Raw genomic sequence first — 56,352 nt, forward strand, 5'->3', positions numbered from 1 at the left:
TGTTCGGGTTATGATTCAGGAAATCACGCCACAGGACTTCGGCAATGTCAGCCATACCCATCGGGGCACCCGGGTGGCCGGATTTGGCTTTCTGTACCGCGTCCATGCTCAGCGCACGAATAGCGTTCGCCAGTTCTTTACGCGATGACATCGTCCGCCTCCTGTTTTTCCAGCAGCTCGCTGAGCATCGTCTCCAGCTTTTGCTGGTCCTGGGCAAACAGGCGAATGCCCTCCGCCAGCTTATCAACCGCCATCGGGTCCTGATTGTGCAGCCAGTAGAACTCGGACTCGGTCAGCGGCGACGGCGGCACCTCGCCGGCCTGCGGAGGCACCAGCGCAACGCGAAGATCGCCCTCCATTCGGCTGAGCTCCTCCAGCAGCGCGGGGGCGATGGTCAGGCGATCGCAGCCGGCCAGCGCCATCACCTGCGCCGTTTTACGGAAGCTCGCGCCCATAATCACCGTCGGATAGCGGTGCTTCTTATAGTAGTCGTAGATATTGCGCACCGAGACCACGCCCGGATCGTTCTCCGCCGCGTCGTCTTTCAGCAGATTACGTTCGCGATACCAGTCGTAGATTCGCCCGACGAAGGGCGAAATCAGCCACACTCCCGCTTCGGCGCAGGCGCGTGCCTGGGCAAACGAAAAGAGCAGCGTCAGGTTACAGTGAATGCCTTCGCGCTCCAGCTCCTCCGCCGCCTTAATCCCCTGCCACGTCGCCGCCAGCTTGATCAGCACCCGTGAGCGATCGATTCCGGCCTGCTCATATAAACGAATCAGCTTGCGCGCTTTCGCCACGCACAGCCCGCGGTCGTAAGAGAGGCGGGCGTCCACTTCCGTCGATACTTTGCCCGGCACCTGGCCCAGCAGCTCGAGGCCAATATTCACCGCCAGCTTATCGCCGGCGTTAATCAGCCGCGTTTGCGCCGTGCCGCCCTGCTCGCAGGCCCAGGCGATAGCCTGCTCGATCAGCGGGCGGTAGAGCGGCTGCGCGGCGGCCTTCAGGATCAGCGACGGGTTGGTCGTGGCGTCCTGCGGATGGTATTCACGGATAGCGGTGATATCGCCGCTGTCCGCAACGACGGTGGTCACTTCTTTCAGTTTTTCCAGAATGGTCATCGTGATGACTCCTTTATTCTTCTGCGCGGGCCGCACCGTCCGGGTGAACCAGCGTTTCGTAGTAATCGATACGCTGCACCTTCGGCCCGGAGCGCCCGGCTTCAAACTCGGCGGCAAGCCAGGTATCGACCAGCATCAGCGCCAGCTCGCTGCCCACCACCCGCGCCCCGAGGGTCATAATTTGCGCATTATTGCTTTTGCGGGCGCGATCGGCCGAGTAAACGTCATGACACTGCGCGGCGCGAATGCCGGGCACCTTATTCGCCACAATCGCCATCCCGATGCCGGTGCCGCAAAACAGCAGCCCGCGCTCAAAGGTGCCCTGGCGGATAGCCGAAGCCAGGTTAAAGGCGATATCCGGGTACATCTGCTCATTTCCCGCCACGTCGTGGCTAAAATCAACAACCTCGATATCCCGCTGCTGAAGATGTTCCTTTACCAGATTTTTCAGTCCGGTCGCAGCATCATCTGCACCGATTGCGACTTTCAACATTTCTCTTACCTCATAAATGACAGCGTTAGTATCAAACTTATGTTCAGAAGCCGCTCGTGTGATGGATTCAAGCTGGAATTCCCGGCCGCTTAACTGAACTAAAGTTCACTAGTTGTTCGTATGTAATAAGGTTTAGCAAGAAAACGACGGCTAAAAAAGGGGGGATCGCACAAAAAATAGCTTTATTAAGCAAATCACGACCGCGATCACATATCCACCTGCTGAACATTTGATTGAATCATGTGATCTGATAGCGTTCATTTGTGATGGTACAAATGGCCAGAAACTGGCGGCTGGGAAACTAAATACAAATCATCTGGAGAAGACAAAATGAGCTGGATTTTTAACCGACCGTCAGACTTTGCAAAAGAAATGGTGGCGGGCTTCGTCAGCGCGCACGCGTCAATGGTGCGCCAGGTTCCCGGCGGGGTCGTGCGTAACACCCAAAGCCGGTCGGACGGCGTAGCTATCGTGGTCGGCGGCGGATCCGGGCACTACCCCGCCTTCGCCGGGCTGGTGGGCCAGGGCCTGGCCCACGGCGCGGCCATGGGCAATCTTTTCGCCTCCCCTTCCGCGCAGCAAATCTGCTCCGTCGCGCGGGCGGCCAACAACGGCGGCGGCGTGCTGCTGATGTTCGGCAACTACGCCGGCGACGTGCTGCATTTCGGCCTCGCCTGCGAACGGCTGCGCGCCGAGGGGATCCCCTGTGAAACCATGGCTATCACCGACGATATATCCAGCGCGCCGCTGGCTGAAAAAGAGAAGCGCCGCGGCGTAGCCGGCGATCTGGTGGTGTTTAAAGCCGCCGCCGCCGCCGCAGAGCGCGGCGATTCGCTGGCCGAGGTGCTGGCTATCTCTCGCCGCGCCAACGAGCAAACGCGCTCGCTAGGTCTGGCTTTCAGCGGCTGCACCTTCCCCGGCGCCGAGCACCCGCTGTTTACCATTCCGGAAGGAAAGATGGGCTTTGGCATGGGGATCCACGGCGAACCGGGCATTAGCGAACTGGACACCGTGTCGTCGAACGAGCTGGCGCAGATGCTCACCCGCACTCTGCTGGAAGAGCGTCCGCAGGCTATCGCGCAAACTAAAGGCGCGCGCCTGGGCGTCATCATTAACGGTCTCGGCTCGGTGAAGTATGAAGAGCTGTTCGTGTTCTGGCACGACGTGCAGCCGCTGCTACAGGAAGCCGGCGTCGAAGTGACCGATATCCAGATTGGCGAGTTTGTCACCAGCTTTGATATGGCCGGAATGTCGATGACCTTCGTCTGGTTTGATGACGAGCTGGAGGCCCTGTGGCTTGCCCCCGCCACCGCTCCGGCCTTTAGCCGCGGCTCCGTTCTGCCGCACGTTCCCCTCGATCCGCAGCAGCTGGCGCAGAGCGGTGAGGTCACCATTCCTCAGGGCAGCGCGGAATCGCAAGAGATCGCCGTCAAGGTGATGGCGATGATTGACGCCGTCGCGCAAACGGTAATTGATAACGCCGAAGAGTTTGGCCGTATCGACGCGATCGCCGGCGACGGCGACCACGGCATCGGTATGGAGCGCGGCGTCGTTGCCGCCCGCAGCGCGGCGAAAAAGGTGCTGGAACGGGGTGCCGGAGCCGGTACCCTGCTACAATTCGCCGCTGACGCCTGGGCAGACGAGGCCGGCGGCACCTCTGGCGCCATCTGGGGCGTGATCCTCAATACGCTGGGCATCACCATCGGCAATCAGGAAAAGCCTGACGCCGTGCGGGTGGCGCTGGCCATCTCGCAGGCCAACGCCGGAGTGATGCATTTTGGCAAAGCCAAACCCGGCGATAAAACCCTGGTCGACGTGCTGCTGCCGTTTAGCCAGGCGCTGAGCGCGGCAACGGACGAGGGTCTCGCTCTCGCAGAAGCCTGGAGCAAAGCCGAACGCGTCGCCCGCCAGAGCGCGCAGGATACCGCCCAGCTGTTGCCAAAAATCGGCCGCGCCCGCCCGCTGGCGGAGCGCAGCCTCGGTACGCCGGACGCCGGCGCGGTCTCGCTGGCGATGATTATCGCCGCGGTAGGCGCCTGCATGAGCAATAATCCTGCAACTGAACAACATCGGGAGAACGTATGCCCCTAAGCCCCATCGTCGGCACCAGCCATAAAACCTATTTTGGCTATGGCCAAACCCAGACGTGGTGCCAGCAGGTTGCCGATCTGCTGCGCCAGCAGCCGGCAGAGCTGACGGCGCGGCTACAGCTGTTCACCTTCCCGGCGATGCCGGCGGTGGCGGCGACGCTGCGCTGCTTTGAGGGAACGGCCATGGCCACGGGAGCGCAGAATATCTGCGCCGCCCCGCCCGGCGCCTGGACCGGCGAGAGCAGCGCCGCCATGCTGCAGGAGATGGGCTGCCGCTACGTCGAGCTGGGCCATGCCGAACGGCGGCGCCACTTCGGCGAAACCACCGACGTCATCAACCAGAAGATCGATATGGCCTATGCCACGCATCTCACGCCGGTCATTTGCATTGGTGAAGACCAGCAAATGAGCGCCGAAGAGGCCACCGCCTACGCCATCGGCCAGGTGCAGGCGCTGCTGGCACACCGCGGAGACGGCGCGCTGCCGCCGACGATTTTTGCCTGGGAGCCGCAGTGGGCCATCGGCGCGCCAAAGCCCGCCAGCGACGACTATATCCGCCACGTCTGCCGGGAGCTGCGCGCGCATTTGCAGCAAAATTACGGCCCACAGCTTCAGGTTATCTACGGCGGAAGCGCGGGCCCCGGCCTGCTCAGCCGCCTATGGCCCGACGTTGACGGGATTTTCCTCGGCCGTTTTGCCCACCGGCCTGAGGACTTTGCGTCAATTCTTGCCGAAGCGCAGCAGATAGCGGCCGACCGCCCGGAGAGCTAGCCGCCCTTCCCGAAGCGCGACGGGGTTTGCAGAGAACCGTCGCGCTTCCCCTGCTTGAGGTAAAAACGTTTCTGATATACTTTCAGCAAATGTTCACCCCCTAAACATTAATCTATCGCGTGGAGAAAGCAGCCGAATGGAAAAATCGAGCGCGTCCCAGGAGTATGAGCTACTCACCGAGATTGCCGTAGCCTACTACTGTGATGAAATAACGCAGGAAGAGATTGCCAACAAATTTGGCTTCTCGCGTATTAAGGTCGGACGTCTGCTAAAACGGGCAAAAGAAGAAGGGATCGTCGAGATCAACGTCCGCTACCACCCGATCTTCAGCACCCAGTTGGAGAAGCAGCTCAAAGATCGTTTCCCCATCACCCGCGCGCTGATCGCCCTCGACCATAACGATGAAGAGGAGCAGCGTCGCCAGGTTGCCACCCTGGTTTCCAGCCACCTCAACAACATGCTGAAAGATAACGTGGTGGTGGCGGTGGGTCAGGGTCGTAACGTGGCGGCGGTCGCCGAATTTTCCGGCACCATCCAGGCGCGCGACTGCCGCTTTATTTGCGGCATCGGCGGCACCCATCGGCCGGGCGATATCATCAACGCCGATCATATTAGCCGTCTGCTGGCGAAAAAATTTGGCGGCAGCAGCGAGTCGCTGTACGCGCCGGCCTACGTCGAAAATATGCAGTTAAAAGAGCTGCTGCTGCAGAACGGCACCATCAAAGAGACGCTCGACCGCGCGCGCAAGGCCGATATTGCCCTGGTTGGCATCGGCGATATGAACGAAGAGAGCTACATGGTGAAGCTGGGCTGGTTCACGCCGCAGGAGATCAACGACGCCAGCATTAACCAGGGCGTTATCGGCGACGTCGCGGGCTACGACTTCTTCAACTCCCGCGGCGAGCACGTCAACACGGTGATGGACAACCGGGTGATTGGCCTGAGCGTTGAAGAGCTCAAGCAGATCCCCTGCGTGATCGCGATTGCGTCTGAAAATACCAAAGCGATGGCGATTATGGGCGCCCTGCGCACCGGGGCCGTCGACATCATCGCCACCAGCGCCCGCAACATTCGCACGATTTTAAGCATGAGCCAGTAATCCGCCGGGCTGATTGTTAGCCCGACAAATGAAGCCCTCAGTTAATCAGAACAGGCGGAAGCGGTATTCAACGATCGCTTCTGAAGCCAGGGTGTGGGTTCGGGTATAGCGGCCGTCGGTCAGCACCGGCGTTTTTCCGCTGCTTTTGTACGACCAGCCCGGACCAAACATCAGCCATACCGTCAGGTTCTTAAAGCGCGGGTCGGAAGGAACCCAGCGGCTGAAGGCGCTAATTTCGCCGCTGCGCACGTGATTGCCCCGGTAGCTAAACTGGGCAATATTGCCGGCCAGGCCGATCGCCAGCTGCGGAGTCAGCTGGTAGTCCGAGATATTCGCCAGCACCAGCTCCCGGTCGCGCATGTAGTCATCGCCCGCATAGGCCATCGAGATAAACGTGCCGCGCGAGTTTTTGCTCATATGCCGCGGGTAAAAGCCCACCTCGTTCGCTTTTTTAGCCTCGGTATAGCCGATGCCCCACTTGCTGCTCCAGCGCTGCGCTTTCCAGCCGGCATCAAGGGCGAAATGCCGGGCGCTATCATCGAAGTCGCGCTTGCTCGCGGGCATCGCGCGATACTCATCAAGCGCGCGGGTCGCGTATATCTGCATGCCGATATTCAGCGGCGCTATCGGTTTGAGATTGGCAAACAGCAGGTGGCGACGCAGATAGTTATCGCTTTCGCCATAGCCATACTGCAGATCCAGATAGCGGCCTTTCCACAGCAGCTCGCCGCTGGCCAGGTGGTTAATTTCGCGCCCGGCGTTAGTCTGGAAATGCTTCTTGTCCGGCGAGTTGCGATCCATGGAGTTTTCCACGTACGCGCCGCGCAGCGTCAGGTCGTCATAGCTCAGAGCGCCGCTCCAGCCGGAGTAAGTGGTCGGCGACAGCCGCGTCGAGGTCGAGATGACGCCATAGTTTTTCAGCACCTGCCAGCCCCAGCGGACGTTAAGCTGCATATCCGCGACGCTGTACTTCAGCTTAAGATTACGCTGGCCAAATTTAGAGAAGCCTTCGGCATTATTTTTACTATTACCGGGACCGTTATTGTAGAGCACGCCGCGAGAGTTAAAGTAATCGCTGGCTCCCAGCTTAACGGCGCCATAATAGACAGCATCAACGCCAAGCATATCGTAAAAATAGCCCGACTGATAATCCACAGCGACCCCTTGCCCCCACGCATTATGTACATGCTTCGGGTTGGCGTTGTCTTCCTTAAGATATTTCCAGTAGTTTTTTAACGACAAGGTCATGTGCGAATCGCGGAAAAAAGGCTCACTAACAATGTCGTTCATTAGCGTGGAAGGCTGCTTACCTTCATTATTATTACCGCCCCAGGCGGCTGTCGAAGCGCTAAGGGCGATAAGCGCTGCGGTAACGCGAGTCAGATTCATAGTATCCCCCAGAGTCGGGCCGAACCGCATCCTTACCAACGGCGGGTAATAATGAGATGCGGCCCCAAAAAAGTGCAGTAAGCGTTATTTTATTTTTCGCCGAGCGCCTGCTTTCCTGCCTCAACGTATTTTAACGAGCCGATCTCATCTACCTGATAGCGGCCGTTCTGATAGCTGATTTTGACCACCGCTGCGTTGGCTAAAGGCTTATTTTTGGCCGGATCGTCAGTCAGGTCAGAGATCATTATCTGCATCGATGTGCCGGATGAAATCGCCAGAATATTTTTATCACCATTAGCCTTCGCATTCTCGATAATGGTCGCCAGCGCCGCCTGAACGCGCTGCTTCACCTGGTCGTAGCTCTCCGTCATCCCCATGGGATCGGCGCTGGCAAGCGCATTCTGGCTATCGCGCACCGACAGCGTACCGGCCTTCATCTCCCGGTACAGCGCCGCCGCGTCGGCAAGCCCCAGCTGACGGGCTCCCGCGGCGGCCATATCCCGGTTCAAGCCGCCCTCGAACCCGCCGAAGAACGCTTCGCGAAGGCCCGCCAGCTCGGTCGGCCGAGCGTCGGCGATCCCCGCCTGCGTCATAATAACCGCCATCGTTTCGCGCTGCCGCCCGGCATCGCTGGTGTAAAAACTGTCGAATTTAATCCCCTTAAGCCCGGCGCCTAAATAGCGCGCCACCCGCCGTCCATCCTCGGTCAGCGGGGAGTCGGCCCATCCCTGAACGCGGTCAAAGGTATTAAGCAGCGTTTTCCCGTGGCGGGCAAAATAGATATTCACCGCATCGTTATCGGCGGCGGTTGTTTTATTTTCCGCAGACCAGGCTACGCTGCTGGTTACCACGATTAAAGCTAACAGCCATCTTTTCATGTTATATCCTTGCGTTATTCATACCTGTAATAAAAACAAAAAAACCTACGCTCAATAGCGAAAGTGATAACCACTTCTTTCGCTACCTGACGTAGGTTTTGCCTGTATACACAGTAACAATCCAATTACGCCGACCATATCACCCTTGCTAAATAACGCCACACACTTTTTCGTGGCAAATGAATAAATGTGATCGCCAGCAGATTAAGCAGCGACATCGGTATATATTCCACTATATATTCATGCATCGACTAATAATCCCCAAACACAAATATCGCCTGCGGTAAAAAGGCTCACAGGAGGAACCTGTCTAATAACGATTTATTTATTGAAGCCGCTCACAAAAAATAGTCTTTGCCTGGACGGAGGCCGCCGCCTGGCGTATTTTCGTGGCTATCCGGGATTGTTACTGAACGCAGGCAAAACCTAAGATATCCGTCGCAGCGGCGCTGCTGGCAGGAGTCTTAGGTTTTTTTTTGCGCCCGATTAAGAGCCTATTCATCAAACACAAGGATACAAAGTGAAAACAATAATCCTCACCGCCACGCTGCTCTCCGTCGTCGCCTTCTCCGCCGGGGCGGCCCGACCCGCGCTGAAAATACTGATCGTCAACGACGACGGCTGCGCCTCGCCGGGCAGCACCTCGCTGCAGGACAAACTGGCAGCCAAAGGCTATGACGTCTGGATGGTCGCCCCCGCCACCAACCAAAGCGGCATAGGTTCCGCCATCACCTTTAAAACCGGCAAGATATTCGACGTACAAAAGGTCGCCGACAGGCGCTACTGCTTCCCCGGCACCCCGGCGGACGCCGTTGACTTTGGGCTTCGCGGCCTGCTGAAGGACGCGCCGCCGGACCTGGTTATCTCCGGCGTGAACGACGGCCCCAACACCGGCATGGCGCAAGTCAATTCCGGTACCGTCAGCGCCGCCGCCCGCGCCGTGCGCTACGGTATCCCGGCGATTGCTGCCAGCATCGGCTACATCTTTAGCGATGAGGAGATGAAAAACGGCTGGCCGGCCACGCATCAATACTGGCCGGAGTCGGTCGATTACGTCGTGGGCGTAGTCGATACCCTCAGCGCCAAACGAACCCCGGGCGCGCCCCTCTTACCCAAAGGGTCCGGGCTGAGCATTAACTATCCGCCGCTGGCAAAAGCCGAGATCAAAGGCGTGCGCTACGTCGATAACGAAGCGTTCCCGACGCCGCAGATCGGCTATGAACTGACGGCCGACGGCAAAGCGAAGCAGACCCTCAACCCGGCTGCGCTCGCGCCCACTCTTAACGACACTGACTCCGGCTGGCTCAACAAGGGCTATATCACCTATACCCTTTTTGACGGTGCGTGGAACGCCCCGCAGTTTACAGACCAGTACAAGACGCTATTAGGCCAGTAAATGCGCGGACCGCCCGGCCCTCTGACGGAGAACGTCGTCGGGCAGAGTGGAAAAAGCTCAATAGGTTAAAAAACGGCGGCAAAGGCGCACGAAGTGAAGAGGAAGTTATAAATACGGCACTTACCATATTGTTTTTCAATATATAACGTGGTGCCAATGTCTGTACTCAGAAGCCTTCTCTTTTTCCTTGGCGCGGCCTTCGCCTCCGCCGTCGCGGTACTCTGTCTATGGATTGACGTACGAGTATTCGATAACAACATTGCGGAAATCTCACTTACCGAAATCATGCAGGAGCTGGTGCTGGCGGCAATCGTGCTGATTCACTTCCGCCTGGCAAAGAGATATGCGCTGCTGCGCTACTGCAATCTTCTCGTCGGCGGTTTTTTCCTCGCGATGCTGATCCGCGAGCTGGACGCGGCCTTCGATCTGATTTCCCACGGCAGCTGGGTCTGGTTTGCCCTGCTCTCCACGCTGTGTACGCTTATTTATCCGCTCATCCATTACCGTCAAACCCTTGCGCAGCTGGCGCAGTATACCCGCACGCCATACTACGGGATGATGCTCAGCGGCCTGCTGGCGGTGCTGGTCTTCTCGCGCCTGTTCGGGATGCACGGCCTGTGGTTCGCTATCCTCGCGGAAGATTACGCCCGGGCGGTGAAAAACGCCGTCGAAGAGGGCAGCGAGTCGTTTGGCTACATGCTGTGCCTGACGGCATCTATCGGCTACTACTGCTATTTTCGCTATCTCGCCCGCACTTCGGCCGCGGCCAGCGCCTGATCCCACGCGCCGCCGGGGCCGGCGGCCCTTAATAGTTCCACTTCGGCCTGGCGACGGTATTCTTCTTGAGTAAATTACGAAACTCTTTCAGATAGGGCTCGTTGCTGCGCCCACGTTTGCAAATCGCCGAGAACGGCGACTGGAAGCCGAACTCGTTGGGCAGCAGCACCCGCAGCCGGTTCTCCTTGATCCACGGCCAGGCGTAGTGCTCCGGCAGGTAGCCGATATATTTCCCCGAGAGGATCAGCAGCAGCTGCGCATCGACCGTCTCCACGGTGGCGCTGCCTTTGCTGAAGCCGCGCCGCCGCAGATCGCTGGTATTCCAGTAGCTGCGGGTCACCAGCGGGCACTGGCTGATCTGCTCTTTATCAAGCTGGCGGCTGAAGAACATCGGGTGCAGGTCGCTGCAGTAGAGCCAGTGCTGCTCGCGATAGAGCGGCTCGCTGATGATGTTATGCACCTGGGAGTTGTAGCTGCCGATCGCCAGATCGATATGGTTGTTGAGCACGCCGTTCAGCTGCTCCGCCGGGGTGCGGATAATCAGTTTGATATGCACGTGGGGAAACTTATCGCTGAAGCTGCGCAGCACCACCGGCAGCGACAGCGCGGTTTCGGTTTCAATCGAGTCGAGGGTCGAGATGCAAATCGTGCCACTGTGCTCGCCCTTCAGCAGCGCCGACTGGCGCTCCAGCTCGTTCAGCTCGCCCAGTACCCGAATCGACTGCTGTAAAAACTGCTGGCCTTTCTCGGTCAGCGCAAAGCCGCCGCGCCCGCGCTGGCACAGGCTAAACCCGAGCTGACCTTCCAGCTGGGACATCGCGTTGCTGATCGCCGACACCGAAATACCCAGCTCCTGCTGGGCTCTGCCGTAGCTTTCCAGGCGGGCCACCGCCTCAAAAATCTGCAGCTGACGAATGTTGAGACTGCCATCGTTGTGCATGCTTAGTTCACCATTAAATGAACTAAGTATTTACAGCAGACGATTTAAAGTCCAGCGCATCTTGCGCACTATCTCCTCATCGAGCATTGGTGACTCAGATTCAGGAGCTGAAATGGATAACGTCTTTCATCAACCGCAGGGTGGCAACGAGATGCCGCGCTTCGGCGGCCGCGCAACGATGATGCGCCTGCCTTTTATCGAAGATTTACAGGGCCTTGATGCGGCTTTCGTTGGTATCCCGCTGGATATCGGCACCTCACAGCGCTCCGGTACCCGCTACGGGCCGCGCTATATTCGTACCGAATCGGTGATGATTCGGCCCTACAACATGGCAACCGGCGCGGCGCCTTTTGAATCGCTGTCGGTGGCCGATATCGGCGACGTGCCGATAAATACCTACAGCCTGCTCAAATCGGTGCAGATCATCGAGGATTACTACACCGCTTTAAATAGTTTCCCGCTCATCCCCCTGACCCTCGGGGGGGACCACACCATCACCCTGCCGATCCTCCGCGCCCTGACCAAAAAGCACGGCCCGGTGGGGCTGATTCATGTGGATGCCCACACCGACACCAACGATGAGATGTTCGGCGAGAAAATCGCCCACGGTACCACCTTCCGCCGCGCCGTCGAAGAGGGGTTGCTGGATCTTAAACGGGTGGTGCAGATTGGCCAGCGCGCCCAGGGCTATGCCGCCGGCGACTTCCAGTGGGGCGTCGATCAGGGTTTTCGTCTGGTACAGGCGGAACAGTGCTGGCACCGGTCGCTGGCGCCGCTAATGGCCGAGGTTCGCCAGCAGATGGGCGATGGCCCGGTCTATCTCAGCTTCGATATCGACAGCCTCGACCCGATCTGGGCGCCCGGCACCGGCACGCCGGAAGTCGGCGGCCTGACCTCCATTCAGGCGCTGGAGATCGTCCGCGGCTGCCGCGGCCTGGACCTGATTGGCTGCGATCTGGTTGAAGTCTCGCCGCCCTACGACGTCAGCGGCAACACCTCGCAACTGGCGGCCAACCTGCTGTACGAAATGCTCTGCGTGCTGCCCGGCGTGAAATACCCATAAGGAGCCAGACCATGCAACTCAAGGTTTTTCGCACCCTCTGGGGCGTGACCACCCCGTGGCAGCAGACCCTCAGCGAGCTAAAAAGCGTCGGCTGCTGCGGCATCGAGGCTCGCGTCCCGCTGACCACTGACGCTCGCCAGACGCTGGCCCAACAGTTGCACGAGTCCGCACTGGAGTATATCGCCATCGTCTTCAGCGGCGGCGGCGTGATCCCGGCGCAGGCCGAGACGCCGCAGCAGCATCTCGAGCGCTTAAAAAGCCGTTTTGATGAAGCAAAGTCGCTGAACCCGCGCTTCGTCAATCTGCTGGCCGGCAACGACCGCTGGCCGCTGGCGCAGCAGGTGGATTTTCTCGGCAAGGCCCACGAGCTGGCGGCGGCGTACGCGCTGACCTGCAGCTTTGAAACCCATCGCGCCACCTCGCTGTATAGCCCGTGGCTGACCCTGGAAATTATCCAGCAGCTGCCGCAGCTGCGCTTTACCGCCGATATCAGCCACTGGATTGTGGTGAGCGAGCGTCTGCTGGATGACCCCTGCGATGATTTCAGCGCCTTTATCGACCGCGTGCACCACGTCCAGGCCCGCGCCGGCTACGACCAGGGGCCGCAGGTGCCGCATCCGGCGGCGCCGGAATATCAGGCCGCGCTGCAGTTTCAGCAGCGCTTCTGGCAGCAGATCTGGCAGTCGCAACGCCGGCGCGGATATCAGCAGACCACGCTGACCCCCGAGTTTGGCCCCGACGGCTATCTGCACCACCTGCCGTTTACCAACGTTCCGGTAGCCGATCTGTGGTCGCTGAATGCGTGGATGGCGGAACATGAACAGCAGCATTTTGCCGAGTTTTTATCGCTAACCGAAAAGGATCTGCAGCCATGAACGTCGCAAAAAGTTCTTTCACCGAGTTACCGACCATCGATATCAGCGATCTGGCCAGCGACAGTCTGGCGAAACGCCAGGCCGTCGCCGACACCATCGGCAAAGCGGCGCGGGAAGTCGGCTTTTTCTATATCACCGGCCACGGCATTGCCCCCGAGCTGATCGCCGGGATCCGCACGGCGGCCAAACGGCTCTTCGCCCTGCCGATGGATCAAAAGATGCAGTACTACATCGGCCACTCCCGCAGCCATAAAGGCTACGTCCCGGAAGGGGAAGAGATCTACGGCTCCGGCAAGCCGGACCACAAAGAAGCGTTTGATATTGGCTTTCAGGCCGCGGATGACCACCCGTTTGTACTGGCCGGAACGCCGCTGATTGGCGCCAACGAGTGGCCGCAGTTGCCCGAGTTTCAGTCCCGGGTGCTGGCCTACTATGAAGCGGTATTTGCCCTCGGCCATCGTCTGTTTGACGCCTTCGCCCTCGCCCTTGGCCTGCCGGAAGGGTATTTCAAGGCGATGGTGACCTGCCCGCCGTCGAAGCTGCGCCTGATCCACTACCCCTTTGACGCCAGCGCCGAAGACGTTCCCGGTATTGGTGCACACACCGATTACGAGTGCTTCACCCTGCTGCTCGCCGACCAGCCGGGCCTTGAGGTGCTGAATGAAGATAGCGCCTGGATCGATGCGCCGCCGCAGAAGAACGCCGCAGAAGAAGAGGCGTTCGTGATCAATATCGGCGACATGCTGGAAGTACTGAGTGCTGGCACATTTGTTGCTACAGCCCACCGTGTCCGCAAGGTGCCGCAGGAACGTTACTCCTTCCCGCTGTTTTTCGCCTGCGATTACCACACCCTGATCCGCCCGCTGCCGACCTTTTTGGCCGCTGGGGAAGCCAGCGAATACCAGGAATTAAGCATCGGCGAACATATGTGGAGCCAGGCGCTGCAGACCTATCGCTACCTGCGCGAGAAAGTCACCAAAGGCGAGCTGCAGCTCCCGGAACGCGCCCGAGGCACCAACACCTTTGGTCATCTGAAAAAACAAGCCCAGCAAAAAACCGTTACTAACCCGTGAGGATACATGATGAAAAAAACGCTCCATAAGCTCTCGCGCCGTGTGGCGGTGGGCATCGCCGTCGCCGCCTGCTTTTCTCCGCTGACCCAGGCCGCAGAGCTGCTGACGGACGGCGTATTTAAAGTCGGGATGGAGGTGACCTATCCGCCGTTTGAATCCTACGACAGCAATAACAACATCGTCGGCCTCGACCCGGAATTCGCCGCGCTGATTGCCGAGCAGCTGAAGGCCAAACCGCAGCTGATCGATACCAAATTCACCAGCCTGATCTTAGGGATTGGCAAGAAATATGACGCGGTGATCTCCGGGATGTACATCACGCCGGAGCGCCTTAAACAGGCCGACGCGGTGCCTTACGCCCTCTCCGGCGCGTCAATTATCGCCCTGAAGAGCGGCGAGATTCAGCCGAAAACGGAAGACGACCTGTGCGGCGTCAAAGTGGGACTGCAGCAGGGCACCAGCTGGGTCGCCAGCCTGAAAAATCACTCCGACGAGTACTGTCTGAAAAACGGCAAACCGGCGATTAGCATTCAGGAGTTCCCGACCGCACCGGAAGTCTCGCAGGCCCTGCTGTCGAAAAACATTAATGCGCAGTTAGAGATCGCTCCGGCGGCGCAAATTCTTGTCGACAAGAGCCGCGGACGACTGGCGATTAGCTCCACCCGCCTGGTCTACCCCCTGCCGCTGGGGATTTACGTCAGCAAAGGCAATAGCGAACTGGTGGAGGCGATTAAATCGACGTTAGCCACCTTAAAAGCCAACGGCAAATATGACGCCATCATCAAGAAATACAACTTAGAACGCATCGATTAAATACGATCAAGCCAATGCGCAACAGGAGTCGGTATGGAGTTCGATTGGGGATACTTTTTCTCGTTATTTAGCATTGGAGCATTCTGGCAGGCGTGCGTTACCGTCATCGTCGTCAGTTCATTGTCGTGGTTTATTGGCCTGGTATTAGGTTTTCTTTTAGCCTGCGCGAAGCTCTCCGGCCCGCGCTGGCTGAAGGTTCCCGTTGAACTCTATATTTGGTTTTTCCGCAGCGTACCGCTGATGGTGCTGCTGGTGTTTGTCTATAACCTGCCGCAGCTCTTCCCGGCTACCCAGCCGCTGCTCGGGGTGCCGTTTATTGCCGGCCTGGTCTCGATGACCGTCACCGAAGCGGCCTATATGGCGGAGATTCATCGCGGCGGATTAATCTCGGTGGCGAAGGGACAGAGCGAAGCCGGCCACGCCTTAAGCTTCAGCTTTATCGGCATTCAGCGCCTGATTATTATCCCGCAGGCGTTCCGCATCTCGCTGCCCACGCTGATTAATGAATACATCACCATCATTAAACTCAGCTCAATTTTGTCGGTGATCTCGCTACCGGAGCTGCTGCTGACCGGCCAGCGCCTGTACGCGCAGAACTTCCTCGTGATGGAGACCCTGCTGGCGGTGGCGGTCTACTACGTGATGGTGGTGACGCTGTTTACCTGGCTGTTCCGGGCGCTGGAAAACCGGCTCGATATTCAGCAAAAGCGCCCGCCAACCTTCAACGACGCCGAATGCGAGGCCCTGCGCCAGGGCCTGAAAGCGCCGCGTCAGGCGGCGAAGGCTGAGCCCATCAGCGGCAGCCCGCCGGCTCTCGATCTGCGGGCGATCGAAAAATCCTGGGGCCAGCATCAGGTGCTGAAAGGCATCGATTTGAAGGTCGACAACGGCGAGGTCATCAGCATCATCGGGCCATCCGGGTCGGGCAAAACCACCCTCATCCGCACCATCAACGCCCTGGAAAGTCTCGATGGCGGGGAGATTATTCTCTACGGCGAGGATTACCTGAAAGGCGCGGCGATCGTCGATAAGCCGCAGATGCGCGCCGGCGTGCGCCGGATCGGCATGGTCTTCCAGAGCTTCAATCTCTTTCCCCACCGCACGGTGCTCGACAACGTGATGCTCGCCCCGCTGTATCACAAGCTCGCCGATCGCCGCGTGGCAAAGGAGCAGGCCCTCTACCTGCTGGATCGCGTAGGGCTGCTGGCCCATGGCGAAAAATACCCCTGGCAGCTCTCCGGCGGCCAGCAGCAGCGCGTTGCCATCGCCAGGGCGCTGGCCTTAAAACCGGACATCATGCTGTTTGACGAACCCACCTCAGCGCTGGATCCAGAGCTGGTCGGCGAGGTGCTGAAGGTGATTCAGTCTCTCGCCCGCGAAGGGATGACGATGCTGATCGTCACCCATGAGATGGACTTCGCGTTATCCATTTCCGACCGGGTGGTGATGATGGAGAACGGCGTGGTGGTGAGCGATGTGCCGCCCCGGCGCATCCGCGAAAACGCCAGCGCTCCGGGGCTGACCCGCATCCGTGAATTTATGGGAGTACAATAAATGGCTACTGAACGTGAACTGCGCCAGGACCTGGCCGCCGCCTACCGCCTGGCGGCGCTGTTTGGCTGGGAAGATACCCTCTATACCCACTTTTCCGTGCGCCTGCCCGGCGACGGCGAGCCGCGGTTTCTGATTAACCCGTTCGGCATGATGTTCGACGAGGTGACCGCCAGCAATCTGATTGTCGTCGATATGCAGGGCAAGGTGGTGGAGGGCTCCGCCCCGGCGAACTCGGCCGGTTTTACCATCCACAGCGCGGTGCATATGGCGCGGGAGGATGCCCACTGCGTGATCCACACCCATACGCTGCCGGGCATGGCGGTCGCCGCCTGCGAGGACGGCCTGCTGCAGCTCAACCAGATCAGCACCGAGTTTTATCAGCGCGTCGGCTATCACCCGTATGAAGGGGTGGCGTTTGACCTCGACGAACGTGCGCGCATTCAGCGCTCGCTGGGGGATAATATCGCCATGATTTTGCAGAGCCATGGGCTGCTGTCGGTCGGGCGCACCGTCGCCGATGCGTTTTACATCATGTACTACCTCAACCGCGCCTGCGAAATTCAGCTGGCGACCGCTCAGCTCGCCCCGCTCAGCCCGATTCACCTCATCCCGGCGCACCTGAGCCAGCACGCCTGCGAACAGCTGATGGGCGTGGAGCACGAGCGCCAGCAGGTCTGGCAGGCGTGGCTGCGCCGCCTTAACCGCCTCGACACCGCTTATAAAGAGTAACGCCTATGCCCAACCTGACTATCGTTGTCGACTGCAACGACCCAAACTACGCCCGCGAGATTTGCGACGCGCTGCGCCTTTTTCCCCACGTCACGGCGGTCCTGCCCGACCATCCGGCGGCAGGTCGCGCGGAGTATGCCAGTTGCTGGTTTCCCGACCCTCAGCTGCTGGCCCGCTCGCCGGGGCTAAAGCTTATCCAGGCCGCCTCCGCCGGGGTTGACCACCTTCCCGAAGCGGTGTTCGCCAGCCAGGTGCCGCTATGCCGGGTGGTGGATGAAGATTTTCGTCACGGGATGTTCGAATACGCGCTGTGGGGCGTGCTGTGGTTTCAGCGCCACTTTGACCGCGCGCTGGTGCATCAGCGCGAGCGTGTGTGGCAGGCCTACCCGCAGCGGGCCGCCGCCGATTTTCGCGTCGGGGTGATGGGGCTCGGTGAAATCGGCGGCTACATCGCTACCCGCCTTGCCGGGTTGGGGTACCGCGTCTCCGGCTGGGCGCGGAGCGAAAAGCGGCTGACGGGCGTGGATTGCTACCACGGCGATGCGCAGGCCGCCGGCTTCCTCGGCGAGCTGGACGCGCTGATCAACGTGCTGCCGCTTACCGAGCAGACCCGCGGCATCCTCGCGCGGCCCCTGCTCGACCAGCTCCCGGAAGGCGCGGTGCTGATCAACTGCGGGCGCGGCGAGCATATGGTGAATCTCGACGTGCTGCAGGCGCTGGACAGCGGCCGGCTGGCGGGCGCGCTGCTGGACGTCTTCCCGGTCGAACCGCTGCCGGACGCCGACCCGCTGTGGTCGCATCCGCGGGTGGTCATCACTCCGCATATCGCCTCCATCGCCCCCGCGCAGGTGATCGCCCGCCAGCTGCTGGACAATATTCAGCGCCAGCAGCAGGCGCTGCCGCTGAAAAATCTGGTCGATAAGCAGACGGGCTATTAACACCTTGCAACCTCTCTCCCCGTCCGGCCCAGGCGTCAGCTGCTACGCTTAATGGTCTGTTGCTTACACATTAAGGCCAGGGTTATGAAGATTGATTTATCGGGGAAGGTCGCGCTGGTGACCGCATCAACCGCGGGGATCGGCTTTGCCATCGCCAAAGGGCTGGCGGACAGCGGCGCGGAGGTGGTGATTAACGGACGCAGCGAGCGCAGCGTTAACGAGGCCATCGCTCGTTTGCAAAATGAAGTCCCGGGCGCCAGCGCGCGTCCGGCGGTCGCCGACCTGAGCGATGCCCAGGGCGTGAATCAGCTGCTGCAGGCGCTGGTTGGCATCGATATTCTGGTCAACAACGCCGGTATCTATGGCCCGCAGGATTTCTATGATACCGATGACGAAACCTGGGAAAACTACTGGCAGACCAACGTGATGTCCGGCGTACGCTTATCGCGGGCGCTGCTGCCGGGGATGGTGCAAAAGGGCTGGGGTCGGGTGGTGTTTATCTCTTCCGAATCGGCGCGCAATATTCCGGCGGACATGATCCACTACGGGGTGACCAAAACCGCCCAGCTGTCGCTGGCGCGCGGGCTGGCGAAATACGTCGCCGGCAGCGGCGTCACCGTCAACAGCGTGCTGCCGGGCCCCACCCTTTCCGACGGCTTTGCCGAAATGATGAAGGACGAGGTCGCCAGGACCGGAAAACCGCTGGAGCAGCTGGCGAAAGAGTTTGTCATGGCCCATCGCCCCGCGTCGGTGATTCAGCGCGCGGCGTCGGTGGAAGAGGTGGCGAATATGGTGGTGTACGTCTGCTCGACCCAGGCCTCGGCAACCTCGGGGGCGGCGCTGCGCGTTGACGGCGGCGTGGTGGACGATATCGTCTGATAACGCGGCGCCCGTCCGCCGGCTAGCGGTCGGGCGTTTTTGACGACTCTTTTACGCTGGTCATTTCGTACCTGCCCTCAGGATCCATGGCGTTGACCGCTTTTTGCAGCTCCGCCAGCGCAAACTTGAGGGAGGCCACCTCCTCTCGCAGCGCCTGCACTTCCTGTTCCTGAGTGGTACCCCGGCTGGTTTTGGGGAACGCTTCGAAGACGTCTTCTTCGAAAAACATACGAACCTGACGATTATCAACGTTGACCAGCTGATACTTCAGCCGGCCGCTGTTGATCGCGTTATAGATAGTTTTACGACTCACCATCGCTAACTCTATGACGTCGCTGATTCGTAACATCTTGTCCCTCTTCGCTTCCGGCATCACCGTATTGAGCCCATCATTTTATCTTACTGCGTGATGATGGCATCGGTGAACACTTTTGCAATCTCCTCTGGCGTCATTTTAACGATTTCGTTAACGCGATCGCTATCGGCCAGTAAGGCGAACAAGGATTGAATAATGGCCACCTTTTCGCAAGTTTTGTCGATTGCCATCATCACCACTATCTGCGGTACTACCGCCTCCTCAGGCTCATCGGTACGCTGGAACTCGACGCCCGCGAGGTTAATGCCGATGGCAAAACCGGTGCGGTTGACGTGTTCAAACTCGGTATGCGGGATGGCGACGCTGTGGGTCTCCATAAAAATCCCCGTCGGGTAGACCTTTTCCCGCTCCAGCACCCCTTCGCTAAAGCTCGGCTTGACCAAACCATCCGCCTGCAGGACCGCCGCCAGGCGGGTCAGCAGGGCCGTCCGGCTGACGGCCTCGGTGAACTTCACCACCCGCTGTGCGCTAAACATCATTTGCCCACCTCCGCGCTCGCTTCAGCTAACTGCTCGTTTTCCTGCGCCAGCTTGCGGCGGTTCCACAATACCAGAGCGAGGGTGCACAGGGTCAGGATCCCCACGCCAATCTCTTTTAGATGGAAGCTTTGAATGATGGCCCACGGCAGCATGGCTCCGGCGTAGTCGACGCTGCTGATGCTGGTGGTGCCCTGCGGCAGGGAGAAGCCGGTACTCACCGCCGTGCTGGTGACAATCGGCGCCAGGTTGGTGCCTATCAGCAGCGCCAGGCTGAGCGTCAGCACACCGGTAAGCAGCGTACGGAACATATCGCCCCGGCACACCGCGGTAACCAGTACAAAGGCAAACGGCAGGCCGGTTAACGAGGCGAAGGGCAGGAACTGGTTGCCCGGAATAATCGCCGCCAGCACCAGCATCACCGGGATCATCAGCATCGACACCGACAGCGTCACCGGATGGCCAACGCTAACCGCCGAGTCGAGGCCGATGGCAATTTTACCGAACGATCCGGCGCGCGACTGGGCAATCTCCTGAATACGCTCGCTGATCGGGTACACCCCTTCCATCAGCATTTTGGCCATGCGCGGAATAATAGTCATCACCGCCGCCATGGTAATTGCCGTTTGTAATATGGCCTTCACTTCGATACCGGCAATAATACCCAGAAGCGCCCCGATAATTGCGCCAAGAGACGCCGGATCGCCAAGAATAGAGAGCCTTTTCTGAATAACCTCGGTGTCAATTTTAATATCACGAATCACCGGAATACGATCGACAATCGCATTCACCAGCCATGCCGCCGGAACAAATGAGGCAGAGAAACCGTGCGGCACCGAAATAGACGGTAGATTCAGGTATTTCTCGACGTCGCCGCTGGTGCGATCGGCAATAACCATCGTGATAATACAGTTAATCGCCGCCGCAAAAATACCCAGCCAGAGGCTATCGGTAATAATGGTGACCAGCGAACCGGTAAACGCGTGGTGCCACAGGTTCCAGATATCAACGTTCAGCACCCGGGTAGTTTTGCTATACAGCATCAGCACGTTAATGGCCACGCACACCGGAATGACCAGCGCGCCAACCCGCGTCCCCATTGCCACCGCCGCCGCCGCGGGCCAGCCCACGTCCAGCACGGTGAGGTTCAGGCCGAAGCGCTCCACCAGCGCGTGGCTGACCGGCGTCAGGGAGTCGATCATCAGGTTAACGGTAATGCTTAATCCGATAAAACCAATCCCGACCATTAAGCCGGCTTTCAGGGCCTTGCTGAGCGACAGGCGTAATATCAGTCCGAGGATCATAAATATTAGCGGCATCATCACTGAGGCGCCCAGGCCCACGATATAATCAACAATAAACATGGCTTAACCCTCGGCGAGAATTAATTCTTTCACGCTGCTGAAAACTTTATCGGTGCCCATGCCGGTCAACAGCGGCAGAGCGTTAATAACCGGAACGGAAAGCGCAACCGGTGAAGTCGAAACAATAAAATCAACGTCATCGCGCGTTTTCGCTTCCGCGACGGTGCCCTGTGAAATACGCACCTTAGCGAGAAGATTTTCTTTTTTCAGGAAATCCTGCAGCTTATTTAAGGCAACGGTGCTGGTTGCTACGCCAGCGCCACAACAAATCATCATGTGTTTCATGAGTATTCCTCTCCGTTTTGGTTGAGAGGATTAAATCATGATGGCGGATTAAGAATTGTGATCAGTGTGTAATTTTACACACTGAGTACACACTAAACGCCGTTGAACAAATAACACATTGATAATAAATAACATTTAGTTATTCAGCTTTTTATCCCTTCACGCCGGCGGCCTGGATATAGCGCTGGGGCGAAACGGCCGCCCCACTTTAGCGTTGGCGCCGAGCGCGGGCGCCGAACAGCAGCGCCGCCATTACCGGGACCAGCGAGCCCCAGAGCACGGCGTTCCAGCCGAAGAGGTTCATCAGCGCGCCGGAGGCGAAGGCCCCCACCATCATCACGCCGAAGACGATGAAGTCGTTCAGCGACTGCACCTGGGTTTTCTCTTCCGGACGGTGGAAATCCATAATCTGCGTCGAGGCGCCGGTGAAGCCGAAGTTCCAGCCGATGCCCAGCAGAATGAGCGATACCCAGTAGTACATCACCTCGGTGCCGGCCAGCCCAACCAGCACCGACAGCGCGAGAAGCGCCAGCCCCGCCGCGTTAATACGCCCGGCGCCGAAGCGGGTGATAAGCCTGCCGGTAAAAAAGCCGGGGCCGTACATCGCCACCACGTGCCACTGAATGCCGAGGTTCGACGCCTGCTGAGAAATACCGTGCAGATGCATGGAGAGCGGCGCGGCGGTCATCAGGAAGTTCATCACCATATAGGCCACCGCCCCGCTGAATACCGTGCGGGCAAAACCCGGCTGGCGCACGATCTCCCCGAGCGGGCGGCCGCCGCTCTTCGCCTGGGCCGCCGGCTCTGCGGACTTGACCCCCAGCAGCACCAGCGCCGAAACCGCCGCCACCGCACCCTGGGCAAGAAAGGTCATGGCGAAGGTATGCGCCGGCCACAGGTTCATCGTCCCGGTCACCAGCATCGGGCCAATCACCCCGGCGGCCACGCCGCCGCCCATTACCAGCGACAGCGCCCGGGCGCGACGCTCGACGCCGACGCCGTCGGTGGCGGCAAAGCGAAACGAGACCGCCACCGCCGCGTAGGCGCCGCCCAAAAATGCCGCCACGCAGAAGAGCCAGAAGGAGCCGGTCACCACCGCCAGAGCGGCCAGCAGGCCGGTCAGAACCCCGGCGCCGGTGCCCAGCATAAATACCGCCTGGCGCCCGCGCTTTCTGGCAAGAAAGCCAAAGGGTAAAATGCAGGCCGCCATTCCGAGGACAAAAATGGCGATCGGCAGCGTGGCAAGGGCGCGATCCGGGGCAATGGCGTTGCCGACAATCGCCCCGGTGGCGTAAAAGACCACCGAGTTGGCCCCCGCCAGCGCCTGGGCGGTCGCCAGGCGGATAATGTTGTTGTTCTGTTGCCTGACGGGCAGGGTTATCTCAGCGTTCATCAATTCTCGTTATCCGGTTTCACTGCGCGGCGTGTAAAACAGCCACTTTACCCGGCAACGAGACAATCGCCACCGCCTATTCGTGAATTTTCCACTTCTGCTTGAGCACATTTTTATCCTGGCTATCCAGCCAGCGGTTGACCTTCTCCAGCAGCGGCTGATTATCCTTTTTCATCATGTAGACCTTAAAGCTGGCGGTTCCCGGGAAGGGCTGCTCGTTGGCGACGCAAAAGACCCCGGGCTCTTTGTTCTGGTAATAGATGCCCTCAATCAGGTCGGTCACCATCATGTCGGCGGTTTTCTGCCGCAGCGCTTCGAGGTTATCGACGTTGTTTTTCACCCGGATAATCTGCGCATGTTTAATATGCGCATCGACGTAGCTTTGGTTGGTGCCGCCGGGATTGACGATCACCTTCACGTTCGGCCGATCGATTTTTTCAAGGCTCCCCAGCGCCGGCGCCGCCTTGCAGCTGGCGAGGGCAATTTTGCCGTTGGAAACCACCGGATGGCTGAGGGCGAAATCTTTCGCCCGCTCCGGCGTCTCGGTGACGCCTCCCATGGCGATATCAAACTTATCGGCCTGCAGATCGCCCGACAGCGTCGGCCAGCTGGTCTGCACGAACGTCACCTTAAGGCCCAGCTTCTCGCCGAGATCCTTTGCCATATCAACGTCATAACCGAGCAGCTCGCCGACGCCGTTATGAAACGCCAGCGGGGCGTAATCTCCCGGCACGCCGACCTTCAGCTCGCCGCTTTGCTGAATTGTTTGCATATCACGTGCCAGACTGCTGCAGGCAATGCTCGCCAGCGCCAGGGCAATACAAACCTTAACCTTCATACCATCATCCTTATTAATTAGTCAGTTATGTTAATTGTGCGCGCCGATGTCCGCCGTTTTTCTCTTTTCGTTCGCCGGCATTAATGGCAACTTTGTTAACCATATGTTTTATTTTTGTGATGCACAACCAGGAAACGTTGCACCTTCTTTGTGCATGTTTTGGCGAAAATCTACGCTCATAGTTCGCCTGCCTCCAGCCTTTTCCCCGTCATACCGCAAACGACGGTGTTGCGTAATAGATGGCATGCATCGTGCTTTGTTAGCAGAGTAACAGCGGAATGGTTTATGAGAGCCAAATATCATCAGGGGTAAGGATGAACGAGAGTAGCGACGAGCTGTTTCGCACCATTGAGGCGACCTTTAGCCAGCTTACGCCTAGCGAAAAGCGCATCGGCAGCTGGCTGCTGAGCCATCGTCAGCATATCCCCTTTGAGACCGCGGACAGCATTGCCCAGGCAACCGGCACCAGCGGGATCACCGTCGGACGCTATCTGCGCAAGTTGGGCTACCGCAACCTCGATGATGTTAAAAACAGCCTGAAGGATCGCGCGCCGGTGCCCTATCGACACTGGGGCGTCATCGATCGCCTCGACTCCTGGGCGCAGCAGCAGGCGCAGCCCGACCGCGCCAGCCTGTCGCTGCAGATGGAGCTCGACGCTATCCGCTACGTCTACCAGCTGGCGCAGGAGGAGACCTTCGCCCGCATCAGCGAGCGGATTGCGCGAGCCGACGCGGTGATTGTGATCGGCATCCAGTCCACGCGCGGTCTTGCCAACGCCTTTTTTAGCCACCTCGAATATCTGCGTCCGCGGGTGACCTACGCCGACGGCAGCTCCGGCAGCTGGCTGGAGGCGCTGAACTCCGAATATGAGCATCCCTACGTGGTGATCACCGATACCCGCGCCTACTCCAGCACCGCCAGGCAGTTCTGCCGGGTGGCCGCCGAGCGGCGCATCGCCACCGCGCTGGTGACCGATATCTGGTGCCCGTGGGCCCGCGACTATCCGCTCGATCTGCTGCAGGTTAAAACCGATACCGGCCACTTTTGGGATTCGCTCGCGCCGATCGGCTGTCTGTTCAACCTGCTGCTCTCGGCGGTCGTCGAGCGGCTCGGCCCGTCGCTGTCGCAGCGGCTGGCCGAGAACCGGGCGCTGCAGCAGGAATTTGGTCAATTTGAACGTGAATAAGCGCCTGCTCGCCAGGCTTCAGGACAGGAAATAACAGATGAATCAGCAAGTCACCCTGGTCGATATCCGCGCGCGGTTTCCGGCGCTGGCGATCGACCTCAAGTACGCCAGCGCCGATAACATTACCGGCCAGCCGATCTATGCCGAAGCCCGCTGCCTGCTGCATCCGGACGCGGCGGCGGCGCTGGAGAGGTCTCTGCGCATCGCCCGGCTGGCGGGCCTGCATCTGCAGGTTCTCGATGCCTATCGTCCGCAGCAGGCTCAGCAGCTGCTGTGGAACGCCTGTCCGAACCAGGATTACGTGGTGCCGATTGCGCTGGGGTCGAACCACAGCCGCGGCACCGCTATCGACGTGACGCTGCTCGACGAAAGCGGCCAGCCGCTGGATATGGGCACCGCCTTCGATGAGATGGACGATCTCTCTCACCCTTACCACCCGGCGGTTCCCCCCGCCGCTCAGCGTCATCGCCTGCTGCTGAACGCCGTGATGTTTGGCGGCGGCTTTAAGGGCATTTCCACGGAATGGTGGCACTTCGAACTACCGGACGCGGCCGGTTATCCGCTCCTTGATGATGTTTTTGCCTGCCTGGCTCCCGCTAAGACTGACGGAGTAACTCCATGAAAATGATTCGTACCCCCTTAACCGGTTTTCGTCCGCTGCTGCTGGCCGCCGCGCTGGCCGCCGCCGTTGCGCCGGCCTATGCCGCGGTCCCCAAAGATATGCTGGTGATCGGTAAAGCCGCCGACCCGCAGACCCTCGATCCGGCCGTGACCATCGATAATAACGACTGGACGGTCACCTACCCGGCCTATCAGCGGCTGGTGAAATATAAAACCGATGACGGGAAAGGTTCGACGGACGTCGAGGGCGAGCTGGCGGAGAGCTGGCAGGTCTCCGATGACGGTAAAACCTGGACCTTTACGCTGCACAAAAGCATGCAGTTTGCCGACGGCTCGCCGGTGACGGCCGAAGCGGTCAAGCTCTCTTTCGAACGCCTGATGCGCATTAAGCAGGGCCCTTCGGAAGCCTTCCCGAGCGGGCTGAAAATTGATGCCGTCGATCCCACCACGGTCCGCTTCACCCTGCCGGAGCCTTTCGCCCCGTTCCTGCACACCCTCGCTAACGACGGCGCGTCGATCGTCAACCCGGCGGTGCTGAAGGCCAACGCCGCCGACGATGCCCGCGGCTGGCTGGCGGAGCACACCGCCGGCTCCGGCGCCTATATGCTGCAGCGCTGGCAGAAAGGCCAGCAGCTGGTGCTGGTGCCCAACCCGCACTACAGCGGCATTAAGCCGATCTTTAAGCGGGTCACGGTGAAGATTATCGGCGAAAGCTCCGCCCGCCGCCTGCAGCTGACCAAGGGCGATCTGGATATTGCCGATGCGCTGCCGGTAGACCAGTTCGCGGCGCTGAAAAAAGAGAATAACGTCGCGGTGTATGACTATCCGGCGCTGCGCGTCACCTACCTGTACCTCAACAACAGCAAGGCGCCGATGGATCAGGTCGATCTCCGCCGCGCCGTCTCCTGGGCTACCGACTATAAAGGGATGGTCAACGGGATCCTCGGCGGTAACGGCAAGCAGATGCGCGGCCCGATCCCGGACGGCATGTGGGGCTATGACGCCAGCGCCATGCAGTACTCCCTCGATATGGACAAAGCCAAAGCCGCGCTGGAAAAAGTGGCGGATAAGCCCAAATCCCTGTCCTTCCTCTACTCCGATAACGACCCTAACTGGGAGCCTATCGCCCTCTCCACCCAGGCGAACCTGCAGGCGCTGGGTATCCCGGTGAAGCTCGAAAAGCTGGCTAACGCCACCATGCGCGAGCGGATTGGCAAAGGGGATTACGACATCGCCATCGGCAACTGGAGCCCGGATTTCGCCGACCCCTATATGTTCATGAACTACTGGTTTGAGTCGGATAAGAAAGGGCTGCCGGGCAACCGTTCATTCTACGAGAACCCGCAGGTTGACGCCCTGCTCAAGAAGGCGATCTCCACCGCCGATCAGGGGCAGCGAACCGCAGATTATCAGGCGGCGCAGAAAACGGTTATCGATGAGGCCGCCTACGTCTATCTGTTCCAGAAGAACTATCAGGTGGCGATGAACAAAGAGGTCAAAGGCTTCGTCTTTAACCCGATGCTCGAGCAGATCTTCAATATTGCCGAGATGCACAAATAGCGGGCCGTACCTTAACCTTGTGATGCCGGGCAGCCATCGGCCCGGCAGAGGACGTCATGATGAGTTTCTGGGGTTTACTACGACAACGCAGCTGGGGACTGATCCTCGTCGTCGCTGGCGTATGCGCAATCACCTTTATTATTTCGCACCTCATTCCCGGTGACCCCGCGCGGCTGCTGGCGGGCGATCGCGCGAGCGATGAGATCGTGCGCCATATTCGCCAGCAGCTGGGGCTGGATCTCCCCCTCTGGCAGCAGTTTTTACACTACGTGAACGCCCTGCTGCACGGCGATCTCGGCACCTCTATCCGTACCGGACGCCCGGTGCTGGAAGATCTTAAAACCTTTTTCCCCGCGACGCTGGAGCTGGCGATAAGCGCGCTGTTTATCGCGCTGGTGGTCGGCATTCCGCTCGGCGTGCTCTCGGCGGTGTACCGCAACCGCTGGACCGATCATCTGGTGCGCCTGATGGCGCTGACCGGTATTTCTACCCCGGCGTTCTGGCTGGGGCTGGGGGTGATCGTTCTGTTTTACGGCAAGCTCAACTGGCTGCCGGGCAGCGGACGTCTTGACGACTGGTTTGACCCGCCGGCCCACGTGACCGGTTTCTACCTGATCGACTCGCTGCTGGAAGGCAACCTCGAGGTGTTCTTCAACGCGCTGCAGCACCTGATTCTGCCGGCCACCACCCTGGCCTTCGTCCACCTGGGGATCGTCGCCCGGCAGATTCGCTCGGCGATGCTGGAGCAGCTTAGCGAAGATTATATCCGCACCGCGCTGGCCAGCGGCCTGCCGAAGTGGACCATCGTGATGCGCTACGCGCTGCCCAACGCGCTGATCCCCTCGGTCACCGTGCTCGGCCTCGCGCTGGGCGACCTGCTGTACGGCGCGGTGCTGACCGAAACCGTCTTCGCCTGGCCCGGGATGGGCGCCTACGTGGTCTCCTCCATTCAGGCGCTCGATTTTCCGGCGGTAATGGGGTTCGCCGTGGTGGTGTCGTTTGCCTACGTGCTGGTCAACCTGCTCGTTGACCTGCTCTATTTGTGGATAGACCCGCGTATGGGTCGGGGAGAAAGCTAAGTGATGATGACCCAGGAACGCCCCGCCGTCGGCGTGAAAATCAGCCGCAGCCACGCGTGGAAACGCCGCCTGTGGCTGGTACGTAAAAGCCCGCTGACGCTGATCGGCGGCGGCATTATGCTGATCATGCTGTTCCTGATGATCTTCTCCCCGTGGCTGGTGCCGCACGATCCTAACGCCATCGATCTCACCGCCCGCCTGCAGGCGCCGTCGGCGATCCACTGGTTTGGTACCGACGAAGTGGGTCGGGATCTGTTCAGCCGGGTGCTGATCGGCAGCCAGCAGTCGATCGCCGCCGGGCTGGCGGTGGTGCTGATCGCCGGGATCGGCGGCTCACTGCTGGGCTGCCTCTCCGGCGTCCTCGGCGGACGCAGCGACGCGCTGATCATGCGACTGATGGATATCATGCTGTCGATCCCCTCGCTGGTGCTGACGATGGCGCTGGCCGCCGCGTTAGGCCCCAGCCTGTTCAACGCCATGCTGGCGATCGCTATCGTGCGGATCCCTTTTTACGTGCGCCTCGCCCGCGGGCAGACGCTGGTGGTGCGCCAGCACAGCTTCGTGGAGGCCTCCGTTACCTTCGGTGCCTCCCGCTGGCACCTGATCAGCTGGCATATTCTGCGCAATGCGCTACCGCCGCTGGTGGTGCAGGCTTCGCTGGATATCGGCAGCGCCATTCTGATGGCGGCGACGTTAGGCTTTATCGGCCTCGGCGCCCAGCAGCCCACCGCCGAATGGGGAGCGATGGTGGCCAACGGCCGTAACTATGTTCTCGACCAGTGGTGGTACTGCGCCTTCCCCGGCGCCGCCATTCTGATTACCGCCGTCGGTTTTAATCTGTTTGGTGACGGGATTCAGGACTTACTGGATCCAAAGTCCGGAGGACGCAGCTAATGAATAACCGGGTTCTGACTATCGATAACGTCCGCTTAAGCTTCCCCGTCTACCAGGGCGCGGTGCACGTCCTGAACGCCGTCTCCATGCATATCGACCGCGGCGAAATTGTTGGCGTGGTGGGCGAGTCGGGTTCGGGGAAATCCGTCACCGCAATGCTGGCGATGCGTCTGCTGCCGCCGGACAGCTATCAGATCCACAGCGGTCAGGTAACTCTGATGGGCGACGATATCCTCGGCGCTACTGAAAAAGAGATGCGCGCTATTCGCGGCCGCAGGGTGGCGATGATTTTCCAGGAGCCGATGACCGCCCTGAACCCGACGCGGCGGATTGGCAAACAGATGGTGGACGTTATCCGCCAGCACCGTCCGCTCTCCTCGCGCGAAGCGCGCGCCAGGGCGGCCGCGCTGCTGGCGGATATGCAGATCGCCGACCCACAGCGGGTGATGGAGCGCTACCCGTTTGAGCTCTCCGGCGGAATGCGTCAGCGGGTGATGATCGCCATCGCCTTCTCCTGCGAGCCCGACCTGCTGATTGCCGATGAGCCGACCACCGCCCTGGACGTGACCGTCCAGCGCCAGGTCCTGCGTCTGTTAAAACAGAAAGCGCAGGCCACGGGAACCGCAGTGCTGTTTATCAGCCACGATATGGCGGTCGTTTCCCAGGTCTGCGATCGGCTGTACGTCATGTACGCCGGGGCGGTTATCGAAAGCGGTTCGACCCCGCAGGTGCTGCATCATCCGCTGCATCCCTACTCCGTTGGCCTGCTGAACAGCGCCCCGGATAACGGCGAGCCGCGATCGCCGCTGAAATCGATTCCCGGCACGGTGCCCAACCTCGCGCGCCTGCCCGGCGGCTGCGCCTTTCGCGAACGCTGCTTCGCCGCCGGCGAGGGTTGCGGGACGGTCCCGATGCTGCGACCGATAGAACACACCGAACAGCAGGCGGCCTGCTGGTATCCGCAACGGGAGAACGCCCATGTCTGACAGGCTATTAACGCTGAGCGATGTTCATCTTAACTTTCCGGCGCGCAAGAACTGGCGCGGTAAGGTCGTCGAGCGCGTCTATGCGCTAAACGGGCTGGATATGACGGCCTATCGCGGCGAAACCCTGGGTATCGTTGGCGAATCCGGCTGCGGCAAAAGCACCCTCGCCAGGCTGCTGATGGGCATGCTCAAACCCTCTTCCGGCCACTTCGAGCGCGGCGGGGACCCCGCGACCGGGCGCGACGCCGGCAGCATGCAGATGGTCTTCCAGGACCCGCTCTCTTCGCTGGATCCGCGCCTGCCCGTCTGGCGGACCATCACCGAGCCGGTGTGGATCCAGTCCCGGCCCGGCGAGAAGGCGCGGCGCGCGCTCGCCGAGCGGCTGGCGCTGCAGGTTGGGCTGCGTCCGGAGTATCTTGACCGCCTGCCGCACGCCTTTTCCGGCGGCCAGCGCCAGCGCATTGCGATCGCCCGCGCGCTGTCGGCGAAGCCGGATATTATCGTGCTGGATGAGCCCACCTCGGCGCTGGATATTTCGGTGCAGGCGCAGATCCTCAATCTGCTGGTTGAGCTGCAAAAACAGCAGAACCTGACCTTCGTGCTGATCTCGCATAACGTCTCGGTGGTGCGTCATATGAGCGACCGCGTGGCGGTGATGTATCTCGGGCAAATCGTCGAGATGGGCGAAGCGCGCCGGGTCCTCGACGCGCCGTCTCATCCCTATACCCGTCTGCTGATGGATTCGGTGCCGCGAATTGGCGCACCGCTGGGCGACGCCCCGCGCAACACCGAGCTGCCCGGCAACCGGCATCTGCCGGAGGGCTGTTATTTTCGCGAGCGCTGCCCCTTCGCCAGCGCCGGCTGTGAAAAGCCGCAGCCCCTGCGCCCGCTGGCCAACGGCAGCGCCGCCCGCTGCTGGAAGGCGGAAAGCCTTGCCGTCACGGCGGTGATGAGCTGAACGCGGATATCGCCCGCAGATCGCAGCGGTTCTTATAGCCGCATCGATGACGCCGCATTCTTTCGCAGCGCTGGTTTCTCTGCGAGAGGATGCGCGGTAAAAGCACAGCCCTCCCTTAGTTATATTCCAGGGCAAAGGTCGCCAGACCATTGGCCCGCCCTGGCGTCACCCGGTCTCCCGTCTGCACGTAGCGGGCGCTGAAGTTGATATTCTCCGCGGTGGCGGCGCTGCTCGCCGTGATATGTTTCAGCACCGGCAGATTGCTGGCCTCGTTAATCTTTATCGGGGTTCCGGCAGAGGGCGCCGGGGCGGAGTTATTGCCGTAGCTCAGCTTGATTCCGACGCCGCTTGCCGCACCGACGACCTGGGCGAGGGCTAAAGCGTCGCCGATGCCGGGATCGGCGGTGACGCCGAAAAAGCCAATCCTGATATCGGCCGGGGTGCTGCAAAATACCGGAATGCTAAACGTCTGCGCCGCGCCGGCGACGGTCGTTTTGCCTTTGAACTCCGCCTTATTGACCGTGCCCAGATTGACGCCAATCGAGGAGCGGGTCACCTGGCAGCTGCCGTTGGCGCCAATATCCACGTTAAGGGCGGAGAGATCGATGCTGACCGGCGAGCTCTGCGTGTGGCCCGCGCTCCCGCTATCCTGCTTCTCAATATATAAATTACCCACCTGCGGCTGGGCCGCAACGCTGGTGTGGTTACCGCTGACCAGCGGAATATCGCCGGTTTTATAAAAGGTGATATAGGCTTTGACCACCGTCTCGCGCTGGGCGAGCAGCGTCGACATCTGCGCGCTATCGCAAACCGTCATCGACTCGCCTCCTGCCGGCGCGCTGCCGCCATCGATGTAGCGAATCGCGCCGCCTTCGCACTGAAAGCCCAACGAATAACCCATGCCGCTCAGCGCTGAGTCATAGACGTGCTGACCGTTAATCACCCGCGGCGAGCCGGCGGTATTACGCTGTTTATAGGTAATGCGCTTCATGCTCGCCGTCGGCAGCTGCAGATCGCAGACAAAGTGGATCCCGCCGCCGTTGTCCGCCATGGCGCTGGTCATTTGCGTGTTGGTCGGCAGGGTGGGCAGATACTTAATATTCTGCACGTTAATGGTCATCTGACCGACGCTGCCGCCGCAGCTCTCGGCCCATCCGTAATGCGTGTAAATTCCCGTAGCCAGCAGGAACAAAAACTGCAGCGTACGACAGCCGCTATACATGGCGATCTCTCTTCGGTTTATCGGCACAGGCCGCTGACGGTTTTTACCGCGCTTTGCCGTGCCTGGTGGTCAGCCAGATGAAAATGCAGCGCGCATTTTCGCGAGGTATTACGGTCGTCCCAGCTGACGTCAAGCGTGCCGTCATCCGGGATCCCGCTCAGATAGGCCTGCCCGCCGTCGGCGACCATTCCTGTCGGCGCGGCGCCCTCCGCCTCCTCTTGCTGGCGCAGATGCGCGCTGGCGCCAAAGGGGATCGGCCCGCGGCTATCGCGTAGGGTGAACAGCACGCGGTTGCCAATATGGGTTTGATAGTTAGCCAGCACCACGGAGCCGCCGCCGGGGATCACGGTTTGTCCCTGCAGCTCCACGTCGGTATCGTTGGCCATCGAGGCGGTATCAAGGGTAATTACGTTTTTGCGATAGACCGTGAGCGTCGGCACAATCGCGTATCCACGCCCGTCGGTATGCACGTTGGTGCCGTTCTGGATCGCCACGTCCGCCGCGCCCGGCGCCCGCACGATGGCAAAACTGTCGCCCACCGTTTGCCCAAGAGTGACGCCATGCGGGTGCGCCACCACCGAGCCTGACGCTCCCCACGTCAGCTGATTGCTGGCGCTGTCGTGCCGATAGCCCAGCTGGGCGCTACCGTAGCCGCCGTGATAATCCAGCCCGGCGCTGCTGTTGCTGCCCTGTCCGCCGTTCGCATAGCCCTGCTGCAGCGAGTAGTAGAGATTGGGCCGCTGCGGCAGCGCACCGTACATCGCGACCTGCTGCGAGGAGCGGCCGTTGCTGTCGGTGGTGGTGCTGTAGCTCACCGCGCTCTCCTTCAGCCAGCCGCCCAGCGGAACGTTGAGGTTCAGCGACCAGGAGCGGTCCGCCTTTTCGTCGTCGGACGAGCGGGTGTAGTAGTAGCCCACGCCCCAGGAGATACCCTTCCACGCGCTGTAAAAACCAACGTGGACCGTCTTATCGCTGCTTTTACTGTGCCAGTACTCCTGCGACCAGGCGGATATCGCCAGGCTGCTCGCCGCACCAACGGATTGAGAAATCGACAGCTCTTCACGGCTGCGCTTGTTATCCACCCGCTCGCTCGGGTCGTCGAGGGCGTTGGCTTCGCTGAAGTCATAGTATCCGCTCGAGGAGTAGCGGTAGCTGGCGAGGTTAAAGGAGGTGCCGGTGAGGGTAAAATCCTTCTGGTACTGCGCGCGAATCGAGTGCCCCACGTAGCGTTTATCACCGACGGTGGCGGTAGTGGCCCAGGTGACGTCGGTCCCCAGCGATCCCAGCTCGCCGAACCCGCGCCCCACGCCCAGCGCCCACGCCTGATACTTTTGCGCCAGCTGGCTGCCGCCGTAGAGGGTGAACTGGGCGGGGAGACCGTAAAACAGGGTGCCCTGTAAAAACTCCGGCGACTGGGCTGAATTCGTGCCCGCGTGATAGCGCCCGCCGCTGAGGCTAAATTTGCTCCGCCCTTCGCGCAGCATAAAAGGCACCGCGGAGTAGGGTTGGGTGAAGGTGCGTACCGACCCGTCGCTCTCCTTTACCTGCACCTCAAGATCGCCGCTTTGCGCCGTGGGATAGAGATCCTTAATCGCAAAGGCCCCGGGAGCAACGAAGGTTTCGTAGATAACGTAGCCATGCTGTAAAATGGTCACCCTGGCGTTGCTGTGCGCCATACCGCGGATCGTCGGAGCAAAACCGCGCATGCTGTCCGGCAGCATTTCATCGTCGGACATCAGCTGAACGCCGCGAAACTGCACGCTATCGAAGACCTCGCCGGTGGTGAAGGTATCGCCAATTCGCAGCAGGCTTTTGAGGGATTTTACATCGCGCTGCAAATAGGTGCTTTGGCTACTCCAGCGATAGTGCTGGTCATACTGCATCGCCGAGATATTACGCAGGCGCCAGGCGCCAAGGTTAACGCCGCTGCGTAAATTCAAATAGCTTGAGCGGCTGCGGTCCTCAGACTGCTGCGTTTGCGCCCCCGTCAGGTTGTAGTTAACAAACGCCGCCGCAATACCGTCATCCCAGCGCGCAGGGTCAACGTAGCCGCGGCTCTGCGCGTTCATTGCCGCCTGCGGAATGCTCAGGTTCAGGCGCTGGCTGGCAAAGTCAAAGCGGCTGCTGGCGTCGGGAATATAGCGCTCAATCCGGGTAAAGGTCTCCCCGTCCCGCAGGGTGTTGAAGGATGAAAAAGCGCTGACGTTGACCCCGAACTCCGCCAGCTGCGCGGCGGTTAATACCGGGCGTAGCGTCCCGCTATCTTCGACAAACTCCACCGACGCCTGGCCTACCTGCTGGTCGTTGAGCCAGATGCTCACCGGGTAGGTGCCGGGCTGCTGGCCGCCGGATTTGGCAAAATAGCGCAGGTCTGCGGTCTTTTGCTGCGGATTGGCAAACTCTAAGGCTGCCGGGTCGAAGTAGTCGTCCGCCCGCGCCGCGCCGCTTTGACAGAGGGTAAAAAGCAGCGTCGGAACGGTTGCCAGCGCTAACATCCCCCCGCTGGGGGCCTTCATCACGCTACGAGCATGAGGGATAATCGGGAGCTTCTTTTTCACAATATCCTGACCAGGCTATCTGTTAAGCGTGAAGGGCTACTGCTGGGCGTAATCGGTAATACCGCCAAAATCGTTAATGGCACGCCATTTAACCGTTCCGCTACCTTCGGCCGGCCACGTTTTATCGGCGAAAGGCCCCACCATTCCGGGTTCTATAATTTCTTTGCCGCCAACGGCAACCGTGAAAAATGAAACAAAATAGGGCGTCGGGTTGTGAACGGTTAAGCGATGAGCGGCCTGTTTAAATTTCAGCTGCTGCCATGCGCTCTCCGGATCGCCGTGCAAACCGTTTGGCCGATAGAAAATCTTAAATTTGGATTTAATATTGACCTGTAATTTATTCGCCTCCCCTTTTTGCGTCGGGGAAATACTTTTCACGTTCAGCCAATATACCGACTCGCGATCGCCGGGCAGCGGTGAGCCAATGAAATTAATACGCAATACGTTTTCCTGCTCCGGGTCGAGACGAAACAGCGGCGGCGTAACAATAAATGGCACCGGGCCTTTATCCGCTTCGGAATAATTCTCTACCCACGACTGCACCAGATAGGGAGAATGGTTATCGGCGTTGGTCACAGAAATGGAGGCTTCGCGCTTCCCTTCATGATAAATAACCCGGGTGCCGCCCATAACAATGCCGGCCTGAGCCACGGCGGAGAACAGGAAAAAGGCGGCCGCAGCCGCAGTGATAAGCTGCTTCATAATGATAACCATTAAACCAAAGTCGGGAATGCCGGAGGGAATGAGCAGGCCCGTTGCCTGCTCATGGTCGTATTAGTTGTAAACCATATTGAAGTTGGCCGTACCGTTTGCCGGGCCGACGGACACGGCGCTGGTCGAAATATAGTCGGCGAAGAATTGCAGATCGGCGGTCCCGGAGGCGGCCCCGGAAGTGCCGGCAGTCACCGCCTGCTGGTGCGAGACGGAGCCGAGGTTGATGGCCGTCGATTTATCATCTTCATACAGCTTAATCGCCACGCCCTGAGCGCCGCCGTTTACCGCCAACAGGTTGCTGTTGTTGGTATCGCGAGTGCCGTCAAACATCACCGCCACGGTGGTAACCGAAGCAGGACAGTCTTTCACTTTGATATGGAAGCCGGTTTTGGTGGTCTCTGAGCCCGCGCCGGTGAAATAGCTGCTTGCCCATTTGCCCAGATCGACGACCTGATTAGCGCTGGTGCTATCAACGTTGCAGGAGGTATCGGTAATCTCACCGGTGAACTCGACCTGACCGCCGGTATTCTGCGTGCCGGCGCCGGCGCCGGGGTTGACGGTCATTGCGGAGCTGGAAGGCTGAGAGGGGCTTGCGAATACTGCGCCGGACACCAGAGTACCGACAAGAATTGCCATAATGCGTGCTTGGGTTTTCATTATTTATCTCATTGCTAATATAGATTTAATACAGATAAAGCACAGCACCAGCCTGGCCTGTGAAAATCTGTTTACCGGGTCTCCTTGTTAATAATGCGTTCGTTCCATCCGCAGGTTATCAAATATACAAAGACAAATTTCACCTCAGCTGGTTTACTCAAAAAAGAAAAACCATTAAGTAAAATTTACAAATATGAATTTAACATGCACGAAATAATATTCTGCAAAAAAACAAAACGCAATATCTTGTTATGTTAATGAAATGGCATTTTACTTTACACATAAAATAAATATTAAAGATATTATTACTCTTGTTAATTTTTTACGCAAAAAATCCGTCACCGCGTCAATAAATCACAACAAGTGCGCGGATTAATTAACAAATTTAATCAAATAATCCTATCTCCCCCCTGCTTTTTCCATAGCGGCACAAGAGGCGCCCAGCTAAATTAGGAATTATCTTAGTAACCATTTTCTTCATTTTGTTATCAGTGTATAAATCATAACCATGCTAATAAATCACAATTACTGTTCTGGTGCCGGAACATATTTCAAATGAAAGCTGAACGTGAATATCTTTCATGTTGCCATCCCGGCCGCCGTGGTGCATTAAGTCCCCTACCTTCGCGCCGAAGTCATATTAATAGCGCGGGTAAACGGTTTAATAAAAAAAACCGCGCCTCAAAATCAGCGCGGGTTTTAGCAGGCGTAAATCACCGTGGGCTTAATTGCTCAGTTAAAACAGTCCTAACGGCGCGGTACCGTAGCTCACCAGCAGGTTTTTCGTCTGCTGGTAGGCGTTCAGCGCCATTTTGTGGGTTTCGCGCCCGACGCCGGACTGCTTATAGCCGCCAAACGCCGCGTGGGCCGGATAGACGTGGTAGCAGTTTGTCCACACGCGGCCGGCTTTAATCCCGCGCCCCATGCGATAGGCCAGGTTAGTATCGCGCGTCCAGACGCCGGCCCCGAGGCCAAACTGGGTCTCATTGGCGATCGCCAGCGCTTCCGCTTCATCTTTAAAGGTGGTGATGCCAATGACCGGGCCAAAAATCTCCTCCTGGAAGCTGCGCATATCGTTGCGCCCCTTGATCAGGGTGGGCTGAATATAGTAACCGTTATCCAGCTCCGCGGTGATGCTGGCGCGCTCGCCGCCGGTGAGGATCTGGCCGCCTTCGTCGCGGGCAATCTTAATGTACGACAGGATCTTGTCGAACTGCTGTCGCGAGGCCTGGGCGCCGATCATCGTATCGGTATCAAACGGGTCGCCGCGGCGAATTTGCGCCACTTTCGCCATCACCCGCTCCATAAACGGCTCGTAGATCGATTCATGAATAAGCGCCCGCGATGGGCAGGTGCAGACTTCGCCCTGGTTGAAGAAGCCCAGCACCAGCCCCTCCACCGCCTTCTCAATAAATTCGTCTTCACCGTCCATCACGTCGGCAAAGTAGATATTTGGCGACTTGCCGCCGAGCTCAACGGTGCAGGGAATAATATTCTCCGCGGCGCAGGCCATAATATGTCGGCCTACCGGCGTGGAGCCGGTGAAGGCGATTTTCGCGATCCGCTTGCTGGTCGCCAGCGCTTCGCCGGCCTCCTTGCCGAATCCCTGCACGACGTTCAGCACGCCCGGCGGGAAGATATCGCCGATGATCTCCAGCAGCAGCGTAATGCTGAGCGGCGTCTGCTCTGCCGGCTTGAGCACCACGCAGTTACCTGCCGCCAGCGCCGGCGCCAGCTTCCACGCCGCCATCAGCAGCGGGAAGTTCCACGGGATGATCTGCCCCACCACACCCAGCGGCTCGTGGAAGTGATAGGCCACGGTGGTTTCGTCGATCTCGGCGGTGCTGCCCTCCTGCGCGCGCAGGCAGCCGGCAAAATAGCGGAAGTGATCGACCGCCAGCGGCAGATCGGCATTCAGCGTTTCGCGAATCGGCTTACCGTTATCCCAGCTCTCCGCTACCGCCAGGTACTCGAGGTTTTTCTGGATGCGATCGGCAACCTCCAGCAGCAAATTGGAGCGCTGCTGGACCGACGTTTTTCCCCATGCGTCCGCGGCGCGGTGTGCGGCATCAAGGGCAAAATCGATATCTTTGGCATCAGAGCGGGGAAATTGCGCAATGTCGCTACCGTCCACGGGGGAGGTATTCATAAAGAATTCGCCGCCGAGCGGCTCGACAAACTTACCGTCAATATAGTTGCCGTAGGCGGATTTGAGTGAAACTAACGCGCCCGGGGTACCAGGATGAGCATAACGCATTGCAATCTCCTTCTTGTAGGGTTGAGGCGCAGCGGCGTATTGGTTTTTTGCTCTTGCCTGCTGCATCAAGGCTATTGCAGGGGTTATGCCAGTTTTATCGCACTTTAAAATAACAAATAAAATCATACAATTAACTCTTAACCTTCGTCGAACTCCCCCCTGCTGCTGCAGCGATGTTTGCTTCTGTGTCGCAAATCGCAACACACAAGAAACCGTAAAGCTACAATGTTGCAACATAACTCAGCCGACCATGAGGTGCTCCGTGCAAGGAAACCCGTTAACCCTCGCCCCGGAGGAAACAGCTAATCCGTTGCTCAGCGATTCGTGGTTTCGCAGCCAGCTGTATGGCCTGCAGCCCACGACGGATGATTTCCCGCGCCTGCGCTCCGGCGAGCTGGCGGATCTGCTGGCCAGCCATAGCGGGCTGCAGCAGCTCACGCAGCCGGTGGTTGGCTCCCTGTCGCGTAAAGTCGCCGACCTGCAGTCGGTGGTGATCCTCTCCGATGCCAGCGGCCTGGTGCTGCAAACCTTCGGCAATATGCACGCCATGCAGAAGGCGCAGAGCTTTGCCCTCGCGCCGGGAAATTTATGGAGCGAGAGCGGCCGCGGGACTAACGCCATCGGCACCGCGCTGGCGATTGACGACAGCTGCGAAATTGACGGCCGCCAGCATTTTCTCACCAGCAACCAGGATCTCTACTGCGCGGCCATCCCCATTCAGAGCCCTGACGGGCAAATTGCCGGCGTGCTGGATATTTCCGGGCCGGCGCATTTCCCCCATCCGCATACCCTGGGATGGGTGAAAGAGGCGGCTAAACAGATCGAGTATCTGTGGGTAAAACAGAGCCTGCACCCGCAGCAGTGGCTGATGAGCCTGCACTCGCAGCCGCAAAAGCTCGACAGCGTTGAGGAGCTGCTGCTGGTTTTTTCCGATAACGTTCTTACCGCCGGCAACCGGCTGGCGATGCGCGAGCTGGGGCTCGGCAGCGAGCAGCTGGGCCACATCACCTTCCAGCAGCTCTTTCCGCTGCTAACGCAAACCGCGGTCAGCGTTCCGCTGCCGCTCACCGTTCGCCGACAAAGCTACTACTACCGGCTACGCGCCCCCACCCGTAACGCCGTGGCGGTGTCGGCCCCTCCCACCGTCGACCTTCCCTTCGCCGGACCGCGCGAAGGGGAAAAAATGGTGCGCCTGCTCAACGCCGGCATCGCGCTGTGCATTGAAGGAGAAACGGGGTGTGGGAAAGAGTATGTTAGCCGAACGCTGCACCAGCATAGCCGCTGGCGCAGCGGTAAGTTTGTGGCCATCAACTGCGCCGCCATTCCCGAATCGCTGATTGAGTCAGAGCTCTTTGGCTATCAGCCGGGCGCCTTCACCGGCGCCAGTAAAAACGGCTATATCGGTAAAATCCGCGAGGCCGATGGCGGCGTGCTGTTCCTGGATGAGATTGGCGATATGCCAATGCTGCTGCAGACGCGGCTGCTGCGGGTGCTGCAGGAAAAAGAGGTGACTCCGCTCGGCGCCAGCCAAAGCACCCCGGTCAACTTCGCGGTGATCTGTGCAACCCACCGTAATCTGGCCCAGCGCGTCGCCGACGGCGAGTTTCGCGAGGATCTGTTCTATCGCCTGCGGGAATTTGCCCTGGCCATTCCGCCGCTGCGCGGCTGGCCGGCGCTGCCGGCGTTTATCCAGCGGCTATGGCAGGCGCTCGGCGCGGGGCAGCGTCGAGTGCTGCTGTCGCCGGACCTGCTGGATAACCTCACCCGCCAGCCCTGGCCGGGCAACGTGCGCCAGCTGCAAAGCCTGATGAAGGTCCTGCTGGCGCTGGCCGACGACGGCGCCCGCCTCGAGGTTGACGATTTGCCCGCAGAGTACCGGGCAGCGCCGGCACCCGCCGCGCCGCGCGGGCTGCAGCAGCACGATAGCCAGCTGATTGCCGATACCCTGACCACCTACAACGGTAACGTCAGTAAGGCGGCGCAGGCGCTGGGCGTGGCGCGCAGCACGCTCTATCGCCGGGCCGCGCGGTCGGGACGAAATTAATCCTCTGCAGGGCCTCGCGCCCCGCCGCCGCCGAGGCGTAAGCAGGTCAATATCCGAGCTGGCGTATGGCGCCTCTTTATTTTAGAATAATCTAAATTTAGATAGTGCTAAATAAAGAAAATGCTAAATAAAGAGATGAATACACCACAGCAGCTGCAGGTCAGCTCCGGGGAAGCCGCGGCCCTGTTAAAAGCCATGAGCAACCCCAACAGGCTGATGATTCTGTGCATGCTTTGCGACGCGCCGCACGCCAGCGCCGGCGAGCTAGCGCGGATCACCGGCCTGAGCCCCTCCGCCACCTCACAGCATCTGGCGCGTATGCGCGAAGAAGGCCTCATCGCCAGCAGGCGCGAGGCGCAGCGCATCCATTACTTCATCACCGATCCTGCCGTCCAGCAGATTATCGCCACGCTGAAGGCCATCTATTGCCCTTAAGGAGCCGTCATGACTATCACCGCCCTTTCTCCCGAAGAAGCCCGGACGCAAATCGCCCGGGGCGCCAGATTAATTGATATCCGCGACGCCGATGAGTATGCCCGCGAGCACATTCCTGACGCCGAGCTGGTCCCGCTCAGTGCCCTGAACGGCGGCGCGACGCTGCACACCGCCGCCGATGAGACGATTATTTTCCACTGCCAGGCGGGCTCGCGGACGCAAAACAACGCCATTCGCCTGCTGGCGGTCGCCGCGCCGGCGCAGGTCAGGCTGCTGGCCGGCGGCATTCAGGCCTGGAAGGCGGCGGGCCTGCCGGTCACGGAAGATAAATCGCAGCCGCTGCCGCTGATGCGTCAGGTGCAGATCGCCGCCGGCGGGCTGATACTCCTCGGCGTGGTGCTGGGATACGGCTTTGGCAGCGGCTTTTTCCTGCTGAGCGCATTGGTCGGTGCCGGGCTGACCTTCGCCGGTATCACCGGCTTTTGCGGCATGGCGCGGCTGCTGGCGGTGATGCCGTGGAACCGACGCTGATATCTACCCCCTCAGGTCAGTTGTCTCCTGCCGTTCGGCTGAGCTATGGTTAATATCCGCAATCGCGACGCAGGGTCACGGCAGGTAGCAGGATGAGGCGTCGGATTATTCATGCAGAGGAGAGAGATAATGTATTCACCTGGCGATCTGGTACAGCCGCGAACGGGCGGTCCAAAGCTTAAAGTGGTGGCCGTCAACGACGATCACATTGTCGCCGTGCAGGCCAGCAACGAGCAGGGCGAGAAATTTACCCTCAAAGCGGCCGACGTTACGCCCTATACCGAAGACGGCGATTTCGGCGTTTGCTGATATTTACGGTGGGTCGCCCCACCGTTATTTCCCCTGCCGCAGAGAGCCTGCCGCTGCGGGATAAATATTAAATCAGGAAGCTCTCCAGCGTTTTACCCGCGGAGAGGGCCCGGGCGATCGGCTTCGGCATGCGGCCCTGGCCGGTCCAGGTTTTTTCCAGACCGTTAAAATCGATAAAACGATATTTTGCCGGACGCGGCCGCCGCGTTTTCGTTCCCGACGATCTCTTCTGGCCCAGCAGCTCATCAGGCGTAATGCCATCGGCGATCATCAGCTCCAGCCAGGTGCTAATTTTTTCCTGATATTCAGCTTTCTGCGCATGGTCAGCCTGCTGCTGGGTACGTTTTTCTTCAGTGACGATCCTGAGCTTTTCCAGCATATCGTCAAGAGCGTCAATGGTGAATTCGCGCGTGATGGCCCGCAGCGAGCGGATATTATTCAGTTCCTGTAACATTAAAGACATAAATTTTCAAAAAACTCCGGATAACAAATAAAACAAAATAACGTAACCATATTAATAGCTGAGATTATTTATTACCACCTTTAATATCTCCGTATATACTCTAAATAATTCAAGTTGCAGGACGGCGGCAAGGGAGTGAATCCCGATGAGCTTACACCAGTAAGTGATTCGGGTGAGCGAACGTAGCCAACACACATGCGACTTGAAGTATGACGAGTATAAATATAGAAAGATAATCCCGTGGTGAATTAACTTATACACGGCCCAGGCGGCAGGCTTTTACGGGCTGGGTTCAATATAGCGCCAGGCGCTGCGAGTTATTCAGATTAGCGTAACGGCAAACCGCCCGCTTAAATTACTCTTCAGGGCGCATCGATGCGCAACATGAATATCCCTGAGCCGCGCGCCTGCTCCGTTATGCGTATATAGTGGGGATGCGGAAAGCCTTAGCATAATATCGCCAGGGCGAAGCGCGCTACGTCGACCGGTGCCTGCATAAGCATTCATTAAAGACGAATGAAAAAAAATGACCATAACAGCATCTTATGCTGAGTTATGCGCCATGAGTCGCCAAATAAATCTAAAAGTGATGAGCATCACGCTTCTCTGCGAAGATCGCGCTGACTAAGGGCTTCCCCATCGGCATTATCTTTTTCGCAACATAACAATAACAACACTAACTTATTGATAATTAACAGCAAAAAAGATAACCAGCATAAAACTAACGAAACGCTCAGCGAACAGCCTTCCACAGAGTATTTTATAGACAAAAAGCCATTAAATAAAAATTTGCAGCTAGTTGCCACCTTCAAGCCAGAGATATAACCTACTCGCATCAAAACATACAGTCCAAAAACGCTATAACAGCGCGCATTTTTTGGCGTAACCGACTTTATTTTCGAGGAGCATACCGATGTTCTCTGCGCAGTCCCGCTTGCGTCATGCGGTAGCAGACACCTTTGCGATGGTCGTGTACTGCACCGTCGTAAACATGATGATCGAGATTTTCCTCTCCGGAATGACTTTTGAGCAGTCGTTATCTTCACGTCTGGTCGCTATTCCGGTAAACATTATTATTGCGGTGCCCTACGGTTTTTACCGCGACCGCGCGATGCGCCTGGCGCGCCATATCAGCCCTTCAGGCTGGATGAAGAATATTGCCGACGTTGTCGCCTATGTGACCTTCCAGTCGCCGGTGTACGTTGCGATTCTGTTTGTCGTGGGTGCCGACTGGCATCAGATTGCCGCGGCGGTGAGTTCAAATATCGTCGTTTCAATGCTGATGGGCGCGGCGTATGGCTACTTTCTTGATTACTGCCGCCGTCTGTTCCGCGTGAGCGCCAGGCCAAGGCCTGAGCCGGTGACCAACCAGCGACTGGCCCGCGCCAGTCGCTAACTGTATCCACTTCCTTGTTATCATCCCTCAGCGGCAATCTGCCCGCGCGTTAATGCGGAAATCCGCCGGTTAACTATGGGACATCGTCGGCTGCGCTTCGCCAAATAAGCCACTCAGAAAGCGCTCAAGCGCAATACGTGAGCTGAATCCGTGTGGAATACCATAATGCTGTTGCGCATCACCGGCTAAATAGAGCGGGAACTGCTCGTAATGATCGCAGGTCTTGATATCCGAAGCGGGGTCCGCCAGCGTATTGCTGCGCTCTTTCAGCGCCGGATGAATAATTAAAGCGGTACGCCCCATGCGCGCTTCGCGGTTCACATAAACATAATTATCGCCACGGCGATAGCCGTACGCTTTTTGCGTCACAACATCCATGGTGAAGCCGGCTTTTTCAAGAACACGCGCCACCTCATCGGGTCTTAAATACATACTCATTCCTCGTTATCTTTTACCGCACATTTACCTTACCTTATTCTTGATTGGCAGGGCTTTCGGAAAATTCCAGAAACCACGATTTAAAGCATAATTCAAAATCTTGTCCTACACTTAATCGCTCTACTCCAAATAATTCAGGTTGCGTTGCCACAGTAGCGTAGGCACAACCTGAAGTATGGCGGATATCGATGATATTAAGGGAGAAATCAATGGCCAACCGTGTGAATCGCAACAATGTAGATGAAAGCGCTGAGGATATTCATAACGATGTCAGCCAATTAGCGGATACGCTGGAAGAAGTGCTGAAATCGTGGGGCAGCGATGCAAAAGACGAAGCGGACGCTGCGCGCAAAAAGGCGCAGGCATTGCTGAAAGAGACCCGCGCGCGCATTAACGGTAACAACCGCGTACAGCAGGCCGCGCGTGACGCCGCCGGCTGCGCCGATACCTACGTGCGTGACAAACCCTGGCAGAGCGTCGGCGCCGCCGCCGCCGTTGGGCTATTTATTGGCGTATTGCTGAATTTACGTCGATAATATAAACGTAAGACGAAGATAACAAATACGCGTCAACCCCTGTATGCCGTCGGTATGCAGGGGTTTTTTATTTCTCACCGCCGCGTACGGCCTGCCTCAGCTGGCGCACGAGGTCAGCGGCCATCTCCGGGGAGGTCAGATTAGTAAAGCTCACCAGCAGCCCTCCCTCACCGCGGCTCTGCATCCGCCAGTCGCTCAGCGCCTGAACGTCCAGCCCGGCCTCCCTTGCCCGCCGCGCCAGCAGGCGGTCGTCGTCGCGCGTCGCAATCACCAGCTGAATGCCGCCCAGCTGCGGAACCACCGCAAAGCCGGCGGTCGCCAGCGCCGACTCCAGCCACTGACGGCGTTGGGCGTAGCTGGCGCGCATTTTTTTCAGATGGCGCCAGAAATGACCTTCCTGAATAAAATCGGCCAGCGTCTGCTGCCACAGCGTCGGAACGCTACAGCTCATCAGCTCCGCCTGGCGACGAAATGCGTCAACCTGCGGCGGCGGGACCACCAGCCACGCGGCGCGCAGCGCGGGAAAGAGTGATTTGCTGAACGTTCCGCAGTAGATCACGCGCTGCGGGGCATCCAGGCTTTTCAGCGGCGGCAGCGGCTTGCCCCGATAGCGAAACTCGCTATCGTAATCATCTTCGATAATCCAGCCGTCGTTTTGCGCCGCCCAGGCCAGCAGCTGCCTGCGCCTCTCAAGCGAGAGCGCAACGCCGGTCGGGCTTTGGTGAGCGGGCGTCAGCAGCGCGAAGTGCGCCTTTGGAAAGCAGCGCAGCGCGTGCGCCACATCCATTCCTTCCTCATCGACCGGGACCGGATTAATGACCACACCTTGCCCCGTGACCACCGGACGGATAAGCGGAAAGCCGGGGTCTTCCATCCACATTGCCTGCCCGGGCCGTGCCAGGGTGCGCAGGATCAGCGTCATCGATGCAGCATAGCTGCCGGTCACCAGCACCTGCTCCGGCTGGCACTCAATGCTGCGCGAGAGGCGGAGATAATCGACAATCGCCCGGCGAAGGATCGGTTCACCGCAGGGCTCTCCCGGCGCCAGATCGAAACGAGTTTGCGTGCGCAGGCGGCGGCCCATCACCCGTGCCCACAGGCCGCGCGGGAAAAGATCCAGCGCCGGCAGGCCCATTTTAAACGGCAGGGGCGCGGCCGGCTCGCTACCGGCCGCCAGACGCGTCGGCACCGCCTGCTGCGGGCTGAGGCGTTCGCTGACGAAGGTTCCCGCCTGGCCGCACCGCTCAAGCCATCCCTGAGCCACCAGCTCACCCCAGGCGTTCTCCACCGTCGCCCGCGATACCCCGAGCTCCTGAGCGTAGACCCGGCTGGCGGGCAGGCGACTGCCCGGCGGCAGCTCGCCACGCTCAATGGCAGATTTCAGCTGCCGGGCGATACGCTGATAGTGTGGCGCTTTTTTAGCTTCCATTATGGTCTGCTTTTTTCATTAAAATATGGCTATCTTTTGCAGTCCATTATAGTGCTATTTTGACTGCCGTCTTAGAGACTATCTCACCCGACGTCACCGTTGACGTCCGCCTGGGCCCGCCGCGGGGCCCCGTGCAGCCTAAGGGATAGCTCGTCATGTGGAGAGAAAAATGAACACACTGCGTCAGCCCTATAACGAACTGAGTCCGGAAGTCTATAACGCGCTGGTACAGGCGAAAGTTGCGCTGGAAAAAAGCGAGCTCGACGGCACGCTGCTGGAGCTGGTTTACCTGCGCGTTTCGCAGATTAACGGCTGCGCCTTCTGCCTCGAGATGCACAGTAAAGCGCTGAGAAAATTCGGCGTCGCCCAGGGCCGCCTCGACGCGCTGGCCGGCTGGCGGGTAAGCGCCCACTTTGATGCCGCAGAGCGCGCGGCGCTGGCGTGGGCGGAGTCGGTAACCTACATCGCCAGCAGCCATGCTGAGGATGACGTTTATCTGCCGCTACTGGATCATTTTAGCCCGCGTCAGATAAGCGATTTAACCTTCGCCATCAGCCTGATGAACGCCTTTAACCGTCTTGCCGTCAGCATGCGCCTGTAGTTTTACGCCCGCCCTCCCCTGCCCTCGCAGGATCGCTCCGCGGGGGTCGCCCTTATTTAAAAACGCTATATATTGCGTGGTTGAACTTTTTTACAACTACATCTAGTATTTCCTGAACAGTTAACCGATACCAACCGCTGCGCTTTTTGGCGCCGTTCTGTTATCTTAAATGGAAATACGAATCATGCGCATTACTATTTACACTAAAAATGACTGCGTTCAGTGCCATGCGACCAAGCGCGCCATGGAGAGCCGCGGGTTTACCTTCGAGATGGTCAACATCGAGCACCATCCCGATGCCGCAGAGATGCTGCGCGAGCAGGGATTTCGCCAGCTGCCGGTGGTGATTGCCGGTGAGACCCGCTGGTCCGGCTTCCGTCCGGATATGATTAATCGCCTGCGTCCCGTCGCGGCGGCCAGCGCATGAGCCTCATCGTCTACTTCTCCAGCAGCTCCGAAAATACGCATCGGTTCGTCCAGCGTCTGGGGCTGCCCGCAGTGCGCATTCCGCTTAATGAGCGGGAGCGTATCCAGGTAGACGAACCCTATATTCTCATCGTTCCCAGCTACGGCGGCGGCGGTACCGCAGGCGCCGTGCCGCGCCAGGCGATCCGCTTTTTAAACGATCCCCACAATCGTCAGTTAATTCGTGGCGTCATCGCCGCAGGCAACCGCAACTTCGGTGACGCCTACGGCCGGGCCGGCGACGTTGTCGCGCAGAAATGCAGCGTGCCGTACCTCTATCGCTTTGAGCTGATGGGTACCCCACAAGATGTCGCTAACGTACGCAAAGGAGTAAGCGAATTTTGGCAACAACAACCGCAGAACGTCTGACCATAGAGGCGCCGGATTTCCACGCCCTCAACGCCATGCTGAATCTGTACGACAGCAGCGGGCGGATCCCGTTTGAAAAGGACCGCCAGGCGGTGGACGCCTTTATGGCGACCCACGTCGAAGCCAACACCGTCGCCTTCGCCACGCAGAGCGACAGGCTGGCGTGGCTGGTGGCCGAAGGCTATTACGACGCCAGCGTGCTGGAGAGCTACGACCGCAGCTTTGTGCTGGCGCTCTTTGCTCACGTCCAGCGCCTTAATTTTCGCTTCCAGACCTTTCTCGGTGCCTGGAAGTTCTACACCAGCTATGCGCTGAAAACCTTCGACGGCAAACGCTACCTTGAGCACTTCGCCGATCGTACCTGCATGGTGGCCCTAAGCCTGGCGCAGGGTGATGAAACCCTGGCCCGTCAGCTGGCCGATGAGATCTTGAGCGGTCGCTTCCAGCCGGCAACCCCCACCTTCCTTAACGCCGGCAAGCAGCAGCGCGGGGAGCTGGTTTCCTGCTTCCTGCTGCGTATTGAAGACAACATGGAGTCGATTGGCCGGGCGGTAAACTCGGCGCTGCAGCTTTCCAAACGCGGCGGCGGCGTGGCCTTCCTGCTGTCGAACCTTCGCGAGGCCGGCGCGCCGATTAAGCGCATCGAGAACCAGTCCTCGGGGGTGATCCCGGTGATGAAAATGCTGGAAGATGCCTTCTCCTACGCCAACCAGCTCGGCGCGCGTCAGGGCGCCGGGGCGGTCTATCTGCACGCGCATCATCCGGATATCCTGCGCTTCCTCGATACCAAGCGCGAAAACGCCGATGAGAAAATCCGCATCAAAACCCTGTCGCTCGGCGTTGTTATCCCGGACGTCACCTTCCAGCTGGCGAAAGACGACGCGCAGATGGCGCTGTTCTCGCCCTACGACGTCGAGCGGCTGTACGGTAAAGCGTTTGGCGATATCGCCGTCAGCGAGATGTACCCGCAGCTGGTCGCCGACGAGCGGGTCAGTAAGCGCTGGATCCGCGCCCGCGATCTGTTCCAGCGGCTGGCGGAGATTCAGTTTGAATCCGGCTATCCGTACATCATGTTTGAGGACACCGTCAACCGCGCCAACCCGATTGCCGGGCGGGTGAACATGAGCAACCTGTGCTCGGAAATTTTGCAGGTCAACATCCCCTCAACCTTTGACGAAAACCTCGATTACGCCAGCGTCGGCCAGGATATCTCCTGCAATCTCGGCTCGTTAAATATCGCCCATACCATGGACTCGCCCGACTTTGCGCGCACGGTTGAAGTCGCCATTCGCGGCCTGACGGCGGTGTCCGATATGAGCGACATTCGCTCGGTGCCTTCGGTGGCGGCGGGTAACGCGGCCTCCCACGCCATCGGTCTGGGGCAGATGAACCTGCACGGCTATCTGGCACGGGAAGGCATCGCCTACGGCAGCCCGGAGGGGCTGGACTTCACCAACCTCTATTTTTACACCGTGACCTGGCATGCGCTGCACACCTCGATGCTGATGGCGCGCGAGCGCGGCCAGCGTTTCGCCGGTTTCGACCGCTCGCGCTACGCCAGCGGCGAGTATTTCCAGCAGTATCTGCAGGGCGACTGGCAGCCGAAAACGGCGAAGGTCCGCGAGCTGTTCGCCCGCGCCGGCATCGCCCTGCCCGACCGCCAAATGTGGCAGCAGCTGCGCGAAGACGTGATGCGTTACGGGATCTATAACCGCAATCTGCAGGCGGTGCCACCCACCGGCTCGATCTCCTATATCAACCACGCGACCTCGAGCATCCATCCGATCGTCTCGAAGATAGAGATCCGCAAAGAGGGCAAGACCGGGCGGGTTTACTATCCGGCCCCGTTTATGACCAACGACAACCTGGCCCTGTACCAGGACGCGTATGAGATTGGCCCGCAAAAAATTATCGACACCTACGCCGAGGCCACGCGACATGTCGATCAGGGGCTCTCTTTAACGCTCTTTTTCCCCGATACCGCCACCACCCGCGATATCAACCGGGCGCAAATTTACGCGTGGAAAAAAGGCATTAAGACGCTCTACTACATCCGCCTGCGCCAGCTGGCGCTGGAAGGTACCGAAATTGAGGGCTGCGTGTCCTGCGCGCTGTAAGGAGAACCCGATGACCCATCTATCGCGCATTAGCGCCATTAACTGGAATAAGATTCAGGACGACAAGGACCTGGAGGTGTGGAACCGCCTGACCAGCAACTTCTGGCTGCCGGAGAAGGTGCCGCTGTCCAACGATATCCCCGCGTGGCAGGCCCTCAGCCCGATGGAGCAGCAGCTGACCATCCGCGTTTTCACCGGCCTGACGCTGCTCGATACCATTCAGAATACCGCCGGCGCGCCGGCGCTGATGAACGACGCCCTCACCCCGCATGAGGAGGCGGTGATGTCGAATATCAGCTTTATGGAGGCGGTGCACGCCCGCTCCTACAGTTCGATTTTCTCCACCCTGTGCCAGACCAGGGACGTCGACGCCGCCTACGCCTGGAGTGAAGAAAACGCCCCGCTTCAGCGCAAGGCCGAGCTGATGCTGGAGTATTACCGGGCAGACGAGCCGCTGAAGAAGAAAATCGCCAGCGTCTTCCTCGAATCCTTCCTCTTCTATTCCGGATTCTGGCTGCCGATGTACTTCTCCAGCCGCGGCAAGCTGACCAACACCGCCGACCTGATTCGCCTGATCATCCGCGACGAGGCGGTGCACGGCTATTACATCGGCTACAAATATCAAAAGGGGCTGGAAAAAGTCAGCGCCGAAAAGCGGGAGGAGCTGAAGAATTTCGCCCTCGACCTGCTGATGGATCTCTACGATAACGAGCTGGCCTATACCCAGCAGCTATACGCAGACAGCGGCTGGGCTGAGGAGGTCACGACCTTCCTGTGCTACAACGCCAACAAGGCGCTGATGAACCTGGGCTATGAGGCGCTGTTCCCGGCGGAAATGGCCGCGGTCAATCCGGCGATCCTCGCCGCGCTCTCGCCAAACGCCGATGAAAACCACGACTTTTTCTCCGGCTCAGGATCGTCCTACGTGATGGGTAAAACGGAAGAAACCGCCGACGCCGATTGGGACTTTTAACCTTACTTTCACCAGGAATATATTCACTCGATTCCTGGTGATCTATTTCACATTATTTCTATTCATCACACCATTATCTGTTCTGCTATTCTCGCGAAATCCTCCTGTCATATTCAGCCTAAACCCCGCAGTTTTGCCAATAATTACCCGGTGAATATTAAAAATATTACCGGTGCGTAATCAACGCTCAGCCCTTATAGCACGGGGAGTGCGCCGGCATTGACCCGCACCATATCGATCACCCGCGGACATTGAGGGTTGTCACAGAATCTGAGTATGTTAGGGTGTAAAAAGGTAATTATCTCCACCAGGTACTATATCGACATAATACAAATAACAGGAAACTCTCTATTGCATGGCAATTAAATTAGAAATTAAGAATCTCTATAAGATATTTGGCGAGCATCCGCAGCGAGCGTTCAAATATATTGAAAAAGGATTTACTAAAGAACAACTGCTGGAAAAAACGGGGCTTTCACTTGGCGTCAAAGATGCCAGTCTGACCATTGAAGAAGGCGAGATATTCGTCATCATGGGGCTTTCCGGATCGGGAAAATCCACCATGGTTCGCCTTCTCAATCGCCTGATTGAACCCACCCGCGGACAGGTGCTGATTGACGGCGTGGATATCGCCAAAATCTCAGAATCCGAGCTGCGCGAGGTGCGCAGAAAAAAGATCGCAATGGTTTTTCAATCATTTGCGCTCATGCCGCACATGACCGTGCTGGACAACGCCGCCTTCGGCATGGAGCTGGCGGGCACCTCAGCCCAGGAGCGGCAGGAGAAAGCGCTGGAAGCGCTGCGCCAGGTTGGTCTGGAAAACTATGCTCACGCTTATCCGGATGAACTCTCCGGCGGGATGCGTCAACGCGTCGGGCTCGCCCGCGCGCTGGCGATTAACCCCGATATCCTGTTAATGGATGAAGCCTTCTCGGCCCTCGATCCCTTAATTCGTACCGAAATGCAGGATGAGCTGACCAAATTACAGGCCAAACACCAGCGCACCGTGGTCTTTATTTCCCACGATCTTGATGAAGCGATGCGCATCGGCGACCGGATTGCCATCATGCAAAATGGCGAGGTTATTCAGGTCGGGACTCCCGATGAAATCCTCAATAATCCGGCCAATGATTATGTGAAAACCTTCTTCCGCGGCGTCGATATTAGCCAGGTATTCAGCGCCAAAGATATTGCCCGCCGCAGCCCGGTTGGCTTAATTCGTAAAACGCAGGGCTTTGGCCCTCGTTCGGCGCTGAAATTACTCCAGGATGAAGACCGCGAATATGGTTATGTGATTGAGCGCGGTAATAAGTTTGTCGGCATTGTCTCCATTGATTCGCTGAAATCCGCGCTGAGCGAAGGTCAGGGAATCGACGCGGCGTTACTCGACTCCCCGCTGGCGGTGGATGCGCAAACGTCGCTTAGCGACCTGCTCTCCCACGTAGGCCAGGCACCATGCGCGGTGCCGGTTGTGGATGAAGGGCAACAGTATATCGGCATCATTTCTAAACGAATGCTGCTGCAGGCTTTAGATCGCGAGGGGGCAAACAATGGCTGATCAATCTAACCCGTGGGATACCGCACCGGCGGCGGATAGCGCCGCGCAATCTGCCGACGCCTGGGGCACACCTGCCGCCGCACCGACCGATGGCGGCGGTGCCGACTGGCTGACCAGCGCCCCGGCGCCGGCGCCGGAACATTTCAACATCATGGACCCGTTCCATAAAACGCTGATCCCGCTGGACAGCTGGGTGACGCACGGTATCGACTGGATAGTGATGCACTTCCGCCCGCTGTTCCAGGGGATCCGCGTGCCGGTTGACTACATACTCAGCGCCTTCCAGCAGTTGCTGTTAGGGATGCCCGCGCCGGTGGCGATTGTGATATTCGCCCTGATCGCCTGGCAGATCTCCAGCGTCGGCATGGGCGTCGCTACGCTGATCTCGCTGGTGGCCATCGGCGCTATCGGCGCCTGGTCGCAGGCGATGGTCACCCTGGCGCTGGTGCTGACCGCCCTGCTGTTCTGTATGCTGATCGGCCTGCCGCTGGGGATCTGGCTGGCGCGCAGCCCGCGCGCGGCCAAAATTATTCGCCCGCTGCTCGATGCCATGCAGACCACGCCGGCGTTCGTCTACCTGGTGCCCATCGTGATGCTGTTCGGGATCGGTAACGTTCCAGGCGTGGTGGTGACCATTATCTTTGCCCTGCCGCCCATCGTGCGTCTGACCATTCTGGGGATTAACCAGGTGCCGGCCGATCTGATTGAAGCCTCGCGCTCCTTCGGCGCCAGCCCGCGCCAGCTGCTGTTTAAAGTTCAGCTGCCGCTGGCGATGCCGACCATTATGGCCGGGGTCAACCAGACGCTGATGCTGGCGCTGTCGATGGTGGTTATCGCCTCGATGATCGCCGTCGGCGGCCTCGGCCAGATGGTACTGCGCGGGATCGGCCGCCTTGATATGGGCCTGGCATGCGTGGGTGGCGTCGGGATTGTTATCCTCGCCATCATTCTTGACCGCCTGACTCAGGCCGTTGGGCGCGATTCGCGCAGCCGCGGCAGCCGCCGCTGGTACACCACCGGCCCGCTGGGGCTAATCACCCGTCCCTTCAGTAAATAATCATCTCATTGCCCGGCGGCATTGCGCCTGCCGGGCCAGCAGTCATCCTTTCTTATTTATGAGGAACAACGATGCGACATACAGCGATTCTTGCCACAGCGTTCACCGCTCTCATTTCTACCGGCGCCGTTGCCGCCGATCTGCCGGGTAAAGGCATCACCGTCAAACCGATTCAGAGCACCATCACCGAAGAGACCTTCCAGACCCTGCTGGTCAGCCGCGCGCTGGAGAAGCTGGGCTACACCGTCGATAAGCCGAGTGAAGTTGACTACAACGTCGGCTACACCTCGCTCGCCTCCGGCGACGTCACCTTTACCGCCGTTAACTGGCAGCCGCTGCATGACGACATGTACGCCGCGGCAGGTGGTGACAAGAGCTTCTACCGCGAAGGCGTTTTTGTGAACGGCGCAGCGCAGGGCTATCTGATTGATAAGAAAACCGCCGAGCAGTATCACATTAAATCCATCGATCAGCTGAAAGACCCGAAAATCGCCAAACTGTTTGATACCAACGGCGATGGTAAGGCCGATCTCACCGGCTGTACGCCGGGCTGGGGCTGTGAAGCGGTGATTAACCATCAGATTGATGCCTATGGCCTGAGCAAAACCGTGGTGCACAATCAGGGTAACTATGCCGCGATGATGGCCGATACCATTGCCCGCTATAAAGAAGGCAAGCCGGTGATTTATTACACCTGGACGCCGTACTGGGTCAGCGACGTGCTGAAGCCGGGTAAAGATGTGGTCTGGCTGCAGGTACCGTTCTCCTCCCTGCCTGGCGTGCAGAAGAACATCGATACCAAACTGGCTAACGGCGCCAACTACGGCTTCCCGGTGAGCACCATGCACATTGTGGCTAACAAAGCCTGGGCCGAGAAAAATCCGGCGGCGGCGAAGCTGTTCAGCATCATGAAGCTGCCGATTGCCGACATTAACGCCGAGAATGCGATGATGCACGAAGGTCACGCTTCAGAAGCGGATATCCAGGGCCACGTTGACGGCTGGATCAAAGCCCACCAGCAGCAGTTTGACGGCTGGCTGAAAGAGGCGCTGGCGGCGCAGAAATAACCTGCCCTCGTCAGATTGCCATGCAGCTCCGGTGCGCATCACGCCGCCGGAGGTTCCCGGGTTGTGCCTTCTACGCCCTGCCCGGGTACCGCCTCCTTTGTTGTTGTTCCAGCAAACCCCCTTCGCTCCTGCCGCCCCCCTATCTCCCGTCACGCATGTGCGCTAACCTACGAACCGGCAAAGAGATTTCTCTTCTGGCTAGAGGTTTAACGTATCAATTTTAGTCAATAATTCATTTGATTTATTTGTCACAATAGTTATTATATCGGCTGTAATTAATGAGGTCATACCCAAATGGATAGTTCGTTTACTCCCATTGAGCAAATGCTCAAATTCCGCGCCAGCCGTCACGAAGATTTCCCTTTCCAGGAGATTCTGTTAACTCGCCTCTGCATGCACATGCAAGGTAAGCTACTGGAAAATCGCAATAAAATGCTGAAAGCGCAGGGAATTAACGAGACATTATTTATGGCGCTGATAACCCTGGAATCTCAGGAAAACCACAGCATTCAGCCCTCCGAGCTGAGCTGCGCCCTGGGTTCATCACGTACCAACGCCACGCGCATTGCCGACGAGCTGGAAAAACGCGGCTGGATTGAACGCCGTGAAAGCGATAACGATCGCCGCTGTCTGCATCTGCAGCTTACCGACAAAGGTCATCAGTTTTTGCGCGAGGTTCTGCCTCCGCAGCACAACTGCCTGCATCAGCTCTGGTCTTCTTTAAGCACCAGCGAAAAAGATCAGCTCGAGCACATCACCCGTAAACTGCTTGGTCGTCTTGACCAGATGGAAGAAGACGGTGTGCTTGCGGAGTCACTGCGCTAGGCGCGGAACCGCTCGAAATCTTTCTGAATTGACAAGGAAAAACAGACCAGGCCAGCAGATCTTCTGCTGGCCTTTCTGATAAACAGGTCGGCCCAGCCGATGTAAAATAATAAGATCGTGGAGAATAACATGAGCGCAAATGCGGAGAGCCAAATCCCGCAGCAACCGGGCAGCAAGAAAGGGAAGCGCAAGGGCGCCCTTCTGCTGCTGACATTGCTCTTTATTATTGTTGCCGTGGCATATGGGATTTATTGGTTTTTGGTACTGCGTCATTACGAAGAGACCGATGACGCCTATGTGGCAGGGAATCAGGTGCAGATTATGGCCCAGGTGTCCGGCAGCGTGACGAAAGTCTGGGCCGACAACACCGATTTTGTGCAGAAAGGCGATCCTTTGGTCACCCTCGACCGGACCGATGCCCAGCAGGCGTTTGAGAAAGCGCAAACCCAGCTGGCCGCCAGCGTGCGTCAAACCCGTCAGTCGATGATCAACAGCAAGCAGCTGCAGGCCAATATCGACGTCAAAAAAACCGCGCTCTCGCAGGCGCAAACCGACCTCAACCGCCGTATCCCTCTGGGCGCAGCTAACCTGATCGGCCGCGAGGAGCTCCAGCACGCTCGCGATACCGTCGCCAGCGCCCAGGCCGAGCTCGATGTGGCGGTGCAGCAGTTTAACGCCAACCAGGCCATCGTTCTGGGGACCCGCCTCGAACAGCAGCCTGCCGTTCTGCAGGCTGCCACCGACGTCCGTAACGCCTGGCTGGCCCTGCAGCGTACGCAGATCGTCAGCCCGATTAGCGGCTACGTTTCCCGTCGTGCGGTGCAGCCCGGCGCGCAGATAAGCCAGACCACCCCGCTGATGGCGGTCGTGCCGGCAACCAATCTGTGGGTCGACGCCAACTTTAAAGAGACCCAGCTGGCGCATATGCGCATCGGCCAGCCGGCTACCGTCGTCAGCGATATCTACGGCGACGATGTGAAATACACCGGTAAGGTCGTAGGGCTGGATATGGGGACCGGCAGCGCCTTCTCCCTGCTGCCGGCGCAGAACGCCACCGGGAACTGGATTAAAGTCGTCCAGCGTCTGCCGGTGCGTATCGAGCTCGATGAGAAGCAGCTGGCGGCGCACCCGCTGCGTATTGGCCTCTCTACGCTGGTTGAGGTGGATACCACCAACCGCGACGGCGAGGTACTGGCTAACCAGACGCGTAAAGACCCGGCTTATGAAAGCAATGCCCGCGAAATCGCCCTTGAGCCGGTGAATAAACTGATCGACGGCATCATCCAGGCTAACGCCGGATAATTCAGGGTGAGCGTAATGCAACAGCAAAAACCGCTGGAGGGCGCGCAGCTGGTCATTATGACCATCGCGCTGTCGCTTGCGACCTTCATGCAGGTGCTGGACTCCACTATCGCCAACGTGGCTATCCCAACCATCGC

At 58.9% G+C, this 56,352-nt stretch carries 57 protein-coding genes (1 of these 57 only partly in view); 37 read left to right on the plus strand and 20 right to left on the minus strand.

Translation table 11 applies throughout. The annotated features are described in order from the left end of the window. From GVK32_RS23285 to GVK32_RS23295, 3 genes are all read right to left on the minus strand, one after another. The coding region (locus GVK32_RS23285) for a hypothetical protein (protein WP_172437399.1) at positions 1-151 on the minus strand (151 nt) is incomplete at its 3' end. Next, positions 138-1,118: a transaldolase gene (gene tal, locus GVK32_RS23290; RefSeq protein ID WP_159872678.1), complete on the minus strand. Its 981-nt coding sequence runs from the start codon at positions 1,116-1,118 to the stop codon at positions 138-140. The genes tal and GVK32_RS23285, both read right to left, overlap by 14 nt. A 13-nt stretch (positions 1,119-1,131) precedes the next feature. Next, positions 1,132-1,611: an RpiB/LacA/LacB family sugar-phosphate isomerase gene (locus GVK32_RS23295; protein ID WP_159872680.1), complete on the minus strand. Its 480-nt coding sequence runs from the start codon at positions 1,609-1,611 to the stop codon at positions 1,132-1,134. Between the two features lie 330 nt (positions 1,612-1,941). Between GVK32_RS23295 and GVK32_RS23300 the strand changes: the two genes are divergently transcribed. From GVK32_RS23300 to GVK32_RS23310, 3 genes are all read left to right on the plus strand, one after another. Continuing rightward, positions 1,942-3,702, plus strand: coding sequence for a dihydroxyacetone kinase family protein (locus tag GVK32_RS23300; protein WP_159872682.1), 1,761 nt, complete (start codon positions 1,942-1,944; stop codon positions 3,700-3,702). Beyond that, on the plus strand, positions 3,693-4,472 hold the full coding sequence (locus tag GVK32_RS23305; protein WP_159872684.1) for a triose-phosphate isomerase family protein: 780 nt from the start codon (positions 3,693-3,695) through the stop codon (positions 4,470-4,472). Before GVK32_RS23300 ends, GVK32_RS23305 begins: the two co-directional genes overlap by 10 nt. 136 nt (positions 4,473-4,608) lie before the next feature. Next, positions 4,609-5,571 carry a sugar-binding transcriptional regulator gene (locus tag GVK32_RS23310; protein WP_045857819.1) on the plus strand — a complete coding sequence of 321 codons (963 nt, stop codon included), beginning with the start codon at positions 4,609-4,611 and terminating at the stop codon, positions 5,569-5,571. A 45-nt stretch (positions 5,572-5,616) separates the two neighbouring features. Here the strand turns inward: GVK32_RS23310 and GVK32_RS23315 are convergent, their stop codons facing one another. Beyond that, the gene (locus tag GVK32_RS23315) at positions 5,617-6,960 is read right to left on the minus strand and encodes an OprD family outer membrane porin (protein WP_159872686.1); all 1,344 of its coding nucleotides are present in this window, start codon (positions 6,958-6,960) and stop codon (positions 5,617-5,619) included. An 89-nt stretch (positions 6,961-7,049) separates the two neighbouring features. After that, entirely contained in the window at positions 7,050-7,838 is a 789-nt protein-coding gene (locus tag GVK32_RS23320; RefSeq protein ID WP_159872688.1) for a histidine phosphatase family protein, read from the minus strand. Between the two features lie 520 nt (positions 7,839-8,358). Here GVK32_RS23320 and surE point away from each other — a divergent pair. Both surE and GVK32_RS23330 read left to right on the plus strand, forming a co-directional pair. Continuing rightward, positions 8,359-9,234, plus strand: a complete 876-nt coding sequence (gene surE / locus GVK32_RS23325) for a 5'/3'-nucleotidase SurE (RefSeq protein ID WP_159872690.1) — start codon at positions 8,359-8,361, stop codon at positions 9,232-9,234. A gap of 156 nt (positions 9,235-9,390) precedes the next feature. Further along, positions 9,391-10,011, plus strand: coding sequence for a transporter (locus tag GVK32_RS23330; protein ID WP_159872692.1), 621 nt, complete (start codon positions 9,391-9,393; stop codon positions 10,009-10,011). 28 nt (positions 10,012-10,039) lie between these two features. Here the strand turns inward: GVK32_RS23330 and GVK32_RS23335 are convergent, their stop codons facing one another. Next, positions 10,040-10,951 (minus strand): LysR family transcriptional regulator, encoded by a 912-nt coding sequence (locus GVK32_RS23335; RefSeq protein WP_041146814.1) that lies wholly within the window; start codon positions 10,949-10,951, stop codon positions 10,040-10,042. Between the two features lie 112 nt (positions 10,952-11,063). Between GVK32_RS23335 and speB the strand changes: the two genes are divergently transcribed. From speB to GVK32_RS23375, 8 genes are all read left to right on the plus strand, one after another. Then, positions 11,064-12,014 (plus strand): agmatinase, encoded by a 951-nt coding sequence (gene speB / locus GVK32_RS23340; protein ID WP_123708506.1) that lies wholly within the window; start codon positions 11,064-11,066, stop codon positions 12,012-12,014. A gap of 11 nt (positions 12,015-12,025) precedes the next feature. Beyond that, positions 12,026-12,889, plus strand: coding sequence for a sugar phosphate isomerase/epimerase (locus GVK32_RS23345; RefSeq protein WP_159872694.1), 864 nt, complete (start codon positions 12,026-12,028; stop codon positions 12,887-12,889). Next, positions 12,886-13,962 (plus strand): isopenicillin N synthase family oxygenase, encoded by a 1,077-nt coding sequence (locus GVK32_RS23350; protein WP_159872696.1) that lies wholly within the window; start codon positions 12,886-12,888, stop codon positions 13,960-13,962. Before GVK32_RS23345 ends, GVK32_RS23350 begins: the two co-directional genes overlap by 4 nt. Positions 13,963-13,971: 9 nt before the next feature. Further along, complete coding sequence (locus tag GVK32_RS23355; protein ID WP_159872698.1) at positions 13,972-14,775, plus strand: ABC transporter substrate-binding protein; 804 nt, start codon at positions 13,972-13,974, stop codon at positions 14,773-14,775. 33 nt (positions 14,776-14,808) lie between these two features. Beyond that, entirely contained in the window at positions 14,809-16,329 is a 1,521-nt protein-coding gene (locus GVK32_RS23360; protein WP_159872700.1) for an amino acid ABC transporter permease/ATP-binding protein, read from the plus strand. Beyond that, entirely contained in the window at positions 16,330-17,058 is a 729-nt protein-coding gene (locus tag GVK32_RS23365; protein ID WP_159872702.1) for a class II aldolase/adducin family protein, read from the plus strand. Between the two features lie 5 nt (positions 17,059-17,063). Next, positions 17,064-17,996, plus strand: coding sequence for a glyoxylate/hydroxypyruvate reductase A (locus GVK32_RS23370; protein ID WP_159872704.1), 933 nt, complete (start codon positions 17,064-17,066; stop codon positions 17,994-17,996). 84 nt (positions 17,997-18,080) lie between these two features. Next, on the plus strand, positions 18,081-18,875 hold the full coding sequence (locus tag GVK32_RS23375; protein WP_159872706.1) for an SDR family NAD(P)-dependent oxidoreductase: 795 nt from the start codon (positions 18,081-18,083) through the stop codon (positions 18,873-18,875). 22 nt (positions 18,876-18,897) lie between these two features. Here the strand turns inward: GVK32_RS23375 and GVK32_RS23380 are convergent, their stop codons facing one another. The 6 genes from GVK32_RS23380 to GVK32_RS23405 form a co-directional block, all read right to left on the minus strand. After that, entirely contained in the window at positions 18,898-19,224 is a 327-nt protein-coding gene (locus GVK32_RS23380; protein WP_045857792.1) for a hypothetical protein, read from the minus strand. Positions 19,225-19,274: 50 nt separating this feature from the next. After that, entirely contained in the window at positions 19,275-19,730 is a 456-nt protein-coding gene (locus GVK32_RS23385) for a PTS sugar transporter subunit IIA (protein WP_159872708.1), read from the minus strand. Further along, positions 19,727-21,091, minus strand: a complete 1,365-nt coding sequence (locus GVK32_RS23390; RefSeq protein WP_159872710.1) for a PTS galactitol transporter subunit IIC — start codon at positions 21,089-21,091, stop codon at positions 19,727-19,729. Before GVK32_RS23390 ends, GVK32_RS23385 begins: the two co-directional genes overlap by 4 nt. 3 nt (positions 21,092-21,094) lie before the next feature. After that, on the minus strand, positions 21,095-21,376 hold the full coding sequence (locus GVK32_RS23395; protein ID WP_076946096.1) for a PTS sugar transporter subunit IIB: 282 nt from the start codon (positions 21,374-21,376) through the stop codon (positions 21,095-21,097). A 208-nt stretch (positions 21,377-21,584) separates the two neighbouring features. Then, positions 21,585-22,769 (minus strand): MFS transporter, encoded by a 1,185-nt coding sequence (locus tag GVK32_RS23400; protein WP_159872712.1) that lies wholly within the window; start codon positions 22,767-22,769, stop codon positions 21,585-21,587. Positions 22,770-22,845: 76 nt separating this feature from the next. Beyond that, entirely contained in the window at positions 22,846-23,607 is a 762-nt protein-coding gene (locus GVK32_RS23405) for a transporter substrate-binding domain-containing protein (RefSeq protein WP_159872714.1), read from the minus strand. A 314-nt stretch (positions 23,608-23,921) separates the two neighbouring features. On the opposite strand from GVK32_RS23405, the gene GVK32_RS23410 reads away from it, so the two are divergent. From GVK32_RS23410 to GVK32_RS23440, 7 genes are read left to right on the plus strand one after another with little or no spacing between them, the layout of a single operon-like run. Then, positions 23,922-24,794 (plus strand): MurR/RpiR family transcriptional regulator, encoded by an 873-nt coding sequence (locus GVK32_RS23410; protein WP_041146824.1) that lies wholly within the window; start codon positions 23,922-23,924, stop codon positions 24,792-24,794. 37 nt (positions 24,795-24,831) lie between these two features. After that, positions 24,832-25,416, plus strand: coding sequence for a D-alanyl-D-alanine dipeptidase (ddpX, locus tag GVK32_RS23415; protein ID WP_159872716.1), 585 nt, complete (start codon positions 24,832-24,834; stop codon positions 25,414-25,416). Between the two features lie 2 nt (positions 25,417-25,418). Further along, positions 25,419-26,975 carry an ABC transporter substrate-binding protein gene (locus GVK32_RS23420; RefSeq protein ID WP_370461198.1) on the plus strand — a complete coding sequence of 519 codons (1,557 nt, stop codon included), beginning with the start codon at positions 25,419-25,421 and terminating at the stop codon, positions 26,973-26,975. A 59-nt stretch (positions 26,976-27,034) separates the two neighbouring features. Beyond that, positions 27,035-28,054 carry an ABC transporter permease gene (locus tag GVK32_RS23425; RefSeq protein ID WP_159872776.1) on the plus strand — a complete coding sequence of 340 codons (1,020 nt, stop codon included), beginning with the start codon at positions 27,035-27,037 and terminating at the stop codon, positions 28,052-28,054. Further along, entirely contained in the window at positions 28,055-28,948 is an 894-nt protein-coding gene (gene ddpC, locus GVK32_RS23430; protein ID WP_159872720.1) for a D,D-dipeptide ABC transporter permease, read from the plus strand. Beyond that, positions 28,948-29,934, plus strand: a complete 987-nt coding sequence (locus tag GVK32_RS23435; RefSeq protein WP_159872722.1) for an ABC transporter ATP-binding protein — start codon at positions 28,948-28,950, stop codon at positions 29,932-29,934. Before ddpC ends, GVK32_RS23435 begins: the two co-directional genes overlap by 1 nt. After that, positions 29,927-30,892: an ABC transporter ATP-binding protein gene (locus GVK32_RS23440; protein ID WP_159872724.1), complete on the plus strand. Its 966-nt coding sequence runs from the start codon at positions 29,927-29,929 to the stop codon at positions 30,890-30,892. Before GVK32_RS23435 ends, GVK32_RS23440 begins: the two co-directional genes overlap by 8 nt. A gap of 115 nt (positions 30,893-31,007) precedes the next feature. On the opposite strand, the gene GVK32_RS23445 is transcribed toward GVK32_RS23440, so the two are convergent. The 5 genes from GVK32_RS23445 to GVK32_RS23465 all read right to left on the minus strand — a co-directional run bounded on the left by GVK32_RS23445 (position 31,008) and on the right by GVK32_RS23465 (position 38,300). Further along, positions 31,008-32,114, minus strand: a complete 1,107-nt coding sequence (locus GVK32_RS23445) for a fimbrial protein (protein ID WP_159872726.1) — start codon at positions 32,112-32,114, stop codon at positions 31,008-31,010. Positions 32,115-32,131: 17 nt separating this feature from the next. Further along, positions 32,132-34,630 (minus strand): fimbria/pilus outer membrane usher protein, encoded by a 2,499-nt coding sequence (locus GVK32_RS23450; RefSeq protein ID WP_159872778.1) that lies wholly within the window; start codon positions 34,628-34,630, stop codon positions 32,132-32,134. Between the two features lie 78 nt (positions 34,631-34,708). Continuing rightward, positions 34,709-35,374 carry a molecular chaperone gene (locus GVK32_RS23455; RefSeq protein ID WP_159872728.1) on the minus strand — a complete coding sequence of 222 codons (666 nt, stop codon included), beginning with the start codon at positions 35,372-35,374 and terminating at the stop codon, positions 34,709-34,711. Between the two features lie 72 nt (positions 35,375-35,446). Beyond that, a complete protein-coding gene (locus tag GVK32_RS23460) occupies positions 35,447-36,043 on the minus strand; it encodes a fimbrial protein (RefSeq protein WP_159872730.1) in 597 nt (198 codons plus the stop codon). A 736-nt stretch (positions 36,044-36,779) separates the two neighbouring features. Continuing rightward, on the minus strand, positions 36,780-38,300 hold the full coding sequence (locus GVK32_RS23465; protein ID WP_159872732.1) for an aldehyde dehydrogenase family protein: 1,521 nt from the start codon (positions 38,298-38,300) through the stop codon (positions 36,780-36,782). 262 nt (positions 38,301-38,562) lie between these two features. Between GVK32_RS23465 and GVK32_RS23470 the strand changes: the two genes are divergently transcribed. The 4 genes from GVK32_RS23470 (at position 38,563) to GVK32_RS23485 (ending at position 41,619) form a co-directional block, all read left to right on the plus strand. Then, on the plus strand, positions 38,563-40,344 hold the full coding sequence (locus tag GVK32_RS23470; RefSeq protein WP_159872734.1) for a sigma-54-dependent Fis family transcriptional regulator: 1,782 nt from the start codon (positions 38,563-38,565) through the stop codon (positions 40,342-40,344). Positions 40,345-40,479: 135 nt separating this feature from the next. Continuing rightward, on the plus strand, positions 40,480-40,779 hold the full coding sequence (locus GVK32_RS23475) for a helix-turn-helix transcriptional regulator (RefSeq protein ID WP_159872736.1): 300 nt from the start codon (positions 40,480-40,482) through the stop codon (positions 40,777-40,779). Positions 40,780-40,788: 9 nt separating this feature from the next. Beyond that, a complete protein-coding gene (locus GVK32_RS23480; protein ID WP_159872738.1) occupies positions 40,789-41,310 on the plus strand; it encodes a rhodanese family protein in 522 nt (173 codons plus the stop codon). Between the two features lie 129 nt (positions 41,311-41,439). Next, entirely contained in the window at positions 41,440-41,619 is a 180-nt protein-coding gene (locus GVK32_RS23485) for a hypothetical protein (protein ID WP_045857751.1), read from the plus strand. A gap of 67 nt (positions 41,620-41,686) precedes the next feature. Here the strand turns inward: GVK32_RS23485 and stpA are convergent, their stop codons facing one another. Then, the gene (gene stpA, locus GVK32_RS23490) at positions 41,687-42,082 is read right to left on the minus strand and encodes a DNA-binding protein StpA (protein WP_159872740.1); all 396 of its coding nucleotides are present in this window, start codon (positions 42,080-42,082) and stop codon (positions 41,687-41,689) included. A gap of 913 nt (positions 42,083-42,995) precedes the next feature. Between stpA and alaE the strand changes: the two genes are divergently transcribed. Next, positions 42,996-43,478 (plus strand): L-alanine exporter AlaE, encoded by a 483-nt coding sequence (alaE, locus tag GVK32_RS23495; RefSeq protein WP_159872742.1) that lies wholly within the window; start codon positions 42,996-42,998, stop codon positions 43,476-43,478. Between the two features lie 69 nt (positions 43,479-43,547). Here the strand turns inward: alaE and GVK32_RS23500 are convergent, their stop codons facing one another. Next, positions 43,548-43,910 carry a DUF2002 family protein gene (locus tag GVK32_RS23500; RefSeq protein WP_041146845.1) on the minus strand — a complete coding sequence of 121 codons (363 nt, stop codon included), beginning with the start codon at positions 43,908-43,910 and terminating at the stop codon, positions 43,548-43,550. Positions 43,911-44,125: 215 nt separating this feature from the next. Here GVK32_RS23500 and GVK32_RS23505 point away from each other — a divergent pair, with 215 nt between their 5' ends. Beyond that, positions 44,126-44,452, plus strand: a complete 327-nt coding sequence (locus GVK32_RS23505; RefSeq protein ID WP_041146846.1) for a DUF883 family protein — start codon at positions 44,126-44,128, stop codon at positions 44,450-44,452. 67 nt (positions 44,453-44,519) lie between these two features. On the opposite strand, the gene GVK32_RS23510 is transcribed toward GVK32_RS23505, so the two are convergent. Next, complete coding sequence (locus tag GVK32_RS23510; protein ID WP_159872744.1) at positions 44,520-45,881, minus strand: PLP-dependent aminotransferase family protein; 1,362 nt, start codon at positions 45,879-45,881, stop codon at positions 44,520-44,522. Between the two features lie 169 nt (positions 45,882-46,050). Between GVK32_RS23510 and GVK32_RS23515 the strand changes: the two genes are divergently transcribed. From GVK32_RS23515 to emrB, 11 genes are all read left to right on the plus strand, one after another. Then, positions 46,051-46,482, plus strand: coding sequence for a carboxymuconolactone decarboxylase family protein (locus tag GVK32_RS23515; RefSeq protein WP_159872746.1), 432 nt, complete (start codon positions 46,051-46,053; stop codon positions 46,480-46,482). Between the two features lie 184 nt (positions 46,483-46,666). Then, positions 46,667-46,909: a glutaredoxin-like protein NrdH gene (gene nrdH / locus GVK32_RS23520; protein ID WP_159872748.1), complete on the plus strand. Its 243-nt coding sequence runs from the start codon at positions 46,667-46,669 to the stop codon at positions 46,907-46,909. Further along, positions 46,906-47,316: a class Ib ribonucleoside-diphosphate reductase assembly flavoprotein NrdI gene (gene nrdI / locus GVK32_RS23525; RefSeq protein WP_123708535.1), complete on the plus strand. Its 411-nt coding sequence runs from the start codon at positions 46,906-46,908 to the stop codon at positions 47,314-47,316. The genes nrdH and nrdI overlap by 4 nt, the downstream gene beginning before the upstream one ends. Then, positions 47,289-49,433 (plus strand): class 1b ribonucleoside-diphosphate reductase subunit alpha, encoded by a 2,145-nt coding sequence (nrdE, locus tag GVK32_RS23530; RefSeq protein ID WP_159872750.1) that lies wholly within the window; start codon positions 47,289-47,291, stop codon positions 49,431-49,433. The genes nrdI and nrdE overlap by 28 nt, the downstream gene beginning before the upstream one ends. Positions 49,434-49,443: 10 nt before the next feature. Beyond that, positions 49,444-50,406, plus strand: a complete 963-nt coding sequence (nrdF, locus tag GVK32_RS23535) for a class 1b ribonucleoside-diphosphate reductase subunit beta (protein WP_159872752.1) — start codon at positions 49,444-49,446, stop codon at positions 50,404-50,406. A 355-nt stretch (positions 50,407-50,761) separates the two neighbouring features. Further along, positions 50,762-51,964 carry a glycine betaine/L-proline ABC transporter ATP-binding protein ProV gene (gene proV, locus GVK32_RS23540; RefSeq protein ID WP_159872754.1) on the plus strand — a complete coding sequence of 401 codons (1,203 nt, stop codon included), beginning with the start codon at positions 50,762-50,764 and terminating at the stop codon, positions 51,962-51,964. Then, positions 51,957-53,021, plus strand: a complete 1,065-nt coding sequence (proW, locus tag GVK32_RS23545; RefSeq protein ID WP_159872756.1) for a glycine betaine/L-proline ABC transporter permease ProW — start codon at positions 51,957-51,959, stop codon at positions 53,019-53,021. Before proV ends, proW begins: the two co-directional genes overlap by 8 nt. A 71-nt stretch (positions 53,022-53,092) precedes the next feature. Beyond that, the gene (gene proX / locus GVK32_RS23550) at positions 53,093-54,088 is read left to right on the plus strand and encodes a glycine betaine/L-proline ABC transporter substrate-binding protein ProX (protein ID WP_159872758.1); all 996 of its coding nucleotides are present in this window, start codon (positions 53,093-53,095) and stop codon (positions 54,086-54,088) included. A 294-nt stretch (positions 54,089-54,382) separates the two neighbouring features. Next, positions 54,383-54,913 (plus strand): transcriptional repressor MprA, encoded by a 531-nt coding sequence (gene mprA, locus GVK32_RS23555; RefSeq protein ID WP_041146855.1) that lies wholly within the window; start codon positions 54,383-54,385, stop codon positions 54,911-54,913. Positions 54,914-55,042: 129 nt separating this feature from the next. Continuing rightward, on the plus strand, positions 55,043-56,215 hold the full coding sequence (emrA, locus tag GVK32_RS23560; protein WP_123708541.1) for a multidrug efflux MFS transporter periplasmic adaptor subunit EmrA: 1,173 nt from the start codon (positions 55,043-55,045) through the stop codon (positions 56,213-56,215). Between the two features lie 15 nt (positions 56,216-56,230). Further along, a protein-coding gene (gene emrB, locus GVK32_RS23565; RefSeq protein ID WP_045857721.1) for a multidrug efflux MFS transporter permease subunit EmrB crosses the window boundary here: on the plus strand, positions 56,231-56,352 show its 5' end (the start). 1,417 nt of this gene lie beyond the right edge of the window; only the first 122 of its 1,539 coding nucleotides appear in the window; it begins with the start codon at positions 56,231-56,233; the stop codon falls past the right edge of the window.

It is taken from the genome of Klebsiella sp. 18074 (assembly GCF_902705905.1).
Taxonomy (GTDB): domain Bacteria; phylum Pseudomonadota; class Gammaproteobacteria; order Enterobacterales; family Enterobacteriaceae; genus Klebsiella; species Klebsiella terrigena.

What these genes read in the sequence shown, in the direction of transcription:
- tal (WP_159872678.1), bottom strand. Translation starts at nt 1,118, where the DNA reads ATGACCATTCTGGAAAAACTGAAAGAAGTGACCACCGTCGTTGCGGAC.
- GVK32_RS23295 (WP_159872680.1), bottom strand. Translation starts at nt 1,611, where the DNA reads ATGTTGAAAGTCGCAATCGGTGCAGATGATGCTGCGACCGGACTGAAA.
- GVK32_RS23300 (WP_159872682.1), top strand. Translation starts at nt 1,942, where the DNA reads ATGAGCTGGATTTTTAACCGACCGTCAGACTTTGCAAAAGAAATGGTG.
- GVK32_RS23305 (WP_159872684.1), top strand. Translation starts at nt 3,693, where the DNA reads ATGCCCCTAAGCCCCATCGTCGGCACCAGCCATAAAACCTATTTTGGC.
- GVK32_RS23310 (WP_045857819.1), top strand. Translation starts at nt 4,609, where the DNA reads ATGGAAAAATCGAGCGCGTCCCAGGAGTATGAGCTACTCACCGAGATT.
- GVK32_RS23315 (WP_159872686.1), bottom strand. Translation starts at nt 6,960, where the DNA reads ATGAATCTGACTCGCGTTACCGCAGCGCTTATCGCCCTTAGCGCTTCG.
- GVK32_RS23320 (WP_159872688.1), bottom strand. Translation starts at nt 7,838, where the DNA reads ATGAAAAGATGGCTGTTAGCTTTAATCGTGGTAACCAGCAGCGTAGCC.
- GVK32_RS23330 (WP_159872692.1), top strand. Translation starts at nt 9,391, where the DNA reads ATGTCTGTACTCAGAAGCCTTCTCTTTTTCCTTGGCGCGGCCTTCGCC.
- GVK32_RS23335 (WP_041146814.1), bottom strand. Translation starts at nt 10,951, where the DNA reads ATGCACAACGATGGCAGTCTCAACATTCGTCAGCTGCAGATTTTTGAG.
- speB (WP_123708506.1), top strand. Translation starts at nt 11,064, where the DNA reads ATGGATAACGTCTTTCATCAACCGCAGGGTGGCAACGAGATGCCGCGC.
- GVK32_RS23345 (WP_159872694.1), top strand. Translation starts at nt 12,026, where the DNA reads ATGCAACTCAAGGTTTTTCGCACCCTCTGGGGCGTGACCACCCCGTGG.
- GVK32_RS23350 (WP_159872696.1), top strand. Translation starts at nt 12,886, where the DNA reads ATGAACGTCGCAAAAAGTTCTTTCACCGAGTTACCGACCATCGATATC.
- GVK32_RS23355 (WP_159872698.1), top strand. Translation starts at nt 13,972, where the DNA reads ATGAAAAAAACGCTCCATAAGCTCTCGCGCCGTGTGGCGGTGGGCATC.
- GVK32_RS23360 (WP_159872700.1), top strand. Translation starts at nt 14,809, where the DNA reads ATGGAGTTCGATTGGGGATACTTTTTCTCGTTATTTAGCATTGGAGCA.
- GVK32_RS23365 (WP_159872702.1), top strand. Translation starts at nt 16,330, where the DNA reads ATGGCTACTGAACGTGAACTGCGCCAGGACCTGGCCGCCGCCTACCGC.
- GVK32_RS23370 (WP_159872704.1), top strand. Translation starts at nt 17,064, where the DNA reads ATGCCCAACCTGACTATCGTTGTCGACTGCAACGACCCAAACTACGCC.
- GVK32_RS23375 (WP_159872706.1), top strand. Translation starts at nt 18,081, where the DNA reads ATGAAGATTGATTTATCGGGGAAGGTCGCGCTGGTGACCGCATCAACC.
- GVK32_RS23380 (WP_045857792.1), bottom strand. Translation starts at nt 19,224, where the DNA reads ATGTTACGAATCAGCGACGTCATAGAGTTAGCGATGGTGAGTCGTAAA.
- GVK32_RS23385 (WP_159872708.1), bottom strand. Translation starts at nt 19,730, where the DNA reads ATGATGTTTAGCGCACAGCGGGTGGTGAAGTTCACCGAGGCCGTCAGC.
- GVK32_RS23390 (WP_159872710.1), bottom strand. Translation starts at nt 21,091, where the DNA reads ATGTTTATTGTTGATTATATCGTGGGCCTGGGCGCCTCAGTGATGATG.
- GVK32_RS23395 (WP_076946096.1), bottom strand. Translation starts at nt 21,376, where the DNA reads ATGAAACACATGATGATTTGTTGTGGCGCTGGCGTAGCAACCAGCACC.
- GVK32_RS23400 (WP_159872712.1), bottom strand. Translation starts at nt 22,769, where the DNA reads ATGAACGCTGAGATAACCCTGCCCGTCAGGCAACAGAACAACAACATT.
- GVK32_RS23405 (WP_159872714.1), bottom strand. Translation starts at nt 23,607, where the DNA reads ATGAAGGTTAAGGTTTGTATTGCCCTGGCGCTGGCGAGCATTGCCTGC.
- GVK32_RS23410 (WP_041146824.1), top strand. Translation starts at nt 23,922, where the DNA reads ATGAACGAGAGTAGCGACGAGCTGTTTCGCACCATTGAGGCGACCTTT.
- ddpX (WP_159872716.1), top strand. Translation starts at nt 24,832, where the DNA reads ATGAATCAGCAAGTCACCCTGGTCGATATCCGCGCGCGGTTTCCGGCG.
- GVK32_RS23420 (WP_370461198.1), top strand. Translation starts at nt 25,419, where the DNA reads ATGATTCGTACCCCCTTAACCGGTTTTCGTCCGCTGCTGCTGGCCGCC.
- GVK32_RS23425 (WP_159872776.1), top strand. Translation starts at nt 27,035, where the DNA reads ATGAGTTTCTGGGGTTTACTACGACAACGCAGCTGGGGACTGATCCTC.
- GVK32_RS23435 (WP_159872722.1), top strand. Translation starts at nt 28,948, where the DNA reads ATGAATAACCGGGTTCTGACTATCGATAACGTCCGCTTAAGCTTCCCC.
- GVK32_RS23440 (WP_159872724.1), top strand. Translation starts at nt 29,927, where the DNA reads ATGTCTGACAGGCTATTAACGCTGAGCGATGTTCATCTTAACTTTCCG.
- GVK32_RS23445 (WP_159872726.1), bottom strand. Translation starts at nt 32,114, where the DNA reads ATGTATAGCGGCTGTCGTACGCTGCAGTTTTTGTTCCTGCTGGCTACG.
- GVK32_RS23450 (WP_159872778.1), bottom strand. Translation starts at nt 34,630, where the DNA reads ATGAAGGCCCCCAGCGGGGGGATGTTAGCGCTGGCAACCGTTCCGACG.
- GVK32_RS23455 (WP_159872728.1), bottom strand. Translation starts at nt 35,374, where the DNA reads ATGAAGCAGCTTATCACTGCGGCTGCGGCCGCCTTTTTCCTGTTCTCC.
- GVK32_RS23460 (WP_159872730.1), bottom strand. Translation starts at nt 36,043, where the DNA reads ATGAAAACCCAAGCACGCATTATGGCAATTCTTGTCGGTACTCTGGTG.
- GVK32_RS23465 (WP_159872732.1), bottom strand. Translation starts at nt 38,300, where the DNA reads ATGCGTTATGCTCATCCTGGTACCCCGGGCGCGTTAGTTTCACTCAAA.
- GVK32_RS23475 (WP_159872736.1), top strand. Translation starts at nt 40,480, where the DNA reads ATGAATACACCACAGCAGCTGCAGGTCAGCTCCGGGGAAGCCGCGGCC.
- GVK32_RS23480 (WP_159872738.1), top strand. Translation starts at nt 40,789, where the DNA reads ATGACTATCACCGCCCTTTCTCCCGAAGAAGCCCGGACGCAAATCGCC.
- GVK32_RS23485 (WP_045857751.1), top strand. Translation starts at nt 41,440, where the DNA reads ATGTATTCACCTGGCGATCTGGTACAGCCGCGAACGGGCGGTCCAAAG.
- stpA (WP_159872740.1), bottom strand. Translation starts at nt 42,082, where the DNA reads ATGTCTTTAATGTTACAGGAACTGAATAATATCCGCTCGCTGCGGGCC.
- alaE (WP_159872742.1), top strand. Translation starts at nt 42,996, where the DNA reads ATGTTCTCTGCGCAGTCCCGCTTGCGTCATGCGGTAGCAGACACCTTT.
- GVK32_RS23500 (WP_041146845.1), bottom strand. Translation starts at nt 43,910, where the DNA reads ATGTATTTAAGACCCGATGAGGTGGCGCGTGTTCTTGAAAAAGCCGGC.
- GVK32_RS23505 (WP_041146846.1), top strand. Translation starts at nt 44,126, where the DNA reads ATGGCCAACCGTGTGAATCGCAACAATGTAGATGAAAGCGCTGAGGAT.
- GVK32_RS23510 (WP_159872744.1), bottom strand. Translation starts at nt 45,881, where the DNA reads ATGGAAGCTAAAAAAGCGCCACACTATCAGCGTATCGCCCGGCAGCTG.
- GVK32_RS23515 (WP_159872746.1), top strand. Translation starts at nt 46,051, where the DNA reads ATGAACACACTGCGTCAGCCCTATAACGAACTGAGTCCGGAAGTCTAT.
- nrdH (WP_159872748.1), top strand. Translation starts at nt 46,667, where the DNA reads ATGCGCATTACTATTTACACTAAAAATGACTGCGTTCAGTGCCATGCG.
- nrdI (WP_123708535.1), top strand. Translation starts at nt 46,906, where the DNA reads ATGAGCCTCATCGTCTACTTCTCCAGCAGCTCCGAAAATACGCATCGG.
- nrdF (WP_159872752.1), top strand. Translation starts at nt 49,444, where the DNA reads ATGACCCATCTATCGCGCATTAGCGCCATTAACTGGAATAAGATTCAG.
- proV (WP_159872754.1), top strand. Translation starts at nt 50,762, where the DNA reads ATGGCAATTAAATTAGAAATTAAGAATCTCTATAAGATATTTGGCGAG.
- proW (WP_159872756.1), top strand. Translation starts at nt 51,957, where the DNA reads ATGGCTGATCAATCTAACCCGTGGGATACCGCACCGGCGGCGGATAGC.
- proX (WP_159872758.1), top strand. Translation starts at nt 53,093, where the DNA reads ATGCGACATACAGCGATTCTTGCCACAGCGTTCACCGCTCTCATTTCT.
- mprA (WP_041146855.1), top strand. Translation starts at nt 54,383, where the DNA reads ATGGATAGTTCGTTTACTCCCATTGAGCAAATGCTCAAATTCCGCGCC.
- emrA (WP_123708541.1), top strand. Translation starts at nt 55,043, where the DNA reads ATGAGCGCAAATGCGGAGAGCCAAATCCCGCAGCAACCGGGCAGCAAG.